A 46,103-nucleotide genomic window follows, 5' to 3' on the forward strand; every position below is an offset into this window, starting at 1 on the left:
ATGGTACTGCAGGGGGGACCCTGTGGGAGAGTAGGACGCCGCCGAACAATTTTTGGGGAAGCCCCGCATCTTCGGATGCGGGGCTTTCTGCGTTTACAGTGGCCCGCATGAATCCCGAGATATGTCTGGTTCGAGCCGTGCGTGCCGGTGAGTGGCGGGCCGTGAAGCAGCTGCGGCTTGAGGCGTTGCGGGATCCCATCGCGCACCTCGCCTTCATGGAGACCTATGAGGAGGCTCTGGCGAGGCCTGAGTCCTTCTGGCGGGAGCGGGCTCAGCGGGGGGCGGGGGAAGCTGACTCCGGGGCGCGGCAGTTCATCGCTGAAGGGCCCGGTGGAGAGTGGGGTGGCTCGCTCACCGTCATCGTGGAGGAGGCCGGGAGCACCGACTGGGCCGGGTTTCCCGTGGAGCGGCGGCAGAGGCATGTCGTGGGGGTGTTCGTGCGGCCCGAATGGCGAGGGCTCGGGGTCGCGGAGGAGCTGTTTCGGGCCGGGGTGGAGTGGGCCTGGGGGATCGGGCTCGAGCGGGTGCGGTTGATCGTGCACGAGGAGAACGTGCGGGCTCAGGGGCTCTATCGGAAGGTGGGGTTCCGGGCCAGTGGGGTGACCGTGCCGTTGGAAGGCAGTGGTGGGTCCTCCGAGTTGGAGTTCGTGTGGGAGCGGGGTGACGGCGGAGAGGGGCCGTCAGAGCACTGACAGGTCGTCGTGGGGCCAGCGGGAGCGGGCCTGTTCCCGGGAGCGGAGGAGGGCCAGGGTGGGGAGGCCGTGGTCGGTGCCGGTGGACAGGACGGCGGGGAGGGCCGGGAGGGGGGCCACCGCCGCGATGTCGTCCAGGACGAGGGTGAATGGTGGGTCGAGCCGACCGGAGGATGACCGTGCGGCCATGCGCCGGCCGTGCTCGACCACGCTGGAGACGAGGGCCGTCAGGAGGGGCATCGCGCCGGGGTTCGTCCTGGGGTCCTCGATGGATTCGCCGACCACATAGAGCGTGCCCCCTTCGTTGACGAAGGAATCCAGGGCGAGGGCATCAGTTCGGTTGGGTGTGCAGGACTCGCGGACGTTGACCGTGGAGAGGGCGGACAGGGCACGGGTCGTCAGCTCGTGGGCCATGTCCCGGCGTTCCGGGTGGGAGGTGAGGGCGGCCTCCAGTTCGCCCGCGGCGCCGGGGGCGGCCTTGGGGTGGGTACGCAGGATGCGCACCGCCTCCTGGATCTGGGTGCCCTGGGACCAGCGGTGGACATGACGGATCGTGCGGTTGTCCAGGGCGGCGGCGTGGAGGTAGCTGCGGAGGAGGGTCTCCGCGGTGTCGGCCAGGGGCTGGTCGAGCTTCGCCGTGGGGCGGACGGGGGCGAGGAGGGCGGTGGCCCGCTCCTTGGCCGTCGGCTTGTCCTCGCAGCCCGCCGTGGGGGACCAGTGGAGGCGTGCCGGGGTGTCGCAGCGGTGGGCGGGGTCATAGAGGTGGACCGGGCCCAGTTTGGCCCTGGCGTCCTTCGTCCCCTGCCAGAGGGCCGGGTTCGAGGTGACGACGAGTGCGGGGCCGTCCGCGTCCGTGATGGTCTGGGTGGCGGTGGCCTGGCGGGCTTCCCTGGGGGCGTAGTGGACCCCGGCTTCCGGGCGGTGCGGTTCCCAGACGGGGACGGGTTGGGCGCTGGCAGCGGGCTCCGGGGTGGCCGGTTGTGGGGTCGGCGTCGGGTGTTCTGCTCTCGGGGGCGGAACCTCGTATGTCTGCTTCGGTGGTTCCGGGATGAGTCTGCGTCTCGCTCGGACCGCTCGCCAGCGGGCCACCGTACCCATGGCGAACATGGTGAGGACGAAAAGGATCATCAGCTGGCCGATGAACAGGCCCCAGAAGAGGCCGTAGCCGGAGAGCTGGGCGGGTGGGGTGTCGGGCCAGGCGCCGGGGACGTCGTGGGGTTCGGTGACGAGGGCGCGCATGGCCAGGGGGGTGCGGGTGAAGGTGACGCCGTCCGGCCAGGCGCCGTGGGCGAACCAGGCGGCCAGGCCGGTCGCGGACCAGGCCAGCAGGGTCATCCCCAGGAGGAAACCGAGTATGCCGATCAGCAGGCCGTCCGGGATGCCTCCCTGTGCAGCCCGTCGTTGCTCCTGGTGGTCGTCCGGTCGCACGCTTCCCCCTCCGGAAGTCTCTGCTGGTGCTTGCTTACGCCACCGTCGATTCCGAGTCGCCCAGGTGCTGTTCCACGAAGGCCGCCGCCCGTTCCTCGGCTTCCAGTTCGGCGGCGCGCAGGGCGTCGTCGTCGAGGAGGTCGGCGGAGGACTCCGTCATCGCGCGGTCGGTGAAGACGAGGGGGCGTTCGGTCTCGGTGACCAGGTGTTTGACGACCTGGACGTTGCCGTTGACGTCCCAGACGGCGATACCGGGGGTGAGGGACGGGATGATCTCCACGGCCCAGCGGGGCAGACCCAGGACGCGGCCGGTGGCTCGGGCCTCGTCGGCCTTCTGGGCGTAGATCGTCCGGGTGGAGGCCATCTTGAGGATGGCCGCGGCTTCCCGCGCCGCCGCGCCGTCGACGACGTCGGAGAGGTGGTGGACGACGGCGACGAAGGACAGGCCGAGGCGGCGGCCGAACTTCAGCAGGCGCTGGAAGAGCTGCGCGACGAACGGGCTGCTGATGATGTGCCAGGCTTCCTCGACCAGGAAGATGCGCTTCTTGCGGTCCGGGCGGATCCAGGTGTGCTCCAGCCACACGCCCACGATCGCCATCAGGATGGGCATGGCGATGGAGTTGCGGTCGATGTGGGAGAGGTCGAAGACGATCAGGGGCGCGTCCAGGTCGATGCCGACCGTGGTGGGGCCGTCGAACATGCCGCGCAGGTCGCCGTCGACGAGGCGGTCCAGGACGAGGGCGACGTCCAGGCCCCAGGCGCGTACGTCGTCTATGGCGACGTTCATCGACTCGGCGGACTCCGGCTCGGGGTGCCGTAGCTGTTCGACGATGTCGGTGAGGACCGGCTGGCGTTCGACGATGGTCTCGTTGACGTAGGCGTGGGCGACCTTGAGGGCGAAGCCGGAGCGTTCGTCGAGGCCGTGGCCCATCGCCACCTCGATGATCGTGCGCAGGAGCGCGAGCTGGCCGGTGGTGGTGATGGCCGGGTCGAGGGGGTTGAGGCGCAGGCCGTGGTCGAGGGCGGCCATCGGGTCCAGGCGGATGGGGGTGATCCCCAGCTCGTGGGCGATGAGGTTCCACTCGCCGACGCCGTCCTCGCCCTGGGCGTCCAGGACGACGACCTGGCGGTCGCGGAAGCGCAGTTGGCGCAGGACGTAGGTCTTCTCCAGGGCGGACTTGCCGTTGCCGGACTCGCCCAGGACCAGCCAGTGCGGGGCCGGGAGCTGTTGGCCGTACAGCTGGAAGGGGTCGTAGATGTAGCCCTTGCCGGAGTACACCTCGCGGCCGACGATGACGCCGGAGTCGCCGAGGCCGGGGGCGGCGGTGGGGAGGTAGACCGCCTGGGCCTGGCCGGTGGAGGTGCGGACCGGGGGGCGGGTGGTCTCGACCTTGCCGAAGAGGAAGGACGTGAAGGCGTCCGTCACCACGGACAACGGGTCCCGCATCAGCGCATCAGCCCCTACCTTCGGATTCCGGTGGCGAACGGGAGAGTGTTGACGAAGGCGCGGTGGTGCTCACGGTCGCACCATTCGAGCTTGAGGTACGACTTGCCCGCTGACGCCCTTATCGTCCGCTTGTCGCGGGCGAGGGCCTCGGGGGAGCGGGAGGAGACGGTGATGTACCCGACCAGGTTGACGCCCGCGGCGCCGCTGGCGAGGTCCTCGCCGCGCTGGTCGAGGCGGTTGTGGGCGGCGATGTCGCGCGGGTCGACGGTGCGGTTCATCTTGGCGGCGCGGGACGCCTCGGCCTCGTCGTTCGTCTTCTCGGTGAGCATCCGTTCGATGGCGACCTCGGTGGGTTCGAGGTCCATGGTGACGGCGACGGTGCGGATGACGTCCGGGGTGTGGACCAGGAGCGGGGCGAGGAAGTTGACGCCGACGGGGGTCAGGGGCCATTCCTTCACCCACGCCGTGGCGTGGCACCAGGGCGCGCGGGTGGACGACTCGCGGGTCTTGGCCTGGAGGTAGGTGGGCTCCATGGCGTCCAGCTCGGCGGGCCAGGCGTTGCGCTGCGTCATCGCCTGGATGTGGTCGATGGGGTGGTCCGGGTCGTACATGGAGTGGATCAGGGAGGCGAGGCGGCCCTGGCCGAGGGGCTGGCGGACGCGGATGTCGGCTTCCTGGAGGCGGGAGCAGATGTCGGTCAGCTCGCGCGCCATGACGATGGCGAGGCCCGCGTCCCGGTCCACCTTGCCGCCGTGGGTGCGGGCGGCGCGGGCCATGGCCTGCGCTTCGGCGGCGAGCTCGCGGGTGTAGTGCATACAGGCGACGAGGTAGGCGCGGTGCTGTTCGCTGCTCGTCGACACCATCGACTGGAGCTGGTCGTAGGACTGCTGGAGCCAGGCGGGGGCGCGTTCGTCGCCGCGGACGGCGACGTCCTTGGCGTGGGCGTCGGGGTCGGCGGGGAGGGTGCGGGCGAGCATCTGGAGGCGGGTGACGAAGCCGTCGCCGTTGGCCACGTGCTTGAGGAGGGTGCCGAAGCGGTCGACCAGGGCCTCCTGGTCCTCGCTGTCGCGCAGACCGACGCCGGGGCCCTCGATCTCGATGGCGGCGGTGACGGTCTTGCGGTCCGCGTGCAGCAGTACGGCGATCTCGTCGGGGCCGAAGGGGGCGGCGAGCCAGCTGATGCGGCCGATGCCCGGGGGCGGGCCGACCTCGACCTCGCGGCCGTCGAGCCGGGTGCCCGCCTCGACGACGCCGGAGCGGTAGGCGGCGCCGCGGCGGACGGTGCGCTTGTAGCTGCGGTTGATCTCGAACCACTTGTAGAACGTGCGCTGCTTGTACGGCACGTACACCGCGGCGAGGGCGACCATCGGGAAGCCCATCAGCAGGACGATCCGGAGGGAGAGCACCGGGACGAGGAGCCCGCACATCATGCCGAGGAACGCGCCCAGGATGATCAGCGCGATCTCGCCGGTCTCGCGGTTGCGGCCGATGATCGCGTTCGGCCGGGCGCGGCCGATCAGATAGGTACGGCGGGGCGTGACCGGATGGGACACATGGGCCGCGTGGGAATCAGCCGTCAACGCCCTTCACCTCCCGTGCGGTTGGTACTGCTGTTGCGGGTGTTGCTGGCGTGCGGGGTGTTGACCGCGCTGGCGGGGCTCGCGGAGCGCGGGGCAGGTGCGGCGGAGGGGACAGTTCCGCTGCCACCGGTCGAGGTGCGGGCGCTGTGGGCGGCGACGCCGCCGGAGGCCGGGTTGGACGGGCGGGGGGTGCTGGACTGCTGGGCGCCGCCGTTGCTGTCGGCTCGGGAGCTGTGCGTCTTGATGCCCTGGGCGACGAGGGTCGCCGGGGAGCTGATGACGGCGGCGGCCTTGCCTTCGGCGCCCTGCATGATGCGGTTGTTGCGGGAGTGCGCGATCTCGTCGCCGAAGCCGGGGACGAAGCGGTAGATCATCGCCGAGGCGAAGATGGCGAGCAGGATGATCGCGAGGCCGGAGACGACGGCGGAGAAGGCGTCCGGGCCGTCGTCGGCGGAGAGGGCGCCCGCGAGGCCCAGGACGATGACGATGACCGGCTTGACCAGGATGACCGCGATCATGATGCCCGCCCAGCGGCGGACGTGGCTCCACAGGTTCTTGTCGACGAGGCCCGCGTAGACGACGGTGCCGAGGAGGGCGCCTACGTAGAGCAGGGCGGCGCGGATGACCAGCTCCAGCCAGAGGACGCCGGCGGCGAGGATGGAGACCAGGGAGACGACCATCAGCATGATGGGGCCGCCGCCGATGTTCTCGCCCTTGGCGAGGGCGCCGGAGAAGTTGCCGAAGAAGGTGTCCGTCTGGTCGCCGGTGGTCTTGGCGAGGACCTCGGAGACGCCGTCCGTCGCGGAGACGACCGTGTAGAGGACCAGGGGGGTGAAGGCGGAGGCGAGGACGGTGAGCCAGAGGAAGCCGACGGCTTCGCCGATGGCGGTGGTGAGGGGGACGCCGCGGACGGCTCGCTTGGCTACGGCGAGGAGCCAGAGGAGGAGGGTGAGGATCGTGGACGCGGCGAAGACGACGGCGTACTGCTGGAGGAACCTGGGGTTGGTGAAGTCGACGTTCGCCGTCTCGGTGACGGCTTCGCTGAGCTTGTCGACGGTCCAGGAGGCGGCGTCGGCGCAGCCCTTGGCCAGGGAGGAGAGGGGGTCGAGGGCACTGGTGGGGTCCCCGGGGGGCGTCTGGGTGGAGCCCGCGTCGCCGTTGTCGAGTTCGCAGTACTTCTTGGCCTCGCCGATGATGTGGTCGCACGAGTGGTTGGTCGGCGTCGGTGTCGGGGTGGGGGTGGGCGCGCCGACGGCGCGGGTGGCCAGCAGCACCAGGGACGTCTGGACGGCCGCCACTGCTCCGGCGAGCTTGAGCACACGGTGCGGGTTACCGGGCATAAGTGAACCCTCCGTACTCCTTGATGGCCTTGCTGATCTCGTCGGAGGTCGCCGCCCTTTCATCACCGGGGACCGGTGCCGGGCCATCCTTCTGGGAGTCCGTGACGATCTTCCAGTCGTTCTCGGACCACTGCAATGCGAACGTCCAGGTCTGCCACGTCGAAGTGACCGGATCGGTCGAACGCTCCCCTGACATGCCGATGAGCCCCATGTACCAGACCTCGACCTTGGCGCTGCTGTCGCTGTACTCCCGCACCGTCGTGCCCACGGGGGTCACACGCGAGACGAACGTGCTGCCTTCGGGAGGGTTGCCGCCGGCGTCAAGTCCGATCTTGGCGAGGAAGTCAGCGGTGTACGCCCGGTCCATCGGGCCCTTCAACCGGGCTGCCGCCTCCGCCGTGTAGAGGGTGTCGACGATGGTGTGGCGGTTTCCCGTCTTGAACATGCCGGTCGAGCCCAGCACCACCGCATAGTTGGCCGCCGCGCTCTGCGCCCCCTGCTCTGTCTGGGGGAAGCCGTTGGGGATGCCGCCCGACGTTGTCTGGACCGGGTCTTCGCCGGTGGGCGCTGTGGGGGCGGCCTGGGCGCCTGCCGTGTCGTTCTTCCCGGGGGGTGGTGAGTCGTCCCCTCCGCGGTTCGCGAAGGCGAGGGCGGCGATGAGGAGGACGATGACGCCGACGACGGTGACCAGGCTCCGGGAGGAGGAGCGGCCGCCGCGGCGGGCGCCGCCGTAGCTGTCGCCGGAGGCGCCCGGGAGGCGGGTACGCGTCTGGCCCGAGCCGCCGTAGTCGCCGGAGGCCCCGTGCTCGTCCCCGAGACTCATGCCGTGAACGCCCCCTCGACGTCGTGCGGAAACATCTCGTACCGGAACGCGTAGTAGTACGACGGTAGCCGTGCTGGTGGCCGCGCGGGCGCGGTGTGGTGACTCGACATCAGGGAGACGCAACCTCAGCCGGTGGGCACGACGGGCGGGTGGGTGGAGGGGACCGGGCGTGCCCGGGGGCCGGGTTACACGGCCATGCCGTACACGATGGTGAAGAGCGTGCCGAGGGAGCCGATGATGAAGACCCCGGTGAGCCCGGCGATGATCAGGCCCTTGCCCTGTTCCGCGCTGAACGTGTCGCGCAGCGCGGTCGCCCCGATGCGCTGTTTGGCGGCGCCCCAGATGGCGATGCCGAGGCAGATCAGGATGGCGACCGCCATGACCACCTCGATCATCACCTTGGCCTCGGTGCCCAGGCTGCCGAAGGGGCCCCAGTCGGGAGCGATCCCGCCGATGATGGTGTTGATGTCTCCCTTATCGGCCGCAAAGAGCATGTAAGTCACCGCCCCTGTTGGGTAGTTCCGCAGTCCCCTGCGGTGCGCAGAGGTCAGACTCATTCTCGCCGACATTGTCGCCGTCGTATGTCGACTTGACGTCATTGGTTGGCGAGTTTCGTACGAAAACCTCGTAGGGTCACTCTGTGTATCACGGCCGGTGACGCCGGGCAACGAAGTCGATGCGGAACCTGTGGTGTGGTTCCGTCGTTGAGTCACTTTTGCAGTTTGCGCACGTTTCTGACGTTCGTTCAGTGGGTTGGCGGTCGGGGTTTGCCCGCTCGCGTGCCTCGGAGGAGAGTGTCCCACTGGATCGCCGGGTTCGTGCGTTCGGGCGAAGGGGCATTGAAAGGGCGCCGGATGGGGGAGGGTTGAGGCGTGCGGAAATGGTGGGTGGCCGGTGGGGTCGCGCTCGGCGCCGGGCTGAGCTTCGTGATGCTGCTCGTCGTCGGGGTGTACGTGGTCGCCGGGAACCTCGTGAACGGGGCGGGCGGGGCCGGGAAGTCGTTGGCCAAGGGTGCGGTGCCCGCCGCGTACCAGGACCTCGTGCAGAAGTGGGGGAACCTCTGCCCCGCCATCAACCCCGCGCTGCTCGCCGCGCAGCTGTACCAGGAGAGCGGGTTCAACCCGCGGGCGCAGAGCCAGGCCGCCGCGCAGGGGATAGCGCAGTTCATCCCGGGCACCTGGGCCACCCACGGCCTCGACGGCGACGGGGACGGCGACCGGGACGTCTGGGACCCGAATGACGCGATTCCGTCGGCCGCGTCCTACGACTGCTCGCTCGCCAAGTACGTCAAGGACGTGCCCGGCGACCAGACGAAGAACATGCTCGCCGCCTACAACGCGGGGGCGTACGCCGTCATCAAGTACGGGGGCGTGCCGCCGTACCGGGAGACGCAGAACTACGTGAAGGTCATCACCGACCTGGAGGTCAGCTTCGCCGCGCCCGTGGGGCGGGTGGACCCGTCCGAGCAGGCCGCCGGGGCCATCCACTACGCGCAGAAGAAGCTCGGCACGCTCTATCTGTGGGGCGGCAACGGTACCGCTGACCAGGGCGGACGGTTCGACTGCTCGGGGCTGACGAAGGCGGCGTACGCGAGCGTGGGGATCGAGTTGCCGCGCGTCGCCAACGACCAGTACAACGCCGGGCCGCACCCCTCGCGGCAGGAGTTGCTGCCGGGGGACCTGGTGTTCTTCTCTGATGATCTGACGGATTCGCGGGCCATTCGGCACGTGGGGATCTACGTGGGTGGCGGGTACATGATCGACGCGCCGCGGCCCGGCGCGGTGATCCGGTTCGACCCGGTCGACACCCCGGACTACTTCGGGGCCACCCGGGTCACCGAAGATGGCGCGAAAGCGTTGCCCTCGGCGATCTGAGAGGGTGTCCGAAACGGTGTGAACCGAGTGTGAGGCACACCCCTGAGCTGCGGTGATGAGTCTCTCTTCGGTAACGTCTGAGTGATCATTCAGTGGAATGTGGAACGTACTGAGGGGGGCCGTGCGTTCCTGTACGGGGGCACCACGAGAACGTGCCGTACGAAGACGAAGGGGCCGCTGTACTCATGGCTGGACTCGCGCAATCCGGGTCGAACCCCGACGTCGAATTGCTCTACGACATCAACGGCCTGGCCAAGGACGCTCCGCACTGGTTCGACCAGGTGATGGAGTTCGTCGGTGAGTTCGGGCTGCTGTTCGCCATGGTGCTGCTGGTGCTGGGGTGCTGGTGGCGCGTACGGCGGCGGGCCGCGAGCGGGGAGGAGGCCGCGGTCTCCGTGGCCGCGCTCGCCTGGGCACCGCTGGCCGCCGCCATCGCCGTCCTCGTCAACGTACCGATCCGCGGGTTCGTGGAACGGCCCCGGCCCTTCCGCACGCACGAGGGCCTTGAGGTGCTCGTCGCGGGGAAGAACGACTACTCCTTCGTGAGCGACCACGCCACCATCACCATGGCCCTGGCCGTCGCGCTGTTCGTCGCCAACCGGCGGTTCGGGCTCGTCGGGCTCGGGCTGGCGCTGGCGGAGGGCTTCTGCCGGATCTACATGGGCGTGCACTACCCGACCGACGTCGTGGGCGGGTTCGCGCTGGGGACCGCGGTCGCGCTGCTGCTGTCGCCCCTCGCCATGGCGCTGCTGACGCCGGTCACCCGGGCGGTGGAGCGGTCGGGGCGGGCCGGGTGGCTGATCCGGCGGAGAGCCGGGTCCGGGGAGGGGTCGGGCTCGGGGCGTGGCGCCGGGGTTCCCGGGGCTCGGGGGGAGCGGTCGGTCGAGGTGCCTGAGGAGCGGGATCTCGCCGCCTGAGGAGTGGGGCCGGGTTCTCCGGGGGGTGACCGGTTCCGTTCAGAGGGACTGGGGGTGCCTGAAGAAGCCCGTGGGGTCGTAGGCGCGCTTCAGTCTCGACAGGCGGGGGGCCGCCTCGCCGTAGTACGCCTCACGCCAGTTCCTCAGGGTCGGGTCCGTGTAGTTCTGGTACGCCGACCCGGACGCGTACGGGCGCATCGCGGTGTGCGCCTCCGACAGCCAGGTCTGGGCCGCCCGGTCGGACGTGTCGGGCTGCCAGGCCGCGATGTACTGGGCCAGCATCCGGGAGCCGCGGTGGACGAACGCCGTGGCCGTGGGGGAGACCCGGTTGACCGCGCCGCCGAGGGCCGTGAGCGCGACGCTGCCCTTGCCGCCCCGGACCGCGGTGAGCTGGGCCAGCAGGGCCTGGACGCCCGCGGTCGGGATCGCGCGGTCGAAGAAGTCCGAGCGGGCCGCGTACGTCTCACGGGCCAGCGCGCCCTCCGGGGAGCGGCCGGGCGTGCTGCCGGGGAGGTGGCACTCGGCGTCGCGGGTGAAGGACGCGCAGCCCGCGTACACCTCCATCGACTCCCGGTATGAGCGGCGCCGCAGGGCGACGTCGGAGGCGGAGGCGCCTATGCGGTCGGCCAGGCGGTCCACCGCGTTCTGGAGTTCGCCGTAGGTGCCGAGGGAGAAGGCCGTGACGGAGACCGTCGGGGTGCCGCCCTCGGTGTTGTCCAGGTTCAGGGCCGACCAGATCTCGTCGGGCTGGTCCGGGCCCCACTCCTGCCAGGCCGCCGTCACCGCCGCCGCCCGTGACCAGGGCCAGCTCAGGTACGCCGACACGGCCTGCGGTGCCGGGTGGGTGCGGAAGCGCAGCTCCGTGACGACGCCGAAGGTGCCGTTGCCCGCGCCGCGCAGCGCCCAGAACAGGTCGGCGTGCTCGGTGGCGTCCACGGTGAGCTGCTCGCCGTCGGCGGTGACCAGGGTGGCGCCGGTGAGGCTGTCGCAGGTCAGGCCGTAGGCGCGGGAGACCACGCCGTGGCCGCCGCCCAGCGTCAGTCCGGATATGCCGACCGTCGGACAGGAGCCCGCGGGGACCGTGGCGCCTTTCGCGGCGAGGGCGCGGTAGACGTCGATCAGCTTGGCGCCCGCGCCCACCACGGCCGTGGTGCCGGAGGCCCGGACGTCGTTCAGCCGGGAGACGTCGATCACCAGGCGGCCGTTTCCGGACGACCGGCCCGCGTAGGAGTGGCCGCCGTTGCGGACCGCCACGCGGAGGTCGTGGGCGCGGGCGTAGGACAGCGCCGTACGGATGTCCTCGGCGTGGTCGGCGTAGACGACCGCGGCGGGGGTGAGGGTGTCGAAGCGGGTGTTGTAGAGCTGGCGGGCCGTGGGCCAGGCCGGGTCGGGCGGGCGGACCAGGGGGCCGTCCAGGTTCTCGGCCAGGGACGACCAGGTGGTGGGGGCGCCGGTGGCTTCGCCCGTGGCGGGTGTGGGGGTGCTGGTCGCTTCGGTGGGGGTGCGCGGGGGTGCGGGGTGTGGGGGGCGCCGCGGATCGTGTGGGGAGCTACAGGCGGTGGACGCCGTCACTACCGCGGCTGCCGTGCCGCCGACGAACGTACGGCGTTCCATGTGCCCCCCTGTCCCCCACGCGGTCCGCGGTGTGTGGGCTCAGTGTGCGCGCTGGGCCTGCTCGTGTGACCCCCTCCGTGGTGGCAGACGGGTTCCCCGGCTGCCGGGTTCCCGTGGGGTAACTTTCTCGGAGTGTCCCTTTTGGTGCTTAAGGGAGATTGGTGTTGTGGTGGTGGGTCCTGGTTCGTCACCTTGCCGTGAGCCTCCTGGGATCTCTGCGTGTTCTTGCCGTGAGCATTCCGTGACCTAACCGCACCGACCGCAGGGGTTCACCCTCCGTTCACTTACGGCCATAGGTGGCTTCACCTGATCTGCCTAATTTCGGCCTTACCTGATGACGGACGCGCCCGGGTACGGCGGTTCCGGCTCACTCAATACAACGCACGCCGCCGTTCAGGCCGGCGGCTTCTGGAAGGAACTCCCGAAAGTGAAGCTTCAGCGCAAGAACCGGCGGGCCCTCGTCCTCGGCGCTCTCGCCGTCTCCAGCGCCCTGGCCCTCACGGCGTGCGGCTCCGACGACACGGGCGACAGCAGCGGCGGGGACGGTTCCGCCACCACCGCCGCCGCCGGCGACATCAAGTGCGACGACGCCTCGGGGCAGCTCCAGGCCTCCGGCTCCTCCGCGCAGAAGAACGCGATCGACGCCTGGATCAAGCAGTACGCCGCCGCCTGTAAGGGTGTGCAGCTCAACTACAACCCCACCGGTTCGGGTGCGGGCATCACGGCCTTCCTCCAGGGTCAGACGGCGTTCGCCGGTTCCGACTCGGCGCTGAAGCCGGAGGAGGTCGAGGAGTCGAAGAAGGTCTGCACCGACGGTCAGGCCATCGACCTGCCGATGGTCGGCGGTCCGATCGCGGTCGGCTACAACGTCCCCGGCGTGGACAAGCTGGTGCTGGACGCGCCCACCCTGGCGCAGATCTTCGACAGCAAGATCACCAACTGGAACGACGAGGCGATCAAGAAGCTCAACCCCGACGCCGAGCTTCCCGACCTGAAGATCCAGGCCTACCACCGCTCCGACGAGTCCGGCACCACGGACAACTTCACCAAGTACCTCCAGGCCGCCGCTCCGGACGACTGGAAGTACGAGCCCGCCAAGACGTGGGAGGCCAAGGGCGGCCAGTCCGCGCAGGGCTCCTCCGGCCTGGCCCAGCAGGTGAAGCAGACCTCCGGCTCCATCTCGTACTTCGAGCTGTCGTACGCCGCTGACGGCATCAACACCGTCAGCGTGAAGACCGAGGCCGCCGAGCCGGTCGACGCCACCGTCGAGAACGCCACCGCGGCCATCGGCGCCGCCAAGGTCGTCGGCACCGGCAAGGACATGGCGCTGGAGCTGGACTACACGCCGTCCGCCGACGGCGCCTACCCGCTGGTCCTCGTCACGTACGAGATCGTCTGCGACAAGGGCAACAAGGCCGACACCCTGCCCGCCACCAAGTCCTTCCTCAACTACATCGCCTCCGAGGGCGGCCAGGAGCTGCTCGCCGAGGCGGGCTACGCCCCGATCCCCGACGAGATCATCACCAAGGTCCGCGAGACCATCTCGGGCCTGAGCTGACCTGAGTGTGCGGCCCGCCTCCCACCGGAGCGGGCCGCACCGTCCGGTGCACCGCCGCCAGGAGCCGCCGCCGACCGGTAGCGGCTCCGCTTCTGGGCCGTCGTCAACGCTGCGACGGCTCCGCAGACCGGAGAATCCTGATGGACATATCGACACAGAGCACTGCTCCTCCTCCCACGTCACAGCCTTCCCCGACCGAGCGGAAGCGCGCCGCCCGCGGCGCCACCCGCCCCGGTGACCGGGTCTTCCTCGGCCTCTCGCGTGGCTCGGGCATCTTCCTGCTGGTGATCATGGCGGCCATCGCCCTGTTCCTCAGCCTGCGTGCCGCCCACGCGATCAGCAAGGACGAGGGCAACTTCTTCACCACCTTCGAGTGGAACCCCACCGGCGACCCGCCGGTCTTCGGCATCGCCGTCCTCGCCTTCGGCACGGTCGTCTCGTCGGTCATCGCGATGGCCCTCGCCGTCCCGGTCGCCGTCGGCATCGCGCTGTTCATCACCCACTACGCCCCGCGCAAGCTCGCCGGTCCCATCGCGTACGTGATCGACCTGCTCGCCGCCGTACCGTCCATCGTCTACGGCCTCTGGGGCATCCTTGTCCTGGTGCCGAACCTCCAGGGCCTGTACGGCTGGCTCGACGACTACCTCGGCTGGACCGGCGTCCTCGACTGGAGCGGAGGCGCTCCGCGGTCGCTGTTCACCGTCGGCATCCTGCTCGCGATCATGATCCTGCCGATCATCACCAACGTGAGCCGTGAGGTGTTCAAGCAGGTCCCGCAGATGCACGAGGAGGCCGCGCTGGCCCTCGGTGCCACGCGGTGGGAGGTCATCCGGATGAGCGTGCTGCCGTTCGGGCGCTCCGGCGTCATCTCCGCCTCGATGCTCGGCCTCGGCCGCGCCCTCGGCGAGACCATGGCCGTCGCCATGGTGCTGTCGCCGAGCTTCGACATCAACGCCAGCCTGCTCGACCCGGGCGGCGGCACGTTCGCGCAGAACATCGCCAGCAAGTTCAACGAGGCCACCGAGAACGGCCGGGACGCGCTGATCGCGTCCGGTCTGGTGCTGTTCGTGATCACCCTGCTGGTCAACGGTACGGCCCGGCTGATCATCGCCCGCCGCAAGGAATTCTCGGGGGCCAACGCATGAGCCACGCATCCGTGTCCACGTCCGGCAAGCGCCCGAGCGGGCTGCACGGCGCCCGGCTGCCCAAGTGGTTCCCGTGGGCCGCCGCCGTCGGGTCCGTCGCCCTCGGGCTCGGCATCAGCGCCGTGGCCGGGCTGGAGAGCAGCATCCAGTGGGCGTTGATCGCCGCGCTGCTCTTCGTCGTCGGGACGTTCGTCATCGCCGCGCGCGTCGAGGGGCGCCGTCAGGCCAAGGACCGCGTCGCCACCAGTGCGATCTGGGTGGCGTTCGTGATCGCCGTGATTCCGCTGGCGTCGCTGGTGTACGAGACCGTCAAGCGGGGTGTGAAGGTCCTCGACGGGTACTTCCTGACCCATTCCATGGGGCTCGTCTCCGACACGGAGCCGGGTGGCGGCATCTACCACGCCATGCTGGGCACCCTGGAGCAGGTCGGGCTCGCGACGCTGATCTCCGTGCCGATCGGTGTGCTGACCGCGATCTACCTGGTGGAGTACGGGCGGGGGAAGCTCGCCAAGGCCGTGACGTTCTTCGTGGACGTCATGACCGGTATCCCGTCGATCGTCGCCGGTCTGTTCATCCTGAGCCTGTGGATCATCATCCTGGACATGGGCTACTCCGGGTTCGCCGGGTCCATGGCGCTGACGATCCTGATGCTGCCGGTGGTCGTGCGGTCCACCGAGGAGATGCTCAAGCTCGTTCCCAACGAGCTGCGTGAGGCGTCGCTGGCGCTGGGTGTGCCGAAGTGGCGGACCATCCTGAAGGTCGTCGTACCGACGTCGATCGGTGGCATCACCACCGGTGTGATGCTCGCCATCGCGCGGATCGCCGGTGAGACGGCGCCTGTGCTGCTGCTGGTGTGGGTGACCAACTTCATCAACACCAACCCGTTCTCCGATCCGCAGGGTTCGCTGCCGGTCTACATCTACCTGCAGTTCGCCAACAGCGGTGGCTCCGGTGCGGCGTACGACCGTGCCTGGGCGGCGGCACTGACGCTCATCGCCTTCATCATGATCCTCAACCTGGCGGCTCGCGGTATCGCCCGCTGGAAGGCGCCGAAGACCGGTCGCTGACGCGGCCATCAGCGACCAGACTCCCCCTGTGTGAAAGAAGCAGTGATTCGAAATGGCCAAGCGCATTGATGTCAGCGGCCTGAACGCGTACTACGGGTCCTTCCTGGCCATCGAGGACATCTCGATGACCGTCGAGCCGCGGTCCGTGACCGCCTTCATCGGGCCGTCCGGGTGTGGGAAGTCGACCTTCCTGCGGACCCTGAACCGGATGCATGAGGTGACGCCGGGCGGGCGCGTCGAGGGCAAGGTCATGCTCGACGACGAGAACCTGTACGGCGCCGGGATCGACCCCGTCGCCGTGCGGCGTGAGGTCGGCATGGTGTTCCAGCGGCCGAACCCGTTCCCGACCATGTCGGTGTACGACAACGTGGCGGCCGGGCTGAAGCTGAACGGGTCGTACCGGAAGGCCGAGCTGGACGACGTCGTGGAGAAGTCGCTCCGGGGCGCGAACCTGTGGAACGAGGTCAAGGACCGGCTGAACAAGCCCGGGTCCGGGCTGTCCGGTGGGCAGCAGCAGCGGCTGTGCATCGCTCGGGCGATCGCCGTGGAGCCGAAGGTTCTGCTGATGGACGAGCCGTGCTCGGCCCTCGACCCGATCTCGACGCTGGCGATCGAGGACCTGATCGGTGAGCTGAAGGAGCGGTTCACCATCGTGATCGTGACGCACAACATGCAGCAGGCGGCGCGGGTGTCGGACCGGACGGCGTTCTTCAACCTGGCGGCTGTGGGGCAGCCGGGGAAGCTGATCGAGATCGACGACACGGAGCGGATCTTCTCCAACCCGTCGGTGCAGGCCACGGAGGACTACATCTCCGGGCGCTTCGGCTGAGTCGGGCGGCTCGTCGAGCCTCCGTATACCCCTCGCGGTGCTGCATGGCGGTGCCACCGTGAGGACGCAAAGGACCCGTCCCCTGGCTCCCGGGGGGCGGGTCCGCCTTTTCTGGTTCGTGCGGTGATGCCTGCGGCGGCCTGTTGTTGTCCGGTGGGTGGCTGGGGTAGCGCTGTCTGCCGGGGGGTGGTGCGGGGCCGCGCCGGGGGGTGTCCGTCCTCGGAACCGCGCGGGCTGTGGGTTCGGGGGTGTACGGGGTTTTCCGCGCGAACCACTGCGGGCGGACACCCCCCGACACGTCCCCTTCCCTAGTACGGCGACTGCGGCTCGTCGCCCCCACACGCGGTCTGGGTGCGGGTAGTCGTCTGCCGTCCTGGTGCGGGCCGTCGTCTGTCGTCCTGGGTGCGGGCAGTCGCCTGCCGCCTAGGCTGCGGGCAGTCGTGCTGCTGGGGGGAGGCACCCTGCCAGCGCCGGGTTGCGCACCCGACCCTGGGTAGTCCGAGGTGGCGGGGGTTAGAGGAAGGCCAGGTTGATGACGCCGTAGGAGCCTGCGGCTACGACCGCTGCTGCGGGCATCGTGATGAACCAGCCGAGGACGATGTTCTTCGCGACACCCCACCGCACGGCGTTGATGCGCTTCGTCGCGCCGACGCCCATGATCGCGGACGTGATGACGTGGGTCGTGGAGATCGGCGCCTTGAAGAGGAACGCCGTGGTGAACATGATCGACGCGCCGGTGGTCTCGGCGGCGAAGCCCTGTGGGGGGTCCAGTTCGATGATCTTGCGGCCCAGGGTGCGCATGATGCGCCAGCCGCCCGCGTACGTGCCGAGGGAGAGCATGACCGCGCAGGCGATCTTGACCCAGACGGGGATCGGGTCGCCGTAGTCCTCGACGTCGGCGATGACCAGGGCCATGACCACGATGCCCATCGTCTTCTGGGCGTCCTGGAGGCCGTGGCCGAGGGCCATGCCGGCGGCCGAGACGGTCTGGGCGATGCGGAAGCCGCGCTTGGCCTTGTGCGGGTTGGTGCGGCGGAAGATCCACATGATGGCGGTCATCACCAGGTAGCCGACCAGCAGGCCGACGACCGGGGAGACGAACATGGGGATGACGATCTTCTCGAAGACGCCGTGCCAGTAGACCTGGGTGCCGCCCGCGAGCGCCGCGCCCACCATGCCGCCGAAGAGGGCGTGGGAGGAGGAGGACGGCAGGCCGAAGTACCAGGTGATCAGGTTCCAGGTGATCGCGCCGGTGAGGGCGGCGAAGAGGATGCCCATGCCCGTGGAGCCCTCGGGCGTCTCGATCAGGCCCTCGCTGACGGTTTTCGCCACTCCGCTGCCCAGGAAGGCACCCGCGAGGTTCATCACCGCGGCCATGGCCAGGGCGGCCCGCGGGGTGAGCGCCCGGGTCGAGACGGAGGTGGCGATCGCGTTCGCCGAGTCGTGGAAACCGTTGGTGTACGTGAAGAAGAGCGCGACCATGATGGTCACGACCAGGGCGAAGGTGTCCATGGACGGGTCAGGACTCCTTGACGGCGATGGTCTCCACCGTGTTCGCCACGTGTTCGAAGGCGTCGGCGGCCTCTTCGAGGACGTCGACGATCTGCTTGAGCTTGAGCACCTCGATGGCGTCGTACTTGCCGTTGAAGAGGTGGGCGAGGAGCTTGCGGTGGATCTGGTCGGCCTGGTTCTCCAGGCGGTTGACCTCGATCCAGTACTCGGTCAGGTTGTCCATCGTGCGGAGGTTGGGCATCGCCTCGGCGGTCAGTTCCGCCGCGCGGGCCAGCACCTCGATCTGCTGCTCGACGCCCTTGGGGAGTTCCTCGACGTTGTAGAGGACGACCAGGTCGACGGCCTCCTCCATGAAGTCCATGATGTCGTCGAGGGACGAGGCGAGGGAGTAGATGTCCTCGCGGTCGAAGGGCGTGATGAAGGAGGAGTTCAGCTGGTGGAAGATCGCGTGCGTGGCGTCGTCGCCTGCGTGTTCCGCGGCCCGCATACGCTCTGCGATCTCGGCTCGGGCAGACGTGTCCGCCCCGAGCAGTTCCATCAGGAGCTTCGAGCCCGTGACGATGTTGTCCGCGGACGCGGCGAACATGTCGTAGAAGCTCGTCTCCCTGGGGGTCAGACGAAAGCGCACGTGGGGTCCTCTAAGTGCTTCGGTTCCGGTCAGGCTGATGCTAGGTGCAACATTCGGCCACGGCTAACGGGCCGTCCTCCAGTGTCGCCCATAAAGCAGACTTGTCGGCACGGGGGCGGTGAGGTGGATCCGGCGCGGGGTGCGACCACCGGGTCCCTACCCAGGAAAGTTCGTTACGATATACCCGGTTGGGGTATGTGCATGGAGGCGTTATGGCGACCACCGAGACCGGTGCGGGCGAGGCGATCGAGGTCGTTACCGATCATGATCGGGGCGTTCACGGGTACCACAAGCAGAAGGACGAACACCTGAAGCGGCTGCGGCGGATCGAGGGGCAGATCCGGGGGCTTCAGCGGATGGTCGACGAGGATGTGTACTGCATCGACATACTGACGCAGGTGTCCGCCTCCACCAAGGCCCTGCAGTCCTTCGCCCTGCAACTCCTTGAGGAGCACCTTCGGCACTGTGTCGCCGATGCCGCCGTCAAGGGCGGGGGTGAGGTCGACGCCAAGGTGGAGGAGGCGACCAAGGCCATCGCTCGGCTGCTGCGGACCTGAGGGCGGGGCGGTTACGCGCGGTTCTCGCGTTCCTCCGCGACTCTCAGGACCTCGTCGATGCTCTCCAGGCTCAGGCGGTCCTCCGCCGCCGAGGCCGCGATGATCAGCTCTCCGCACAGTTCGATCTCGGCGAGTGCCACGTGGTCCTGAACTGCCGTACCGCCGACCGGAGCCACGTGCTCACCTCTTCTCTGCCGTCATCGACTTCCTAGAGTAGGGAGTGGCCTACACAACGCGCATGGCACGGACGGGCTAGTTCTGGCCCCACGGCTGGGCGGTTGTGGGGTGGGTGTGCCGTCTGCCTCGGGTCGTTGTCGGTCAGTCTTCGGCGATCCTGCCTGCGTAGATGTCCTTGTCGGGGGGCAGCTCCACGTGCGCCGGGGCGCCGAAGTCGTAGAGCAGTGTGGTGGAGGTAACGGAGACGGGGGAGCGCTCCCGGCCGTTGACGAAACTGAAGCGGTGTTCCAGCTTGCGGATGCGGCCCCTGTCGTCCAGGAAGGCGTCGAACGGGACCCGCGCCGAGGCGAATCCCTTCGCCGCCGCCGCGAGGGAGGGTCTGGTGGCGGGGGAGGCCGCCTTCGCCGCCTGGGTGAGGTCCGCCGTGCCGCGGTAGTGGGTGAGCCGGGTGCCGTCGGGGGCGGTCGTCGTACCGGCGTACTTCGCCTGCCGCGCGCCGCGTAGTACCTCGGCCGCCGTGTACGGGTCCGTGGCGCCGCCCGTCACCAGGTTGCCGTCCGAGATCGTGGCCGTGTCGATCCGTACCCACTTGTCGGACGGGACGCCCGCGCCGCGGTTCTTCATGAACAGCGCGCCCGGCGAGAGCAGCTCGGTGATGGGGTGGTCGGCGGCGCGGCCCGCGGGGTCCTGGGGGAGCACGACCCTCAGTCGGCCGCGTTGGTGCGCGAAGTCGTAGACGCCCGTGCCGCTGATCGTGACCCGGGTGCCGCCCGTCGCCATCTCCATCGACGTGCGGGTGCGGGACGTGCCCGCCTCGCGGAGTGTGTCCGCGGCCTGGCGCAGGGTGTCCAGGGGGGTGGTGGCCTTGGCGTCCTCCGCGGCGGCCCCGCCCGAGCAGGCGGTCGCCGTGGTCCACAGGCCCGCCATGAGGGCGGCCACGACCAGGGTTCCGTCCGCCCTGCCGTGCTGCCGCTGCCGTTCCGCCATCGTCGTCCAACCCCCAGCCGGTACGTCCGTCACGGGCCCGTCGTTCCCGTTAACGACGGGTCACTGGGGCCGTCACGCGTGGGCGGGGGCGCGGCGGGAGGCTCGGGGAGGCATACGTGGTGTTCACCCGGCGTGGGTAGCGTTCCCGTGTGACGCAGCAGGATCAGTCCATGACCACGCGGGAGCCGTCCGGGCACCGTACGACCACCGTCGAGCAGGGGCCGTTCTGTGTGGCTCGGTGCTCCTGCGGGTGGCGGGGGCCCGCGCGCCGGGCGCGGAGTCTGGCGCGGACTGATGCCGAGGGGCATCTCGGGGTGGGGGAGTGAGCGCGGTGCGTGTCAGGGGGGCTCGGGGGTGGTCAGGGACGTCAGGAGGTCGTCCAGGAGAGTGCGGTCGCGGGGCTGGGTGAGGCGGGTGCGGGCCTCGTCCAGGGGGAGCCAGAGGATGCGGTCCACCTCGTCGGTCGGCGTGAAGGTGCCGGTGCGCGCCTCGGCCGCCCAGTAGCGGACCTCCTTGGGGTGGCCGTCCACCAGGTAGTGGTGGGTGGCCAGTTCGCGGCCCGGGGTCGCGTCGTAGCCGGTCTCCTCCACCACCTCCCGCAGGGCCGCCGGGAGGTGCTCCTCCTCCGGCTTGAGCTTGCCCTTCGGGTGGGACCAGTCGTCGTACTTCGGCCTGTGGACCAGGCAGACCTCCAGTTCGGCGGGGTGCCGGGGGGAGTGGCGCCAGAGGACGCAGCCTGCTGCCTGGAGGGGGACGGGGGGTGGGGGAGGGGGAGTGGGGGGATCTGGCGGGGTGGTGGTCATGGGGTGGTGACCCTTTGTTTCTGCCATGACTGGTGGAACGCGAACCTCGCCGCCTCGACCTCGTGGCGCTGGTCCGCGTGCAGGACACCCAGAGCGTATGCCGTCGCGGGGGCGATGCGGGGGGTGCGGGCCGCCGACGCTGCCGCCGCCGACGCCTCCGCGGCGTCCCGGTGGCGGTTGAGGGCCTGGCCCGCGGCGAGCAGCCGGACGTTCACGGCGGCCTCGGCGCCGTCGATGACCTCGCGGGCGTAGCGGTGCAGGCGCAGCAGGAGGCGGACCTGGTGCCAGGGGGCGTCCTGGGGGTGCGGGGCCGGGTCCGGGGAGAGGCCGTGGACCAGGGCCGTCGCGTTGTACGGGTGGCCCGCCGTGAGCAGGGGGAGCGCCGAGACCGCGTCCGTGAGGCGCTCCTCGGCCGCCGCCGCCAGGGGCTGGAGGTCGGTGGTGGCGGCGGTGGGGGTGAGCGGGACCTCGCTGGCCAGGACGGCGACCTTGTCGGCCACGGCGTGGAAGCGGGAGGAGCCGAGGGCCTGGAGGGCGGCGGAGTGGGCGCGGGTGCGGGCGAGGGTGAGCTGGCGGTCCAGCAGGGCGCCTGCCTTGGCCGCGCCGACGGTGAGGTTGGTGGTGGTGCCTGTGGTGGTGTTCGCGGTGGTGCCCTTGGTGGTGCTGGGGGGTGTGGGCTGGGTCGGGAGTGCCGGGGAGCCCGAGAGGCGGTGCAGGGCGGTCAGCAGGCGGTCCAGGCGGGCCGCGTAGGCGTGTTCCAGGGCCAGGGTGCCGGAGAGCCAGGCCAGTTCGGGGCGCATCCCCTCGGACCAGTCGGGGTCGAGCAGCGTGCGGAACGTGTGCAGGCTGCCGCTGATACGGCGGGCCGAGCGGCGCAGGGCCCGCGCGGCCTCGACGGACTCCGCCGAGCCGTTTCCGCCCGCGCCGGTCTCGCGGTGCTGGCGCAGGGCTCGGAGGAACTCCGTGGCCTGGGCGCGGAGGTAGCCCGCGAGGGCCTCCCCCGTCGCCGTGGCGGCCACGGGGTCCGTCGGGTCAAGGTGTTGCTGTGCCACGCCGGCGCCTCCGGGCGTCTATGAGCATCTCCTGGACGTTTCGCAGGGGGCGGCCGTCCGCGTCGGTCGCGTGCCGGGTCCACTCGCCGTCCGGGCCCAGGTGCCAGGAGGCGGTGGAGTCCGACATGCCGGTCTCCAGGAGCCGGTTCAGCGCGGCCCGGTGGGCCGGGTCGACGACCCGGACCAGGGCTTCGATACGGCGGTCTAGGTTGCGGTGCATCATGTCGGCGCTGCCGAGCCACACCTCGGGTTCGCCGCCGTTGCCGAAGGCGAAGACCCGGGAGTGCTCCAGGAAGCGGCCGAGGACCGAACGCACCCGTATGTTTTCCGACAGGCCGGGGACTCCCGGCCGTACCGCGCATATGCCGCGCACCCACACGTCCACGGGGACGCCCGCCTGCGACGCGCGGTAGAGCGCGTCGATGACGGCCTCGTCGACCATCGAGTTGACCTTGATACGGACGTAGGCGGGGCGTCCGGCGCGGTGGTGCTGGGCCTCCTTGTCGATGCGGGAGACTAGGCCGTCGCGCAGGGACTTCGGGGCGACCAGGAGACGGCGGTACGTCTCGCGGCGGGAGTAGCCCGAGAGGCGGTTGAACAGGTCGGAGAGGTCCGCGCCGACCTGGGGGTCCGCGGTGAGCAGGCCGAGGTCCTCGTAGAGGCGGGCGGTCTTGGGGTGGTAGTTGCCCGTGCCGACGTGGCTGTAGCGGCGGAGGGTGTCGCCCTCCTGGCGGACCACGAGGGAGAGCTTGCAGTGCGTCTTGAGGCCCACCAGGCCGTAGACGACGTGGCAGCCCGCCTCTTCGAGTTTGCGGGCCCACTTGATGTTGGCGTGTTCGTCGAAGCGGGCCTTGATCTCGACGAGGACGAGGACCTGCTTGCCCGCCTCGGCGGCGTCGATGAGGGCGGTGACTATGGGGGAGTCGCCGGAGGTGCGGTAGAGCGTCTGCTTGATCGCGAGGACGTCCGGGTCTTCGGCCGCCTGTTCGAGGAACGCTTGTACGGATGTGGAGAAGCTGTCGTACGGGTGGTGGAGGAGGACGTCACGCGTGCGGAGCGCGGCGAAGATGTCGGGCGGTGAGGACGACTCCACCTCCGCGAGGTCGCGGTGGGTGCCCGCGATGAACTTGCGGTACTTCAGCTCCGGGCGGTCCAGGCCGTGGACGCGGAAGAGGCCGGTGAGGTCGAGCGGGCCGGGGAGGGGGTACACCTCCGCCTCGCTGACCTTCAGCTCGCGGACGAGGAGGTCCAGGACCTCGCGGTCGATGGACTCCTCCACCTCCAGGCGGACGGGCGGGCCGAAGCGGCGCCGCATGAGTTCCTTCTCCAGGGCCTGGAGGAGGTTCTCGGCGTCGTCCTCCTCCACTTCGAGGTCCTCGTTGCGGGTGACGCGGAACGCGTGGTGCTCCAGGACCTCCATGCCGGGGAACAGCTCTTCGAGGTGGGCCGGGGCCGCGATGACGTCCTCCAGGGGGACGTAGCGGCCGGGGGACGCCTCCAGGAAGCGGGAGAGCAGCGGGGGGACCTTCACGCGGGCGAAGTGGCGGTTGCCGTTGACCGGGTTGCGTACGACGACGGCCAGGTTGAGGGAGAGGCCGGAGATGTACGGGAAGGGGTGGGCCGGGTCGACGGCGAGGGGGGTGAGGACGGGGAAGATCTGGTGCTTGAAGAGGGTGAACAGGCGGGCCTGTTCCTTCTCCGTCAGCTCCGTCCAGCGGACCAGGTGGATGCCCTCCTCGGCGAGGGCCGGGGCGACGTCCTCGTGGAAGCAGGCGGCGTGCCGGGCCATGAGTTCGCGGGAGCGCGCCCAGATCATCTCCAGGACCTCGCGGGGCTGGAGGCCGGAGGCGGAGCGGGTGGCTACGCCGGTGGCGATGCGGCGCTTCAGGCCCGCGACGCGGACCATGAAGAACTCGTCCAGGTTGCTGGCGAAGATCGCGAGGAAGTTGGCACGCTCGAGGAGGGGGGTGTCGGGGTCCTCGGCGAGTTCCAGGACGCGTTCGTTGAACGCGAGCCAGCTGCGTTCGCGGTCGAGGAAGCGGTTGGCGGGGAGGGGGGTCGCGCCGCTGGCCGCCTGGGTGTCCTCGTAGGCGTCGAGGTCGCCGTCGAGGTCGGGCTCCAGGTCGGAGACGGAGCCGGCCACCGTGCGGGCGCGGTGGGCGGCGATGGAGCCCACGGAGGGCTGGGTGTGCTGGGCCTGGACCGGTGCCTGGGCGTTCTGCTGGCTCATGGAGCCATTCTTCCGCGCCCAGGGGTTCTCGGGCGCGTCGGAACGTGCGGGCGGGAGCGGAAGCACGGCGGCTTCGTTCTCCGCGGGGCCCTTGGGGGGCGCCGGAGGCTCTGGCACGGCGGGCGTCATTGGGTGAGCGTCGCAAGGTCATCTGAATCGACGGTTACGGCGACATGACGTGCGAGATAGCGGGGGGCGGCTCCCGGGGGTGGGCGGGGGGTGCCTGCGGCGGCCTGCTCGGCTCCGGTGGGTGGCGTGCGTGGCGCTGTCTGCCGGGGGGTGGTGCGGGGCCGCGCCGGGGGGTGTCCGTCCTCGGAACCGCGCGCCCTGTGGGTTCGGGGGTGTACGGGGTTCTCCGCGCGAACCACTGCGGGCGGACACCCCCCGACACGTCCCCTTCCGTCGTACGGCGACCGCGGGCCGTCGTCGCACCTGTCCCAGCCGCGGGCAGTCGTGCCGCTGGCGCGGCCCGGCGTCAGCGGCTACGCCGGGTACCCCGTCGCGCGCACCCACCGCCAGCGACGTCACGTCTCCGTGCGGTACATCAGGTCCGTCTCGTACGTGGTGAAGCCGAGGCGTTCGTAGACCGCTACCGCCGCCGTGTTGTCCGCGTCGACGTACAGCATCGCCGTGGGCAACCCCCGCGCCGCCAGATGGCGTAGCCCGATCGTGGTGAGGGACTTGCCGAGGCCGCCCCCCTGCGCGCCGGGTGCGACGCCGAGGACGTAGACCTCGCCGAGTCGCTCTTCGGCGTGCACCTTGGTCCAGTGGAAGCCGACGAGGGCGTCGCCGCGGAAGGCGAGGAAGAAGCCCGCAGGGTCGAACCACGGCTCGGCCATGCGGTCGTCGAGGTCGCGTGGGGTGAGGGAGCCCTGTTCCGGGTGGTGGGCGAAGGCGGCGGCGTTCACGGCGAGCCACGCCGTGTCGTCCGCGCCGGGGACGAAGGTCCGTACCGTCACGTCGGCGGGCAGGACCGGGTCGGGGAGGTCGAGGTCGGACAACGGGCGCCTCAGCTGGCGTAGTTCGCGGAAGAGGGTGAGGCCGAGGACCTGCGCCAGGTGCCGGGCGGCGGAGTGGCCGCCGTGGGCCCACACCCGCAGCCGTTTGCCGGAGGCGGCGAGGAGGGCGGAGCCGAGGGCGCGGCCGTGGCCCTTGCCCCGGTGGGAGGGGTGGATGACCAGTTCGGCGGCGGGCGCCTCCACCGGGTCGGTGTCCTCAAGTTGGGCGTAGCCGACGAGTTCGCCGCCGTTGGTGGTGAGCAGGAAGTGGGACACGCCCTCGCGCGGGCCGCCGCGCAGTGCCAGTCGGCCCTGTTCGGACACCGCCTGCTGGCCGTCGCTGCGGGCGGCCTCCGTGAGCAGGGCGAGTACGGCGTCGGTCTGCTCCGGGGTGAGCGCGGGGAGGGAGTGGATGGCGCGGGAGTGGCCGGGCCGCGCGATGTCGTCGCTGGTCATGCCACGAGGGTAAAGGGACGGGGTCGGGAGGAGGGGGCAAAGGGAAACCAGGATGTAACCATGTGCCCCCTGTCGCGCTACGCGCGTTGACTCTAGGCTGCGGGCGATCAGCCCAATGCCTCACAGGACCCACAGGGGGGCGTATGCCAGCCACCACATCCCAGCCGCGTCGGCGCCGGAGAAGCCGTACCTACCGGCTTCTCACAGCGGCGGCGAGTATCGCGACCGTCGGCGCGCTGGCGGCCGCTCTGCCGTCGACCGCGTCCGCCGGTGAGAAGGGCAAGCCCGGCAAGGAGACGTCGCGCCGCTACCAGGACGTCCAACTGCTGTCCTTCAACGACCTGCACGGCAACCTGGAGCCCCCGGCCGGCTCCTCCGGCCGCGTCACCCACCTGAACGAGGACGGCACGACCCGGACCGTCGACGCGGGCGGTGTCGAGTACCTGGCCACCCACCTGCGCCAGGCCCGGCAGGGCAACAGGTACTCCATCACCGCCGCCGGTGGCGACATGGTCGGCGCCTCCCCGCTGATCTCGGGCCTCTTCCACGACGAGCCCACCATCGAGGCGCTGAACAAGCTGGAGCTGGACGTCACCAGCGTCGGCAACCACGAGTTCGACGAGGGCGCCCGGGAACTGGGCCGCCTCCAGAACGGCGGCTGCCACCCGACCGAGGGCTGCTACACCGACGAGGGCTTCGCGGGTGCCGACTTCCCGTACCTCGCGGCGAACGTCCTGGACGAGAAGACCGGCAAGCCGATCCTCAAGCCGTACTGGGTGTGGAAGCAGAAGGGCGTCAAGGTCGGCTTCATCGGCGTGACCCTGGAGGGCACCCCGAACATCGTCTCCGCCGACGGCGTCAAGGGCCTCACCTTCAAGGACGAGGTCGAGACGATCAACAAGTACGCCAAGGTGCTCCAGCGGAAGGGCGTGAAGTCGATCGTCGCGCTGATCCACGAGGGCGGCTTCCCGGCCTCGGCGGCGTACAACTACGACTGCGACTCCCCCGGCGCGGGCGACGGCATCTCCGGCCCGATCGTCGACATCGCCAAGAACGTCACCCCGCAGGTGGACGCGCTGGTCACCGGTCACACGCACGCGGCGTACGCCTGCACCATCCCCGACCCGGCGGGCAACCCGCGCACGGTCACCTCGGCCGCGTCGTTCGGCCGCCTCTACACCGACACGACGCTGACGTACGACCGGTGGACGGGTGACATCGCCCGTACGGCCGTGAAGTCCGCGAACCACGTGGTCAGCCGGGACGTCACCAAGGCGCCCGACATGACCGAGCTGATCGGCAAGTGGAACACGCTGGCCGCCCCGATCGGCAACCGTGCCATCGGGTACGTCTCCGCCGACATCGCCAACTCCGGCACCGAGTCCCCGCTCGGCGACCTCATCGCCGACGCGCAGTTCGCGTACGGCAAGGAGCTGGACCCGGAGACCGACCTCGCCCTGATGAACCCCGGCGGCATCCGGGCGCCCCTGACCTACGCGGCCAAGGGTGCTGAGGGCGACGGCGTGGTGACGTACGCGGAGGGCTTCACGGTCCAGCCGTTCGCCAACACCGTCAACCTCCAGGACTTCACCGGCGAGCAGGTGGTGCAGGTCCTGAAGGAGCAGGTCAGCGGTGCGAACGCGGCGTCCCCGAAGGTTCTTCAGGTGTCGTCCGGCCTGACGTACACGCTGGACCTGACGAAGACCGGCGCCGACCGGGTCGTCACCGACTCGATCCGCCTCAACGGCAGCCCGATCGACCTGACGGCCACCTACCGCGTCGCCACCAACAGCTTCCTCGCGGGCGGCGGCGACGGCTTCCCCACGCTCGGCCAGGGCGGCGACGAACTCGTCGGCGCGGACGACCTGACGGCCCTGGAGCAGTACCTGAAGGCGAACTCCTCGCCGACGGCACCGATCGCTCCTCCGGCTGCCGACCGGATCACCGTCGTGCGGTAGGACGGCGGCGGCTTTCGGGCGGGGCTCCGGGATCTTCTTCCCGGGGCCCCGCCTTCCGTTGCCCGTGCCGCCGTTCGGCATCACCCGCCGGGGATACGGCCACCCCGGCTGACGGCGATCCGCAGGACGTCCTCCAGTGACTCCGCGGTCCTGGTGAGCGCGAAGCGGACGGCCCGCTCTCCGGCCCTGGCGTCGGCGAGGACGGCCCTGGAGCCCGCCAACACCTGCTCCCCCGAGGCGAGCTGGGCCTCCTCCACGTCGTCCGCGAGACGGGAGAGCAGGCTGCCGGGGCCGTCGGCGCTCAGGTAGCAGGGCTTGCCCTCGGGGGTGGTCCAGGGGAGGAGGCGAAGGTCGTTCGTCACGCGGAGACCTCCATGTCGTGGCCGCGGAGGTACGGGCGTACCAGCGGGGTGTCGTACCAGAAGGCGCCGTCGGAGTGGTGGGGGTGGTGACGGGTGGGTGGCGGAGGTGCCGGGGTGTGGGGTGACGGGGGGTGCTGTCGGACCGCTCGGTGGCTGCCCCGGGCGGGGAAGAGCATCCGGGCGAGCAGGAGGAGCAGGGTCTCGCGGAGTCTGGGGGTGCGGGCGGGCATGGCGGTCTCCTGGGTGGAAGCAGGGGAGGGTTGACGAGCGGTGATTACCGTTCGTGTCCCGATCGTCACAGGAGCGGCGTACGCTGCGGAAGAGGTTCGGGGTTGTCTGGGGCGCCAGGCAACGGAGAGGGGTGACATGGGGGCAGCGGTTGACGGAGGGCGGGCCGTGTTGGGGCGGACGCTCAGGTTCCTGCGGGAGAAGGCGGGCAAGTCCCTGGGGCAGTTGGCCGAGGAGACCGGGTACGACAAGAGTTACCTGAGTCGTCTGGAGTCCGGTGAGCGGCTGTCCAAGGTGCGGGTCATGGAGGACCTGGACAGCTACTACGGGTGCGATGACCTGCTGGTCAGCCACTGGAAAGTCGCGCGGCACGACGCCTTCAAGGTCAAGTACCAGGACTTCATGCGGCTGGAGGCGACGGCGCGGATCATGCACAAGTACGCGCCGAACGTGCCCGGTCTGTTGCAGACCGAGGAGTTCGCCCGCGAGGTGTTGTCTGATCCCCAGACAACACCTCAGGACGCCGAGGCGGTGGAGGAACAGGTGGCCGCGCGCTTGGGTCGGCAGCTTCTGCTGCGGAAGGACCCTGCGCCCAGCGTGCGTTTCGTGGTGGACGAGTTGGCGTTCCGTCGTGTCTCCGCCCGCGCGGAGGTCTGGGCTGGTCAGTTGCTGCATGTCGAGGCCGTCGCGCAGTGGCCGAACGTCACCGTTCAGGTGCTGCCGTTCGCCGCAGGGATTCACGACCTCATGGGGAAGGGGTCACTGACCCTGCTCTGGCAGCGAGATGGAAGTGCCATCGCCTACACGGAGGGTGACAGCAGCGGCCTGCTGATGGACGGTCCAGACGACGTGTTGCGCCACCGTTTGTCCTACGATCGGCTCCGGGATCTGGCGCTGTCGCCGTCGGACTCGCTCTCGTTCATCCGGGACCTACTGGAGGAGCACCGGTCATGAAGCCCACCCCCGACCTCGGCACCGCCGTGTGGCGCAAGTCCACCTACAGCGACGGGGGCGACAACAACTGCCTCGAAGTCGCCGACGGCCTCCCCATAGTCCCCGTCCGCGACAGCAAGGCCCCGGAGACCGGGGTGTTGGTCTTCGGGGCTGACTGCTGGCGGGCGTTCGTCGCGGCGGTCAGGACACCGTAGGGGTCCAGTCACCGAGCCAGTCCGCCGTCTCCTGGGTGGTTGCCTGGGTCGGGGTCAGGACGGGGCGGTTGGTGGAGGCGGGGCCTGCGCCGGGGCCCGTGTTGTTGTACTCGGCGAAGCGGTCGTCCTTCCAGGAGAAGCCGCTCATGTCGGTCCAGGGAGTGGACTTGACGGCCGCGCTGAGGGTGGTGTCGCGGACCGTGGTCTGGGGGTCGAGGGTGGCGTCGCCGCCCGCGTGCCAGGGGCGGCCGAGGTAGAAGGAGGCGGCCGAGACGTCGCCGTTGACCGTGGAGCGGGTGATCAGGAAGCCCTTGCGGTGGCCGCCGTCGCGCTGCTCCCGGTCGCCGTGCCGTAGGCCAGGGTTCCGGCCGTGATGACGGCGACGGGGAGCAGCGCTGTCGCGAGGGTGCGCCTTCCGCGGGGGCGGGTGTGGGGGGCGTTGTCGCTCATGTGGGGGTCCGATCCCGTGCGTCAGGGGGCAGTCGTCTCCCTGTTGTCGCCGTGGGGGAGGGCGAGGTTGCCGCCGGGTGGGCCCTGGGTACTTCCTGGCTAACGCGCGTCGCCCATGTCCGTCGTGAACCCCGCCGGGTCGCTGTCGAAGCCCCGGACCATTTCGCGCAGTTCCCACGCCCCCGACGCGGTCCTGGTGAACTCGGCGACCGTCGCGGCCGTGGCGTCGGCGACCCCCGTGAAGTCGTCCGCCAGCAGCTGCGTGTACCCCTCGGCCACGACCACCCCGGCGTTGGCGATGTCGCCGAACGTGCGGGGGCCGCCGTTCTGGTGGATGGCCACCCCGACCACCACCCGGCCGTAGGCCGACGAGAGCCGGTCGAACTCCAGGCTCATCACCTCGACGAAACCGAAGCCCATGCCCGTCTGGCTGTGCCGGTTCATGTTGATGGTGCCGTCGGGTGACCTGCTGTCGTAGTGGACGACGTAGGCGGGGCGGCCGTGCGGGTCGTCCACCGTGTAGGTGGCGGCGATGATGTCGAGGTGCCGGGGCGGCTCCCCGGCGGGGCTCGGGTCCCACCGCAGTCTGACCTCGACCTTGCCCAGTCCTTCGCCCACGCCGCTCACCGTGCCGCTCCCCGTCTGGTCGGGGCGGGACGTTCCCCGCCATGCCCAGTATCCGCTCTGACCAGTCCGTTTCGATGCCTCGCCGAGATGCTTGACCGAGGTTTGGGGAGCGCTTCGGGGGCACGCTCCCGGGCGGCTCGTGGAATCCGGGGGCTGTGGACGCCTCCGCCGGAGGCGGAGGTCAGGGGCCCTGGGGGACCTCCGGCGGTGGCGTCGCCGCCCCCGGCAGGCGGACCGCCACCACCGTGCCGCCGTCCTCCGCGGGGCGCAGGGAGACCTCGCCGCCCGCCTGCTGGACCGTGCGGGCGACGATGGAGAGGCCGAGGCCGGAGCCGGGGAGGGCGCGGGCGGAGGGGGAGCGCCAGAAGCGGTCGAAGACGTGGGGGAGTTCGTCCGGCGGGATGCCGGGGCCGTGGTCGCGGACCGTGAGGGTGCCGTCGGTGAGGTGGACCTCGATCGTGCTGGAGTCGGGGCTGAACTTCACGGCGTTGTCGAGGATGTTGACGATCGCCCGCTCCAGGGCGGACGGCTCCGCGCGGACGTACCAGGGGTGCACGTCCGCCGTGATCGTCAGCTCCGGGCCGCGCAGCCGGGCGCGGCGCAGGGCCGACTCGACCGTGTCGTGGAAGGCGATCACCTGGGCGCGGGCGGCGCTGTGCTGGCCGGTGTCGGGGCGGGACAGTTCCTGGAGGTCGCCTATCAGGGCCGCCAGTTCCGTCATCTGGGCCTTCACCGACGCCAGCAGGGCCTTGCGGTCCGCCTCGGGGAGGGGGCGGCCGGTCTCCTCGCTGCGGGTGAGGAGTTCGATGTTGGTGCGCAGGGAGGTGAGCGGGGTGCGCAGTTCGTGGCCCGCGTCCGCGATGAGCTGTTGCTGGAGGTCGCGGGAGCTGGCCAGGGCCGACGTCATCGAGTTGAAGGAGTGGGAGAGGCGGGCCACCTCGTCGTCGCTGTCCCTCTCGACCGGGATGCGGATGGTGAGGTCCTCGGTGCGGGCGACGTGCTCCACGGCCTCCGTCAGCTTGTCGACGGGGCGCAGGCCCGCGCGGGCCACCGCCAGGCCCGCGGCCCCGGCGCCGACCACTCCGATGCCGGACACGACGAGCAGGAGCAGGGCGAGTTCGTTCAGGGTGGACTGGGTGTCCTTGAGCGGGAACGCGAACTGGAGGGCGACCCCCTCGGCGAGCGGCGCGGTCATCACCCGGACGTCGTTGCCCTCGCTGTCCTTGCCGTCCCGGAAGCGGGCCTCCCCCTCGGCCGTCGAGGCGACCTCGACGTCGGCGGCGGTGATCCGCACGGCGCCCGCCGAGTCGTTGAAGACGCAGGAGTTGCCGTCCGAGGTGACGAGCTGCTTGTAGGTGCGCACGCTCGGGCCGATGCCCCGGGGCGCGTCGGGCGTCTGACTGCAGTTCTGGAGGGTGGGGCGGACTTCGGCGAAGGCCACCCGGACGTTGCCGCCGCCCAGGTTGTCGTCGATCTCGTCGTACAGCTTCCCGCGCACCACGAACCAGCACGTCACCGACACCGCCGCCACCGCGAACGCCACCGCCGCCGCCACCAGCAGCGCCAGGCGGGAGCGGATCGGGAGGGCGCGGAAGCGGCGGGCGAGCTGGTTCACTCGGTGCCGCCCTGGCGCAGGACGTAGCCGACGCCGCGCACGGTGTGGACGAGGCGGGGCTCGCCGCCCGCCTCCGTCTTGCGGCGCAGGTACATGACGTACACGTCCAGGGAGTTGGAGGACGGCTCGAAGTCGAAGCCCCAGACCGCCTTCAGGATCTGCTCGCGGGTGAGGACCTGGCGCGGGTGTGCCATGAACATCTCCAGCAGGGTGAACTCCGTGCGGGTCAGCTCCACCGGGCGGCCACCCCGCGTCACCTCGCGCGTCGCCAGGTTCATGCGGAGGTCCGCGAAGGCCAGGGTGTCGTCCTCCAGGTCGGTGCCGGGGACCGCCGCCGCGTAGGAGCTGCGGCGCAGCAGGGCGCGGATGCGGGCGAACAGCTCGTCGAGTTCGAAGGGCTTGACGAGGTAGTCGTCCGCTCCCGCGTCCAGGCCGGTCACCCGGTCGCCGACCGTGTCGCGGGCGGTGAGCATGAGGATGGGGAGGGTGTCGCCGGTGCCGCGGATGCGGCGGGCGGCGGTGAGGCCGTCCATGCGGGGCATCTGGATGTCGAGGACGACCAGGTCGGGCCGGTAGGCGGCGGTCTTCTCCAGGGCGTCGGCGCCGTCGACGGCGACCTCGGTGTCGTAGCCCTCGAAGGCGAGGCTGCGCTGGAGTGCTTCGCGCACCGCGGGCTCGTCGTCGACGATGAGGATGCGCTGGGGGTCGCGGTCGCCTTCGGCGGGGCTCATGGCTCTTTCCTCGGGTGGCTGGAGGGGAACGGGGCTGCTCTCAGCGTCGCACGGTGGCGGGTCCGGGCGGTGCGGTGGCGTGGATCAGCCGCGGTGCGGGGTACGGCGGCGGGCCCGGGGTGGCGTGGATCAGCCGCGGGCCGGGGTACGGCGGCGGGTCGCGGGCCTGCGGGATGCGGCGGGCGCCAGCTCCGGGGCCCGGGTGCGGGGGGCGTGCAGTTCCGTCGCCACCTCCAGGGCCAGGGCGTATCCGGCCGGGTCGGTGGCGGTCGCCGTCGCGGGCGTGGTGGTGTGCTCGATCTGCCTGGTCATGGCGTGCCTCTTCAGGGTCGTCGGAGTCAGTCGTTGGTGCCGCCCGAGCGCAGCTGGCTCAGGTCCGCCTTCACCGTGTCGACCGGGATCGCGAAGCCGAGGCCCACGCTGCCCGCGTCGGCGGAGGACGACGAGCCGGCGGAGGAGTACATCGCCGAGTTGATGCCGATGATGTCGCCGTTCATGTCGATCAGCGCACCGCCGGAGTTGCCGGGGTTCAGGGACGCGTCCGTCTGGATCGCCTTGTACGTCGTCGTGGACGAGCCGGTTTCGCCGTTGAACTGCTCGCCGCCGAACTCGAACGGCCAGCCGCCGTCCGGCTGCCGCTGCTGCTGGCCCTCGTCGGTGGAGACGGTCACGTCGCGGTCGAGGGCGGAGACGATACCGCTGGTCACGGTGCCGGTGAGGCCCTCCGGGGAGCCGATCGCCACGACGGTGTCACCGACCTGGACGTCGGCGGAGTCGCCGAGCGAGGCCGCCTTCAGACCGGTGGCGTCGGCCAGCCTGATCAGGGCGAGGTCCTTGGCGCTGTCGGTGCCGACGACCTCGGCGGTGTACTCCTTGCCGGCGCTGGTCGTCACCTTGATCTCGTCGGCGCCGGAGACCACGTGGTTGTTGGTGACGATCTCGCCGTCACCGGTGATGACCACGCCGGAGCCGGTGGACGCGCCGCTGCGGGAGGAGGCGTTGATCTCGACGATGCTCGGGCTGACCGCCGCCGCGATCGCCGCGATGTCGCCCTTGCTGCTCGACGGCACCACGCTGGTGCCGGTGCTGCCGCTCGCGGCGGTGGTGTCGGAGCCGGTCAGCTCCTGGATGCCGTACGCCGTGCCGCCGCCGATGGCCGCGGCGACGATGGCGACGGCGGTGAGCAGGCCGACCGGGCCGCGGACGCGCCGCCTGCGGTGGACGGGCGGGGCGGTGGCGGGCTCGGTGAGGAGAGGGGTGGGCTGGTACGCCGGAGGGGGCGGCCACTCCGGGTTCACGGGGGTCGCGGAGGTGGTGCCGGGGGTCGTTCCGGGGCTGGTTCCCGGGTGTGCCGGGTTCGCGTGGCTCGTGCTCTCGGTCATGTTCATGAGCTTGTCGCGCGTCGATGAGAGTCCCCTGAGTGCTCTCTGAGAAGCCCGACAGAACCTCGTATGCCCGATATAAAGCCGCGGAGCGGCTACGTGGTGGAGCCCGGAGGGGCCCGGTCGGGTTACTCGTAGCGCCTCACTCGCAGCCGCAGGAGCGGCGCAGCACCAGCTTCGACGGGAACACCTTCAGCCGTTCCTTACGCGACCCCGCCACCCGCAGACCGTCGTCCAGGACCAGGTCCACCGCCGCGCGGGCCATCGCCGAGCGGTCGGAGGCGACCGTCGTCAGGGGCGGGTCCGCGAGCGCCGCCTCCTTGATGTCGTCGAAGCCCACCACCGCCAGCTCCCCGGGCACGTCGATCCGCAGCTCGCGGGCCGCGCGCAGAACGCCGATCGCCTGGTCGTCGGTGGAGCAGAAGACCGCGGGCGGGCGGCGCGGGCCGGAGAGGATCTCCAGGCCGACGCGGTAGGCGTCGTAGCGGTTGTACGGCGCCTCGAACAGGCGGCCCTCGGTGGAGATGCCCGCCTCGGCCATCGCGCGCCGCCAGCCCTCGACGTGGTCGGAGACCGGGTCGCCGACGGCCGGGGTCTGGGCGGTGCCGCCCACACAGGCGACGTAGTCGTAGCCGTGCCCCAGCAGGTGGCTGACGGCGTTCTGGGCGCCGCCGAGGTCGTCCATGACCACCGCGACGTCGTCCATGGCCTCGGGGCGCTCGTGCAGCAGCACCACGCGGGCGTCCCAGGCGTCGATCTCGGCGGCGGCGAGGTCGTTGAGGGCGTGGCTGACGAGGATGAGTCCGGAGACCCGCATCCCCAGGAAGGCGCGCAGGTAGTGCACCTCGCGCTCGCCGATGTAGTCGCTGTTGCCGACCAGCACCATCTTGCCGCGTTCGGACGCCGCCTGTTCGACCGCGTGCGCCATCTCCGCGAAGAACGGCTGGCGCGCGTCCGGCACGATCAGGCCTATGAGGTCGGTGCGCCGCGACGCCATCGCCTGTGCCACCCGGTCGGGGCGGTAGCCCAGCTCCTTGATGGCGGCGAGGACACGCTCGCGCGTGGCCGGGGCGACCGGCCGGGGTCCGTTGTTGATGACATAGCTGACCACGGCGGTGGAAGTCCCCGCCAGTCTCGCCACGTCATCCCGAGTCACCTTGGCCACGCGCGGAGTCTACGCGGATGGACCCGCTCTGGGCAGGGCGTACGCCACTTCCGGGAGGCGCATCGCGCGACGTGACGGCGTGAGGTCACACGTGTGAGCACGCGCGCGCTCCGCCGTGTGGTCTCGCGCGTTCCGTGGGGCGCGCCCAGCCCGGCGCTCGGCTCCGCGCGCGCCGGGCCCGCGGGGTGGCCTACGCCTCCGCCGCCACCTCGGTCGCGTCCAGCGCGGCGGCGTGGTCCGTCTCCTCCGGCTTCGACGGTGCCGTCCCGGCCGTCTTGCCCTTCGCCTCCTCGGCGCCCCGGTCCGCCTTCTCCGGCGTGACGAACCGGTAGCCGACGTTCCGGACGGTGCCGATCAGCGACTCGTGCTCCGGGCCGAGCTTCGCCCGCAGCCGTCGTACGTGCACGTCCACGGTGCGGGTGCCGCCGAAGTAGTCGTAGCCCCAGACCTCCTGGAGGAGCTGCGCGCGCGTGAAGACCCGGCCCGGGTGCTGGGCGAGGTACTTCAGCAGCTCGAACTCCTTGAAGGTCAGGTCGAGGACCCGGCCCTTCAGCTTCGCGCTGTACGTCGCCTCGTCCACCGACAGGTCACCGTTGCGGATCTCCATCGGGGAGTCGTCGCTGACGATCTGCTGGCGGCCCATCGCGAGCCGCAGCCTGGCCTCGACCTCCGCCGGACCGGCGGTGTCGAGGAGGACGTCGTCGATGCCCCAGTCCGCGGTGACGGCGGCCAGGCCGCCCTCGGTCACCACCAGGATCAGGGGGCAGCCGGGCCCCGTGGACCGCAGCAGCTGGCACAGGCTGCGGACCTGCGGGAGGTCGCGCCGCCCGTCGATGAGGATCACGTCGGCGCCGGGGGTGTCGACCAGCGCGGGCCCCTCCGCCGGAGCCACGCGGACGTTGTGCAGCAGCAGGCCGAGAGCGGGGAGCACCTCCGTCGACGGCTGGAGGGCGTTGGTGAGGAGCAGCAGCGAGCTCATCGCGCTCCTCCCGCCCGGTCGGTGGTGCGTCGTCGTCGTCCGTGCACGGTTCGCTCGCCCATAACGTCTGGTTCCTCCTCGGTCCCTGCGAGGACGTTTGCGGCACTGCCTCGTACTGGTGCGCCCTGGTGCTGCGGACCCGCGTCCCTGGGTTCCGCCATGCGATCGACCACGCGTACACCTGCGGTTTCCCGCGTCGTATACAACGCTTCCGAAAGCACAAAAGGACCCGGGGGCTACGCTGCCCGAGTCCTCTGCCCAGCAGAATAGCCCACATGAGCAACGGTCCGGCAGGTCATGTGGCCCGATCCAGCCCTTCGTCCGGCTTTCGTCCACACTCCGAGACGCCCGCGCGGCACGGAACCACCCGATTGCGGACGTTCCTGCACACCGCCGACGGAGTGCGGATCGACGCTGTATACGATCCGGGCGGGGTTGTATACGAAAACTCCCCGCGGCGCCCCGTTCAGCTCGTGTTCGTCGTCGCCCACGGGTTCACCGGCGACGTCGACCGGCCGCACGTCCGGCGGGTGGTGCGCGCGCTGCGGGCTCACGGCGCCGTCGTCACGTTCTCCTTCCGGGGGCACGGGAGGTCCGGCGGGCGGTCCACCGTCGGCGACCGCGAGGTGCTCGACCTGGCCGCCGCGGTCGCCTGGGCCCGTGGACTAGGGCACGCGCGCGTGGCCACCGTCGGCTTCTCCATGGGCGGGTCGGTCGTCCTGCGGCACGCGGCCCTGCACCCGGACGACACCGACGCCGTGGTGTCCGTCAGCGCGCCCGCCCGCTGGTACTACCGGGGGACGGCGCCCATGCGGCGCCTGCACTGGCTCGTCACCCGGCCCGCGGGGCGCCTGGTGGGTCGCTACGGCTTCCGGACCCGTATCCACCACCGGGACTGGGACCCCGTACCGCTCTCGCCGGTCGAGGCCGTGCCGCGGATCGCGCCGACGCCGCTGCTCGTCGTGCACGGCGACCGGGACGGCTACTTCCCCGTCGACCACCCCCACATGCTGGCCGCGGCGGCCGGTGACCACGGGGAACTCTGGCTGGAGGCGGGCATGGGGCACGCCGAGCACGCCGTGACGGAGGAGTTGCTGGGCCGGATCGGCGGCTGGGCTGTGGGACGGACCGTCGGCGGGGCGGGCTAGCCTGGCCGTGTTACTGCGTTACTGCCGACTGACTCAAGGAACCAGATGGCAAAGGTCACGGTGCGCTACTGGGCCGCCGCGAAGGCCGCGGCCGGGATCGCCGAGGAGCGCTACGACGCGGCCACGCTCGCCGAGGCGCTCGGCGCCGTGCGCGAGCGACACCCCGGCGAGCTGACGCGCGTGCTGCCGCGCTGCTCGTTCCTGATCGACGGCGACCCCGTGGGCACGCGCGGGCACGAGACCGTACGGCTGGCCGACGGCGGCACGGTCGAGGTGCTCCCGCCGTTCGCAGGAGGGTGACCGCACCGATGAGTGAGCAGCCGTACCAGCAGCAGCCGCATCAGCCCTACCAAGGGGCTCACGACCCGTACCAGCAGCAACAGCAGTATCAACAGCAGCAGTACCAGCAGCAGCACCAGCAGCCGTCCTGGTCCGGGCAGCAGGGGTACTACGAGCCGGGGTACGCCGACCGGCAGGACACCCAGCAGTGGCAGGGGCAGACCTGGGAGACGCAGATGCAGCCGCCGGTGCCGCCGGTCGCGGCGGCCGAGACGGCGTATCTGCCACCGGTCACCGACCAGGCGTACCCGGACCCTCAGAACTACCCGGACCCCCAGGCGTACCAGGGCGGTTATCAGGCGCCCGAACCCCAGCCCGTGCGCGCACCCGTGGCGGCGGCGGCCGACCCGGGCCCCGCCGGTCCCGGCTACGGTCCCGCCACCCTCGCCGGGAACTCCCGGGTCACCGACGCCCAGCGGGCCCGCCTCGAAGGGCGGTCCCCGATCATCGAACCCGGTGGCCAGCCCGCCGCGCTCACCGCGCTGCTGGGGCTGCTGCTCGGCGGTACGGCGGCCATCGGGTCGTACGCCCTGCTCGTCCCGCTCGTCGTGCTCCAGGCCGTCACGGCCGCGGGCTGGTTCCGGCTGAACGGCATGTGGCCCGCCCGGCAGGGCATCGCGCTGGCCTTCGCGGGCGCGCTGACCGCCGACGCGGTGCTGCTCGCCGTGGGCCGGGAGCACGGGCCCGCCGCGATCCTCGGCACGCTGGGCGTGTGGCTGCTGCTCTCCCTCGTCCTCCAGCTCCGCTCGCACGCCGACCCCGACGAGCGGATGTACGGCCTGACGGCGACCGTCGTCTCGGCCGCGCTGTCGGTCGTCGCCGCCGGGTACCTCGCGGCCGAGGCGGACGCGGTGACCGTCGGTGCCGTCGCGGTGGGCGTCGCCCTCGTCGCGCGGGCGCTGCCGATGCCGACGGTCGCCTCGGTGACCGTGGCGCTGCTCGCGGCGGCGGGCGCGGGCATCGCGGTCGGCGGGGTGACCGGCGTCGGGGCCGAGGGCGCCTTGGTGGGCGTGGGCGCGGCGGCCTGCGCGCTGATCGGGCACCGGGTGGCGAGCTACGACTACCCGTCGCGCTTCGTCCACTTCACCGCGGGCGTGGCCCTGCCGCTGACGGCGGCGGCACCGGTGGTGTGGGTGCTGGGCCGCACCCTGGGGTGAGACCGGGAGGGGCGGGCCGTGGGCCCGTCCTGTCACAGCTGGTCGACAATCCGGGGGACCTCCGCCTCCGCAGGGTTACGGTGGCGGTCGACCTTGAAGACCGCCCAGATGGGGAACATGCGCGCGCTGCGAATAACTCTGATCGTCGTCGTGGTCCTCGGCGGCCTCTTCGTGGCCGCCGACCGGCTCGCCGTGCACTTCGCCGAGGGGGAGGTCGCGGACAAGCTCCGCACCACCGAGAACCTCGCCACCACCCCCGACGTGTCCATCCACGGCTTCCCCTTCCTCACCCAGGTCGTCGGCGGCGAGCTGGACGACGTCGAGGTGGGCATCGAGGACTACGAGGCGACCGCGGGCGAGAACGGCACGACGATCCGGATCGACGACCTCACGGCGAACATGAAGGGCGTCGAGTTCTCCGGCGACTACAGCTCCGCCACCGCGCACTCCGCCACGGGCACCGCGACCATCGCCTACGACGAGTTGCTGAAGACCGCCAGGTCCGAGCCCGCCGAGGTGGCCCCCGGCATCACGGCGAAGGTCGTCGGCCTCTCCGACGGCGGCAACGGCAGGATCAAGGTCGCGGTGGAGGCGACGGCGTTCGGCACCAGGCTGCCGAAGCCCGTCTCCGTGCTGAGCACGGTCACCGCGGAGGGCGACACCGTGCGGGTGAAGGCCGAGGCGCTGCCCAGCATCGGCGGCGTCGAGGTCGGCGAGGACCAGATCCGGGAGATCACCGACTTCGAGCAGCGGATCGACGAACTGCCGGGCGGCATCCAGCTGGACGAGGTGCGGGCGGCGAGTGACGGCGTGCTGATCACGGTGCGGGGTTCCGACGTGCGGCTGGCCGGGTAGGCCCGACTCCGGCGGCCTGCGGCCTGATCAGCGTTGTCCGAGGGGCGAGACGAGGACGTCCGTACCGTAGATGTGACGGGGGATACAGGACACCGGGAGCCGTGCGGGAGCTGGCCGAACGACGTTGCGGTCCCGCATCGTGGACGATCGCGTCTCAGTATCCGACACGCCGGTGACACGCCCGCCCGACCGTCCCTACGATCGAGGCCATGAGACGACAGGCGGACCTCACGAAGCGGCGGGCAGTAGACCTGTGCCGCGTTGCCGCCATGCTCTGTCGCACCTTCTGACCGGAGGCCGCCGCCTCCGCGTTCCCCCCGCCCCGTACCAGGGGCATCCGTGCGCCCTGCGCACCCCCGCACCTCGCACCGACCCGCATCGGCACGCCCCGCCGCAACTGCCCCGGAGGAGACACCATGAGCCGCAGCGACGTCCTGGTAGACGCCGACTGGCTTCAGGACAACCTGGACGACCCGAACATCGCGGTCGTCGAGGTGGACGAGGACACGTCCGCGTACGACAAGAACCACATCCGCAACGCGATCAGGATCGACTGGACCGACGACCTCCAGGACCCGGTCCGCCGCGACTTCATCGACCAGGAGGGCTTCGAGAAGCTCCTCTCCGCCAAGGGCATCGCCAACGACACGCTGGTGGTCCTCTACGGCGGCAACAACAACTGGTTCGCGTCGTACGCCTACTGGTACTTCAAGCTCTACGGCCACCAGAACGTCAAGCTCCTCGACGGCGGCCGCAAGAAGTGGGAGCTGGACGCCCGTGAGCTGGTCGAGGAGGTGCCCGAGCGCCCCACGACCGACTACAAGGCCAAGCCGCAGGACACGTCCATCCGAGCCTTCCGGGACGACGTGGTCGCCGCCATCGGCGCACAGAACCTGGTCGACGTCCGCTCGCCCGACGAGTTCTCCGGCAAGCTGCTCGCCCCCGCCCACCTGCCGCAGGAGCAGTCGCAGCGCCCGGGCCACGTCCCGTCCGCCCGCAACATCCCGTGGTCGAAGAACGCCAACGACGACGGCACGTTCAAGTCCGACGACGAGCTGAAGAAGCTCTACGAAGAGGAGAGCGTCGACCTCTCCAAGGACACGATCGCCTACTGCCGCATCGGTGAGCGCTCCGCCCTGACCTGGTTCGTGCTGCACGAGCTGCTGGGCGTGGAGAACGTCAAGAACTACGACGGCTCCTGGACCGAGTACGGCTCCCTCGTCGGCGTGCCGATCGAGCTGGGCGCCAACAAGTAACCCACCGACCCCCTACTTCCTCTGAGGAGAGACCCATGTGCGGAGCGAAGGCCGGTGGCCCGGACGCCTCGACGATCAAGCCCGGTGAGACCACGATCCAGGGCCAGGTGACCCGGGACGGCGAGCCCGTGACCGGCTACGTCCGGCTGCTGGACTCGACCGGCGAGTTCACGGCGGAGGTGCCCACCTCCGCCACCGGCCAGTTCCGGTTCTACGCGGCCGAGGGCACCTGGACCGTGCGTGCCCTGGTCCCCGGCGGCACGGCTGACCGCAAGGTCGTCGTCGCCGAGAAGGGCGGTCTGGCGGAGGTCGCCATCGCCGTCTGAGTCTCCGGGCGCTGACCCGAGAGACGGAAGGGCCGTACCCCGCGGGTGGGACACCTGGGGTGCGGCCCTTCGGCGTGCCGACCGGGCGGGCCGACCTACGCTGGAGACATGTACGCACGGCGCCGTCGTCGCTACTTCGCCCTGATGGGCTGCTGCCTGGGCCTGTTCGTCCTGGCCTGGGGCGTCGTACGCCTCTGGTCCGTCCCCGCGGCCGTCGCGATGTGCCTGGTCGCCATGGTCATCCCACCGCTCGCCGCGATGGTCGCCAACCGGCGCGGCCCGGACGACCGGTGGTGGGACGACCCGTCCGGGGACCCGAAGTCCGACGAGTGGTGGGACGAGCTGGACGGCAGACGCCGGGATCGGTAGGGCCGTACCGGGCGGGCCGTACCAGCGGTTCAGTAGACGAGGGCCTGGGTGTCGTCCGCCAGGGACTCCTGGACGAAGACCTGCGCGCCCGCGATGCGGACGCCCTCGATGACGTCCTTCTCCGTGATCTCGCGGCGCGCCGCGCACTGGGTGCACAGGGTGACGCGGCCCCCGGCGAGGAGGGAGTCGAGCAGGTCGGGGAGCGGGGCGGCGTGCGGGAGGTCGAACTCCGCGGCGCGGCCCGGCAGGGCGAACCACGACGACTCCCCGGTCAGCCACAGGGACACGTCCACGCCGCTGGCCACGGCCACCGCGGCCACCGTGAACGCCTGCGAGCAGCGTTCCGGGGCGTCCGCCCCGGCCGTCACCTTGATCACGAGCTTCTTCGCCATCCCCGAATCGTAGTCAACGCCGCTACAACCTCCGGTCCCGGCTGTGGGGCACCTGTGCGCGCGTACACGGACTACGCGCTTCCCGTTCTGTGGGGGGACGTTGTGGAAGACGTGAGAGAAGAAGAGCCTCAGAGACAGGCTCCGGAGGCGGAAGCGGAAGCGGAAGCGGAGGATGCGGGGGCGGCCGGGGACGTGGGGGCACCTCGGCGGCGGCGTCGGGGGCGTACCGCCCTGCTCATCGGTACCGCCGCCGTCCTCGGGGCCGTCGCCGGTGCCTGTGTCGGCTATCGGGGGAGGCGAGCGGGAGGGCGTACCTCACAAGGAGGGTCGGGGTCCGGCCGCGTAAGCTGGGGCCCGGCCCCTGTCCTGTCGTACCGCGCTCAATCGAGGAGCACCTGTGGAGATCTTCTTCTCAATCCTGCTGGTCCTGGTCTGCGTCGCCACGCTCGCGTTCGCCGGACTGGCCGTGAAGAAGCTCTACCAGGGCCAGCGCTGACCGTTTTCAGGCAACGTCCAGTCCAGGAAAGACCCAGGAAGTTCCTCTGATGATCGAGATTCCGTCCGACCTCCACAAGGACCTCGTCCCGCTTGCCTTCCTGCTGGGCAACTGGGCCGGTGCCGGTGTGCACGACTTCCCCGGCGCCGAGAAGTGCAACTTCGGGCAGGAGGTCACCTTCACGCACGACGGCCGGGACTTCCTGGAGTACCACGCGTACTCCTGGGTCCTCGACCAGGACGGCAACAAGGTGCGGCCGCTGGAGTCCGAGCACGGGTTCTGGCGGATCGACGGCCTCCGCAAGGTGGAGGTCACGATGACCCGCGACGACGGTGTCATCGAGATCTGGTACGGCGAGCTGGCCGACCAGAAGCCGCAGATCGACCTGGTCACGGACGCGGTGGCCCGGACCCCGGCCGCGCGTCCCTACAGCGGCGGCAAGCGGCTGTACGGCTACGTCAAGGGCGACCTGATGTGGGTCGGCGAGAAGCAGACCCCCGAGGTGGCGCTGCGGCCGTACATGTCCGCCCAGCTGAAGAAGGTCGTCACCCCGGAGGACGTCGAGCGCTGGGCGAAGGCCCTGCCCGGCGACATGCCGGACGACGGGATCGCCTTCTTCAAGTAGTCCTAGACTCTCCAGTGTGGTGAGCACCGACTGGAAGAGCGACCTCAGGCAGCGCGGCTACCGGCTGACGCCGCAGCGGCAACTCGTCCTCGAGGCCGTCGACACCCTTGAGCACGCGACCCCCGACGACATCCTGGGCGAGGTCCGGAAGACGGCGTCGGGGGTCAACATCTCGACGGTGTACCGGACCCTGGAGCTGCTGGAGGAGCTGGGGCTGGTCAGCCACGCGCACCTGGGGCACGGGGCGCCCACGTACCACCTCGCCGACCGGCACCACCACATCCACCTGGTGTGCCGGGACTGCACGAACGTGATCGAGGCGGATGTCGAGGTCGCGGCGGAGTTCACGGCCAAGCTGCGGGACACGTTCGGGTTCGACACGGACATGAAGCACTTCGCCATCTTCGGGCGGTGCCGGGAGTGCGCGGGTGCGGGTGGCGGCTCCGGCGCGGGGCCGGGTCCGGTGGCGGGGCCGGGTCCGGTGGTGGGTGGTTCGGGTAATCGTTCAAGTACCTAGTCGTAGGCTGGGGGCATGAAGAGCCCTCTGCTGTCCCTGCCCGGCGCCGTACCCGGTGAGGGTGTGGACGAAGGTGTCGCCGCCCACTACGGCGATCTGTTCCGGGAACAGCGTGCCCTCGCCGAAGGCACCGGTTTCGTCGACCTGTCGCACCGCGGGGTGATCGCGGTCTCCGGTGACGACCGGCTGAGCTGGCTGCACCTGCTGCTCACCCAGCACGTCAGCGAGCTGCCCGTGGGGCAGGCCACCGAGGCGCTGATCCTCTCCGCGCACGGGCACATCGAGCACGCGCTGTACCTCGTCGACGACGGTACGACCGTGTGGGCCCACGTCGAGCCGGGGACCGTGGACGCGCTGGTGGCGTACCTGGAGTCGATGAAGTTCTTCTACCGCGTCGAGATCGCCGACCGCAGCGACGCCTTCGCCGTCGTGCACCTGCCCGCCGGGTCCATCGCGGAGGTGCCGGAGGCGGCCGTGGTGCGGGAGACGTCCTACGGGCGCGACGTCTTCCTGCCGCGTGCCGACCTTGAGGCGTACGCCGAGAAGAGCGGGCCCACGGCCGGGTTGCTCGCGTACGAGGCGCTGCGGGTGGAGCAGCACCGGCCCCGGCTCGGGTTCGAGACCGACCACCGGACCATCCCGCACGAGCTGGGGTGGATCGGCAGCGCGGTGCACCTGCAGAAGGGGTGCTACCGGGGGCAGGAGACCGTCGCCCGGGTGCAGAACCTCGGCAAGCCGCCGCGGCGGCTCGTCTTCCTGCACCTCGACGGCAGCGAGGTGCACCTGCCGCCGCACGGGGCCGAGCTGCGGCTCGCTTCGGAGGGGGCCGAGGGGCGGAAGGTCGGGTTCGTGACCACCTCCGTGCGCCACCACGAGCTGGGGCCGGTGGCGCTGGCGCTGGTCAAGCGGAACGTGCCGGTGGACGCGGCGTTGCTGGCCGATACGACGGCGGCGGCGCAGGAGGTCGTGGTCGAGCCGTAGGGCCCGGCGGTCGCTCAGAGGTCGAGGACGACCGTGAACGGGCCGTCGTTGGTGAGGCCGACCCGCATCCGGGCGCCGAAGCGGCCCGTGGCGACCGTGGCGCCCAGGGCGCGGAGCTGGCTGACGACCTCGTCGACGAGGGGTTCCGCGACGGGGCCCGGGGCCGCGGCGCTCCAGGTGGGGCGGCGGCCCTTGCGGGCGTCGCCGTAGAGCGTGAACTGGCTGATGACGAGGAGGGGGGCGTCGGTGTCGCTACAGGACTTCTCGTCGTGCAGGATCCGTAGGGTCCAGAGCTTGCGGGCCAGTTGGGCCGCCTTCTCCTTGGTGTCGTCGTGGGTCACGCCGACCAGGACGCACAGGCCCTCGCCGGTGATCTCGCCGACGGTCTCCTCGTCCACGACGACGCTGGCGCCGTCCACTCGCTGAACCACTGCACGCATGGGGTCCATGATGCCCTGGGCTGATTTTCGCTCCGTACCCCCCCATCTGGGGCCGATCGGGGGCACTCGGTCACATAGCGGCCAGTTGGGGTGGCACGATGCTGCCATTCGCCGGTCGAGGGGACGGTAGAGGCACATGAGCACACCGAGTACGGGGCAGCCTCCCGGGGCTGCCGTCTCGCTGACGTCTTTGGGGAGCGGGGCGGCCGTTGGCGCCCGCCCGCCCGCGCAGCGTACGGACAGTCCGCGGATGCCCGGGGAGGCGCCTGAGCGGGATCTGACCGTGTTGAGCCTGCCGGAGCTGCGGACGCTGCGGCGGGACGCGCAGCGGGACGAGGCGGACCTCAGTTACGTGCGGCGGCTGTTGCAGGGACGGATCGACATCCTGCGGGCGGAGCTGGCGCGGCGGGGGCCGTCGGCGGCGGCGTCCGTGGTGGAGCGGCTGCCGGAGATCCTGACGGACGCTCCGGCGCGGTACCGGTCGTCCGCGCGGCATGTGACCGTCGGTACGCCGTATGGCGAGGAGTACCGGCGGCTGGCGGCGGAGATGCTGGCGGAGGTGGAGCTGTCGGCGCTGGACGCGCGTACGGACGGCGAGCTGACGAGCGCGATGGGTCGGCTCGTCGGGTACGAGCAGCAGGTGTCCCGGCGCCGCCAGCGCCTCCAGCGGACCGCCGACGGGTGCAGTGCGGAGATCGCCCGGCGGTACCGGGAGGGGGAGGCGCAGGTGGACGACTTGCTGACGTGATGCCTGCGGCGGCCTGTGGCTGTTTGGTGGGTGGCTGGGGTAGCGCTGTCTGCCGGGGGGTGGTGCGGGGCCGCGCCGGGGGGTGTCCGTCCTCG

General features: G+C 70.8%; 51 protein-coding genes. 23 read left to right on the top strand and 28 right to left on the bottom strand.

What is annotated here, in order from left to right; genetic code table 11:
- Positions 1 to 107: 107 nt before the first annotated feature.
- Positions 108 to 692: a GNAT family N-acetyltransferase gene (locus ABZ659_RS31670; protein ID WP_360226917.1), complete on the top strand. Its 585-nt coding sequence runs from the start codon at positions 108 to 110 to the stop codon at positions 690 to 692.
- On the opposite strand, the gene ABZ659_RS31675 is transcribed toward ABZ659_RS31670, so the two are convergent.
- From ABZ659_RS31675 to ABZ659_RS31700, 6 genes are all read right to left on the bottom strand, one after another.
- Complete coding sequence (locus ABZ659_RS31675) at positions 681 to 2,120, bottom strand: type VI secretion protein (RefSeq protein WP_360226920.1); 1,440 nt, start codon at positions 2,118 to 2,120, stop codon at positions 681 to 683. The genes ABZ659_RS31670 and ABZ659_RS31675 overlap by 12 nt on opposite strands.
- Before the next feature lie 34 nt (positions 2,121 to 2,154).
- Complete coding sequence (locus tag ABZ659_RS31680) at positions 2,155 to 3,567, bottom strand: ATP-binding protein (RefSeq protein WP_360226923.1); 1,413 nt, start codon at positions 3,565 to 3,567, stop codon at positions 2,155 to 2,157.
- Positions 3,568 to 3,581: 14 nt separating this feature from the next.
- Positions 3,582 to 5,147 (bottom strand): SCO6880 family protein, encoded by a 1,566-nt coding sequence (locus tag ABZ659_RS31685; protein WP_360226926.1) that lies wholly within the window; start codon positions 5,145 to 5,147, stop codon positions 3,582 to 3,584.
- On the bottom strand, positions 5,144 to 6,487 hold the full coding sequence (locus ABZ659_RS31690) for a hypothetical protein (protein ID WP_360226929.1): 1,344 nt from the start codon (positions 6,485 to 6,487) through the stop codon (positions 5,144 to 5,146). Before ABZ659_RS31690 ends, ABZ659_RS31685 begins: the two co-directional genes overlap by 4 nt.
- The gene (locus ABZ659_RS31695) at positions 6,477 to 7,310 is read right to left on the bottom strand and encodes a hypothetical protein (RefSeq protein WP_360226932.1); all 834 of its coding nucleotides are present in this window, start codon (positions 7,308 to 7,310) and stop codon (positions 6,477 to 6,479) included. Before ABZ659_RS31695 ends, ABZ659_RS31690 begins: the two co-directional genes overlap by 11 nt.
- 185 nt (positions 7,311 to 7,495) lie before the next feature.
- Positions 7,496 to 7,804: a hypothetical protein gene (locus ABZ659_RS31700; RefSeq protein WP_360226935.1), complete on the bottom strand. Its 309-nt coding sequence runs from the start codon at positions 7,802 to 7,804 to the stop codon at positions 7,496 to 7,498.
- Between the two features lie 435 nt (positions 7,805 to 8,239).
- Here ABZ659_RS31700 and ABZ659_RS31705 point away from each other — a divergent pair, with 435 nt between their 5' ends.
- Positions 8,240 to 9,184 carry a bifunctional lytic transglycosylase/C40 family peptidase gene (locus tag ABZ659_RS31705; RefSeq protein ID WP_360227054.1) on the top strand — a complete coding sequence of 315 codons (945 nt, stop codon included), beginning with the start codon at positions 8,240 to 8,242 and terminating at the stop codon, positions 9,182 to 9,184.
- A gap of 185 nt (positions 9,185 to 9,369) precedes the next feature.
- Entirely contained in the window at positions 9,370 to 10,101 is a 732-nt protein-coding gene (locus ABZ659_RS31710) for a phosphatase PAP2 family protein (RefSeq protein WP_360226938.1), read from the top strand.
- A 39-nt stretch (positions 10,102 to 10,140) separates the two neighbouring features.
- On the opposite strand, the gene ABZ659_RS31715 is transcribed toward ABZ659_RS31710, so the two are convergent.
- Positions 10,141 to 11,715: an FAD-binding oxidoreductase gene (locus ABZ659_RS31715; protein ID WP_360226941.1), complete on the bottom strand. Its 1,575-nt coding sequence runs from the start codon at positions 11,713 to 11,715 to the stop codon at positions 10,141 to 10,143.
- Positions 11,716 to 12,142: 427 nt separating this feature from the next.
- Here ABZ659_RS31715 and pstS point away from each other — a divergent pair, with 427 nt between their 5' ends.
- The 4 genes from pstS to pstB all read left to right on the top strand — a co-directional run bounded on the left by pstS (position 12,143) and on the right by pstB (position 16,314).
- A complete protein-coding gene (gene pstS / locus ABZ659_RS31720; protein ID WP_360226944.1) occupies positions 12,143 to 13,273 on the top strand; it encodes a phosphate ABC transporter substrate-binding protein PstS in 1,131 nt (376 codons plus the stop codon).
- A 140-nt stretch (positions 13,274 to 13,413) separates the two neighbouring features.
- Positions 13,414 to 14,418, top strand: a complete 1,005-nt coding sequence (pstC, locus tag ABZ659_RS31725) for a phosphate ABC transporter permease subunit PstC (protein ID WP_360226947.1) — start codon at positions 13,414 to 13,416, stop codon at positions 14,416 to 14,418.
- The gene (gene pstA / locus ABZ659_RS31730; protein ID WP_360226950.1) at positions 14,415 to 15,485 is read left to right on the top strand and encodes a phosphate ABC transporter permease PstA; all 1,071 of its coding nucleotides are present in this window, start codon (positions 14,415 to 14,417) and stop codon (positions 15,483 to 15,485) included. Before pstC ends, pstA begins: the two co-directional genes overlap by 4 nt.
- A 52-nt stretch (positions 15,486 to 15,537) precedes the next feature.
- Entirely contained in the window at positions 15,538 to 16,314 is a 777-nt protein-coding gene (gene pstB / locus ABZ659_RS31735) for a phosphate ABC transporter ATP-binding protein PstB (RefSeq protein WP_360226953.1), read from the top strand.
- A gap of 513 nt (positions 16,315 to 16,827) precedes the next feature.
- Here pstB and ABZ659_RS31740 read toward each other — a convergent pair.
- On the bottom strand, positions 16,828 to 17,826 hold the full coding sequence (locus ABZ659_RS31740) for an inorganic phosphate transporter (RefSeq protein ID WP_360226956.1): 999 nt from the start codon (positions 17,824 to 17,826) through the stop codon (positions 16,828 to 16,830).
- Between the two features lie 7 nt (positions 17,827 to 17,833).
- Complete coding sequence (locus ABZ659_RS31745) at positions 17,834 to 18,454, bottom strand: DUF47 family protein (RefSeq protein ID WP_188289463.1); 621 nt, start codon at positions 18,452 to 18,454, stop codon at positions 17,834 to 17,836.
- 212 nt (positions 18,455 to 18,666) lie between these two features.
- Here ABZ659_RS31745 and ABZ659_RS31750 point away from each other — a divergent pair, with 212 nt between their 5' ends.
- A complete protein-coding gene (locus tag ABZ659_RS31750; RefSeq protein ID WP_360226960.1) occupies positions 18,667 to 19,011 on the top strand; it encodes a metal-sensitive transcriptional regulator in 345 nt (114 codons plus the stop codon).
- An 11-nt stretch (positions 19,012 to 19,022) separates the two neighbouring features.
- On the opposite strand, the gene ABZ659_RS31755 is transcribed toward ABZ659_RS31750, so the two are convergent.
- The 6 genes from ABZ659_RS31755 to mshD all read right to left on the bottom strand — a co-directional run bounded on the left by ABZ659_RS31755 (position 19,023) and on the right by mshD (position 25,714).
- Positions 19,023 to 19,187 carry a hypothetical protein gene (locus tag ABZ659_RS31755; RefSeq protein ID WP_360226963.1) on the bottom strand — a complete coding sequence of 55 codons (165 nt, stop codon included), beginning with the start codon at positions 19,185 to 19,187 and terminating at the stop codon, positions 19,023 to 19,025.
- 142 nt (positions 19,188 to 19,329) lie between these two features.
- Positions 19,330 to 20,175 (bottom strand): hypothetical protein, encoded by an 846-nt coding sequence (locus ABZ659_RS31760; RefSeq protein WP_360227057.1) that lies wholly within the window; start codon positions 20,173 to 20,175, stop codon positions 19,330 to 19,332.
- A gap of 338 nt (positions 20,176 to 20,513) precedes the next feature.
- Positions 20,514 to 20,978 (bottom strand): NUDIX hydrolase, encoded by a 465-nt coding sequence (locus tag ABZ659_RS31765; protein ID WP_360226966.1) that lies wholly within the window; start codon positions 20,976 to 20,978, stop codon positions 20,514 to 20,516.
- Positions 20,975 to 22,030, bottom strand: coding sequence for a CHAD domain-containing protein (locus tag ABZ659_RS31770; protein WP_360226969.1), 1,056 nt, complete (start codon positions 22,028 to 22,030; stop codon positions 20,975 to 20,977). The genes ABZ659_RS31765 and ABZ659_RS31770 overlap by 4 nt, the downstream gene beginning before the upstream one ends.
- Positions 22,011 to 24,260, bottom strand: a complete 2,250-nt coding sequence (locus tag ABZ659_RS31775; RefSeq protein WP_360226972.1) for an RNA degradosome polyphosphate kinase — start codon at positions 24,258 to 24,260, stop codon at positions 22,011 to 22,013. Before ABZ659_RS31775 ends, ABZ659_RS31770 begins: the two co-directional genes overlap by 20 nt.
- A gap of 524 nt (positions 24,261 to 24,784) precedes the next feature.
- Positions 24,785 to 25,714, bottom strand: a complete 930-nt coding sequence (gene mshD / locus ABZ659_RS31780) for a mycothiol synthase (protein WP_360226975.1) — start codon at positions 25,712 to 25,714, stop codon at positions 24,785 to 24,787.
- Positions 25,715 to 25,857: 143 nt separating this feature from the next.
- On the opposite strand from mshD, the gene ABZ659_RS31785 reads away from it, so the two are divergent.
- The gene (locus ABZ659_RS31785) at positions 25,858 to 27,672 is read left to right on the top strand and encodes a bifunctional metallophosphatase/5'-nucleotidase (RefSeq protein ID WP_360226978.1); all 1,815 of its coding nucleotides are present in this window, start codon (positions 25,858 to 25,860) and stop codon (positions 27,670 to 27,672) included.
- A gap of 80 nt (positions 27,673 to 27,752) precedes the next feature.
- On the opposite strand, the gene ABZ659_RS31790 is transcribed toward ABZ659_RS31785, so the two are convergent.
- A complete protein-coding gene (locus ABZ659_RS31790) occupies positions 27,753 to 28,034 on the bottom strand; it encodes a hypothetical protein (RefSeq protein WP_360226981.1) in 282 nt (93 codons plus the stop codon).
- Positions 28,031 to 28,264 carry a hypothetical protein gene (locus tag ABZ659_RS31795; RefSeq protein ID WP_360226984.1) on the bottom strand — a complete coding sequence of 78 codons (234 nt, stop codon included), beginning with the start codon at positions 28,262 to 28,264 and terminating at the stop codon, positions 28,031 to 28,033. Before ABZ659_RS31795 ends, ABZ659_RS31790 begins: the two co-directional genes overlap by 4 nt.
- A gap of 136 nt (positions 28,265 to 28,400) precedes the next feature.
- Here ABZ659_RS31795 and ABZ659_RS31800 point away from each other — a divergent pair, with 136 nt between their 5' ends.
- Together ABZ659_RS31800 and ABZ659_RS31805 are read left to right on the top strand one after the other, a co-directional pair.
- Complete coding sequence (locus ABZ659_RS31800; RefSeq protein ID WP_360226987.1) at positions 28,401 to 29,216, top strand: helix-turn-helix transcriptional regulator; 816 nt, start codon at positions 28,401 to 28,403, stop codon at positions 29,214 to 29,216.
- Positions 29,213 to 29,410, top strand: coding sequence for a DUF397 domain-containing protein (locus tag ABZ659_RS31805; protein WP_360226990.1), 198 nt, complete (start codon positions 29,213 to 29,215; stop codon positions 29,408 to 29,410). The genes ABZ659_RS31800 and ABZ659_RS31805 overlap by 4 nt, the downstream gene beginning before the upstream one ends.
- Here ABZ659_RS31805 and ABZ659_RS31810 read toward each other — a convergent pair.
- The 9 genes from ABZ659_RS31810 to ABZ659_RS31850 all read right to left on the bottom strand — a co-directional run bounded on the left by ABZ659_RS31810 (position 29,397) and on the right by ABZ659_RS31850 (position 36,359).
- Positions 29,397 to 29,558, bottom strand: coding sequence for a hypothetical protein (locus ABZ659_RS31810; protein WP_360226993.1), 162 nt, complete (start codon positions 29,556 to 29,558; stop codon positions 29,397 to 29,399). The two genes, ABZ659_RS31805 and ABZ659_RS31810, sit on opposite strands and share 14 nt — an antisense overlap.
- Before the next feature lie 152 nt (positions 29,559 to 29,710).
- Complete coding sequence (locus ABZ659_RS31815) at positions 29,711 to 29,860, bottom strand: hypothetical protein (RefSeq protein ID WP_360226995.1); 150 nt, start codon at positions 29,858 to 29,860, stop codon at positions 29,711 to 29,713.
- Between the two features lie 99 nt (positions 29,861 to 29,959).
- Complete coding sequence (locus ABZ659_RS31820) at positions 29,960 to 30,487, bottom strand: TerD family protein (RefSeq protein ID WP_360226997.1); 528 nt, start codon at positions 30,485 to 30,487, stop codon at positions 29,960 to 29,962.
- A 181-nt stretch (positions 30,488 to 30,668) separates the two neighbouring features.
- Positions 30,669 to 32,102: a HAMP domain-containing sensor histidine kinase gene (locus tag ABZ659_RS31825; protein WP_360226999.1), complete on the bottom strand. Its 1,434-nt coding sequence runs from the start codon at positions 32,100 to 32,102 to the stop codon at positions 30,669 to 30,671.
- Positions 32,099 to 32,833: a response regulator transcription factor gene (locus ABZ659_RS31830; protein ID WP_360227002.1), complete on the bottom strand. Its 735-nt coding sequence runs from the start codon at positions 32,831 to 32,833 to the stop codon at positions 32,099 to 32,101. Before ABZ659_RS31830 ends, ABZ659_RS31825 begins: the two co-directional genes overlap by 4 nt.
- A gap of 129 nt (positions 32,834 to 32,962) precedes the next feature.
- Positions 32,963 to 33,145 (bottom strand): hypothetical protein, encoded by a 183-nt coding sequence (locus tag ABZ659_RS31835; RefSeq protein WP_360227005.1) that lies wholly within the window; start codon positions 33,143 to 33,145, stop codon positions 32,963 to 32,965.
- Positions 33,146 to 33,171: 26 nt separating this feature from the next.
- Positions 33,172 to 34,215 (bottom strand): trypsin-like peptidase domain-containing protein, encoded by a 1,044-nt coding sequence (locus ABZ659_RS31840; protein WP_360227008.1) that lies wholly within the window; start codon positions 34,213 to 34,215, stop codon positions 33,172 to 33,174.
- Positions 34,216 to 34,357: 142 nt separating this feature from the next.
- The gene (locus ABZ659_RS31845; RefSeq protein WP_360227011.1) at positions 34,358 to 35,380 is read right to left on the bottom strand and encodes a LacI family DNA-binding transcriptional regulator; all 1,023 of its coding nucleotides are present in this window, start codon (positions 35,378 to 35,380) and stop codon (positions 34,358 to 34,360) included.
- A gap of 190 nt (positions 35,381 to 35,570) precedes the next feature.
- Entirely contained in the window at positions 35,571 to 36,359 is a 789-nt protein-coding gene (locus tag ABZ659_RS31850; RefSeq protein ID WP_360227014.1) for a response regulator transcription factor, read from the bottom strand.
- A gap of 275 nt (positions 36,360 to 36,634) precedes the next feature.
- On the opposite strand from ABZ659_RS31850, the gene ABZ659_RS31855 reads away from it, so the two are divergent.
- From ABZ659_RS31855 to ABZ659_RS31890, 8 genes are all read left to right on the top strand, one after another.
- Positions 36,635 to 37,507, top strand: coding sequence for an alpha/beta fold hydrolase (locus ABZ659_RS31855; RefSeq protein WP_360227017.1), 873 nt, complete (start codon positions 36,635 to 36,637; stop codon positions 37,505 to 37,507).
- Positions 37,508 to 37,552: 45 nt separating this feature from the next.
- Entirely contained in the window at positions 37,553 to 37,807 is a 255-nt protein-coding gene (locus ABZ659_RS31860; RefSeq protein ID WP_360227020.1) for a MoaD/ThiS family protein, read from the top strand.
- An 8-nt stretch (positions 37,808 to 37,815) separates the two neighbouring features.
- Positions 37,816 to 39,003, top strand: a complete 1,188-nt coding sequence (locus tag ABZ659_RS31865; RefSeq protein ID WP_360227023.1) for a hypothetical protein — start codon at positions 37,816 to 37,818, stop codon at positions 39,001 to 39,003.
- 117 nt (positions 39,004 to 39,120) lie between these two features.
- A complete protein-coding gene (locus ABZ659_RS31870; RefSeq protein ID WP_360227060.1) occupies positions 39,121 to 39,858 on the top strand; it encodes a DUF2993 domain-containing protein in 738 nt (245 codons plus the stop codon).
- Between the two features lie 209 nt (positions 39,859 to 40,067).
- Positions 40,068 to 40,148 (top strand): putative leader peptide, encoded by an 81-nt coding sequence (locus ABZ659_RS31875; protein WP_353963671.1) that lies wholly within the window; start codon positions 40,068 to 40,070, stop codon positions 40,146 to 40,148.
- Between the two features lie 126 nt (positions 40,149 to 40,274).
- Positions 40,275 to 41,114, top strand: coding sequence for a sulfurtransferase (locus ABZ659_RS31880; RefSeq protein WP_360227026.1), 840 nt, complete (start codon positions 40,275 to 40,277; stop codon positions 41,112 to 41,114).
- 35 nt (positions 41,115 to 41,149) lie between these two features.
- On the top strand, positions 41,150 to 41,440 hold the full coding sequence (locus tag ABZ659_RS31885; protein ID WP_360227029.1) for a DUF1416 domain-containing protein: 291 nt from the start codon (positions 41,150 to 41,152) through the stop codon (positions 41,438 to 41,440).
- A 108-nt stretch (positions 41,441 to 41,548) separates the two neighbouring features.
- Positions 41,549 to 41,809, top strand: coding sequence for a DUF3099 domain-containing protein (locus tag ABZ659_RS31890; protein ID WP_360227032.1), 261 nt, complete (start codon positions 41,549 to 41,551; stop codon positions 41,807 to 41,809).
- A gap of 29 nt (positions 41,810 to 41,838) precedes the next feature.
- Here the strand turns inward: ABZ659_RS31890 and ABZ659_RS31895 are convergent, their stop codons facing one another.
- Positions 41,839 to 42,201, bottom strand: coding sequence for a DsrE family protein (locus ABZ659_RS31895; RefSeq protein WP_360227035.1), 363 nt, complete (start codon positions 42,199 to 42,201; stop codon positions 41,839 to 41,841).
- Positions 42,202 to 42,746: 545 nt separating this feature from the next.
- On the opposite strand from ABZ659_RS31895, the gene ABZ659_RS31900 reads away from it, so the two are divergent.
- The 3 genes from ABZ659_RS31900 to ABZ659_RS31910 are packed head-to-tail and all read left to right on the top strand — an operon-like array spanning position 42,747 to position 44,820.
- A complete protein-coding gene (locus ABZ659_RS31900) occupies positions 42,747 to 43,322 on the top strand; it encodes an FABP family protein (RefSeq protein WP_360227038.1) in 576 nt (191 codons plus the stop codon).
- 16 nt (positions 43,323 to 43,338) lie between these two features.
- Entirely contained in the window at positions 43,339 to 43,839 is a 501-nt protein-coding gene (locus ABZ659_RS31905; protein WP_360227041.1) for a transcriptional repressor, read from the top strand.
- Positions 43,840 to 43,854: 15 nt separating this feature from the next.
- Positions 43,855 to 44,820, top strand: coding sequence for a folate-binding protein (locus ABZ659_RS31910; RefSeq protein ID WP_360227044.1), 966 nt, complete (start codon positions 43,855 to 43,857; stop codon positions 44,818 to 44,820).
- Between the two features lie 14 nt (positions 44,821 to 44,834).
- On the opposite strand, the gene dtd is transcribed toward ABZ659_RS31910, so the two are convergent.
- On the bottom strand, positions 44,835 to 45,260 hold the full coding sequence (gene dtd, locus ABZ659_RS31915) for a D-aminoacyl-tRNA deacylase (protein ID WP_360227048.1): 426 nt from the start codon (positions 45,258 to 45,260) through the stop codon (positions 44,835 to 44,837).
- Positions 45,261 to 45,396: 136 nt separating this feature from the next.
- On the opposite strand from dtd, the gene ABZ659_RS31920 reads away from it, so the two are divergent.
- Positions 45,397 to 46,008 carry an aerial mycelium formation protein gene (locus ABZ659_RS31920; RefSeq protein WP_360227051.1) on the top strand — a complete coding sequence of 204 codons (612 nt, stop codon included), beginning with the start codon at positions 45,397 to 45,399 and terminating at the stop codon, positions 46,006 to 46,008.
- Positions 46,009 to 46,103: the final 95 nt, after the last annotated feature.

This window comes from Streptomyces sp. NPDC006997, assembly GCF_040635175.1.
Classification (GTDB): Bacteria; Actinomycetota; Actinomycetes; order Streptomycetales; family Streptomycetaceae; genus Streptomyces.

Coding starts and splice junctions, on each gene's coding strand:
- ABZ659_RS31835 (WP_360227005.1), bottom strand. CDS start 33,145: ATGACCAGGCAGATCGAGCACACCACCACGCCCGCGACGGCGACCGCC.
- ABZ659_RS31920 (WP_360227051.1), top strand. CDS start 45,397: ATGAGCACACCGAGTACGGGGCAGCCTCCCGGGGCTGCCGTCTCGCTG.
- ABZ659_RS31690 (WP_360226929.1), bottom strand. CDS start 6,487: ATGCCCGGTAACCCGCACCGTGTGCTCAAGCTCGCCGGAGCAGTGGCG.
- ABZ659_RS31805 (WP_360226990.1), top strand. CDS start 29,213: ATGAAGCCCACCCCCGACCTCGGCACCGCCGTGTGGCGCAAGTCCACC.
- ABZ659_RS31850 (WP_360227014.1), bottom strand. CDS start 36,359: ATGAGCTCGCTGCTGCTCCTCACCAACGCCCTCCAGCCGTCGACGGAG.
- ABZ659_RS31700 (WP_360226935.1), bottom strand. CDS start 7,804: ATGCTCTTTGCGGCCGATAAGGGAGACATCAACACCATCATCGGCGGG.
- ABZ659_RS31765 (WP_360226966.1), bottom strand. CDS start 20,978: ATGACCACCACCCCGCCAGATCCCCCCACTCCCCCTCCCCCACCCCCC.
- ABZ659_RS31875 (WP_353963671.1), top strand. CDS start 40,068: ATGAGACGACAGGCGGACCTCACGAAGCGGCGGGCAGTAGACCTGTGC.
- ABZ659_RS31910 (WP_360227044.1), top strand. CDS start 43,855: ATGAAGAGCCCTCTGCTGTCCCTGCCCGGCGCCGTACCCGGTGAGGGT.
- ABZ659_RS31795 (WP_360226984.1), bottom strand. CDS start 28,264: ATGCCCGCCCGCACCCCCAGACTCCGCGAGACCCTGCTCCTCCTGCTC.
- ABZ659_RS31830 (WP_360227002.1), bottom strand. CDS start 32,833: ATGAGCCCCGCCGAAGGCGACCGCGACCCCCAGCGCATCCTCATCGTC.
- ABZ659_RS31860 (WP_360227020.1), top strand. CDS start 37,553: ATGGCAAAGGTCACGGTGCGCTACTGGGCCGCCGCGAAGGCCGCGGCC.
- ABZ659_RS31680 (WP_360226923.1), bottom strand. CDS start 3,567: ATGCGGGACCCGTTGTCCGTGGTGACGGACGCCTTCACGTCCTTCCTC.
- ABZ659_RS31815 (WP_360226995.1), bottom strand. CDS start 29,860: ATGAGCGACAACGCCCCCCACACCCGCCCCCGCGGAAGGCGCACCCTC.
- pstC (WP_360226947.1), top strand. CDS start 13,414: ATGGACATATCGACACAGAGCACTGCTCCTCCTCCCACGTCACAGCCT.
- ABZ659_RS31885 (WP_360227029.1), top strand. CDS start 41,150: ATGTGCGGAGCGAAGGCCGGTGGCCCGGACGCCTCGACGATCAAGCCC.
- ABZ659_RS31810 (WP_360226993.1), bottom strand. CDS start 29,558: ATGAGCGGCTTCTCCTGGAAGGACGACCGCTTCGCCGAGTACAACAAC.
- ABZ659_RS31855 (WP_360227017.1), top strand. CDS start 36,635: ATGAGCAACGGTCCGGCAGGTCATGTGGCCCGATCCAGCCCTTCGTCC.
- ABZ659_RS31890 (WP_360227032.1), top strand. CDS start 41,549: ATGTACGCACGGCGCCGTCGTCGCTACTTCGCCCTGATGGGCTGCTGC.
- ABZ659_RS31750 (WP_360226960.1), top strand. CDS start 18,667: ATGGCGACCACCGAGACCGGTGCGGGCGAGGCGATCGAGGTCGTTACC.
- ABZ659_RS31840 (WP_360227008.1), bottom strand. CDS start 34,215: ATGACCGAGAGCACGAGCCACGCGAACCCGGCACACCCGGGAACCAGC.
- ABZ659_RS31670 (WP_360226917.1), top strand. CDS start 108: ATGAATCCCGAGATATGTCTGGTTCGAGCCGTGCGTGCCGGTGAGTGG.
- ABZ659_RS31895 (WP_360227035.1), bottom strand. CDS start 42,201: ATGGCGAAGAAGCTCGTGATCAAGGTGACGGCCGGGGCGGACGCCCCG.
- ABZ659_RS31705 (WP_360227054.1), top strand. CDS start 8,240: ATGCTGCTCGTCGTCGGGGTGTACGTGGTCGCCGGGAACCTCGTGAAC.
- ABZ659_RS31775 (WP_360226972.1), bottom strand. CDS start 24,260: ATGAGCCAGCAGAACGCCCAGGCACCGGTCCAGGCCCAGCACACCCAG.
- dtd (WP_360227048.1), bottom strand. CDS start 45,260: ATGCGTGCAGTGGTTCAGCGAGTGGACGGCGCCAGCGTCGTCGTGGAC.
- ABZ659_RS31740 (WP_360226956.1), bottom strand. CDS start 17,826: ATGGACACCTTCGCCCTGGTCGTGACCATCATGGTCGCGCTCTTCTTC.
- ABZ659_RS31695 (WP_360226932.1), bottom strand. CDS start 7,310: ATGAGTCTCGGGGACGAGCACGGGGCCTCCGGCGACTACGGCGGCTCG.
- pstB (WP_360226953.1), top strand. CDS start 15,538: ATGGCCAAGCGCATTGATGTCAGCGGCCTGAACGCGTACTACGGGTCC.
- ABZ659_RS31900 (WP_360227038.1), top strand. CDS start 42,747: ATGATCGAGATTCCGTCCGACCTCCACAAGGACCTCGTCCCGCTTGCC.
- ABZ659_RS31865 (WP_360227023.1), top strand. CDS start 37,816: ATGAGTGAGCAGCCGTACCAGCAGCAGCCGCATCAGCCCTACCAAGGG.
- ABZ659_RS31760 (WP_360227057.1), bottom strand. CDS start 20,175: ATGGCGGAACGGCAGCGGCAGCACGGCAGGGCGGACGGAACCCTGGTC.
- ABZ659_RS31710 (WP_360226938.1), top strand. CDS start 9,370: ATGGCTGGACTCGCGCAATCCGGGTCGAACCCCGACGTCGAATTGCTC.
- ABZ659_RS31715 (WP_360226941.1), bottom strand. CDS start 11,715: ATGGAACGCCGTACGTTCGTCGGCGGCACGGCAGCCGCGGTAGTGACG.
- ABZ659_RS31800 (WP_360226987.1), top strand. CDS start 28,401: ATGGGGGCAGCGGTTGACGGAGGGCGGGCCGTGTTGGGGCGGACGCTC.
- ABZ659_RS31785 (WP_360226978.1), top strand. CDS start 25,858: ATGCCAGCCACCACATCCCAGCCGCGTCGGCGCCGGAGAAGCCGTACC.
- ABZ659_RS31880 (WP_360227026.1), top strand. CDS start 40,275: ATGAGCCGCAGCGACGTCCTGGTAGACGCCGACTGGCTTCAGGACAAC.
- ABZ659_RS31870 (WP_360227060.1), top strand. CDS start 39,121: ATGCGCGCGCTGCGAATAACTCTGATCGTCGTCGTGGTCCTCGGCGGC.
- pstA (WP_360226950.1), top strand. CDS start 14,415: ATGAGCCACGCATCCGTGTCCACGTCCGGCAAGCGCCCGAGCGGGCTG.
- mshD (WP_360226975.1), bottom strand. CDS start 25,714: ATGACCAGCGACGACATCGCGCGGCCCGGCCACTCCCGCGCCATCCAC.